Below are 57,671 nucleotides of genomic sequence, written 5' to 3' on the forward strand. Positions count from 1 at the left end.
CCTATATCACCTTCGGTGTTCAGGACTTTCACCCTATAGACTGTGCCCATGCTGGGCACACCACAAGAAAGGAGCCTAAATAGGCTCCTTTAATCTTCTATATAATTATTAAAATCCAAGTTCTTCATCTATAATAAATAATAACATTCTCTCAGGTTCAAATTGTCCTTCTATTATTGATAAATAATAACAAACCCTATCCTTTGACCTGCAATCAACACATTTTTTTGTCGTCAAACAAGGTGGATTGTAGCCTGCTCTTTTAGCATTTAATTGAACAGAATGATTTCTAACTCTATCAATTGCCTCCTCTAATGTCTTCCTTATCTTATTTTTCCCAACTACAATTATAACCTTATCTGGTCCATAAGTCATAGCAGCAACTCTATTACCACTGTGGTCAATATTGACTATCTGTCCATCTTCAGATATTGCATTTGAACTTGTAAGATACCAATCAGTTATTAGTGATTTTTTCTTTAATACTTTTATCTCTTCTTTATTTTTTGCATTTGTTTTATCAAAGACAATGTTTCCTCTATTGCTTAAGATTTTACTTATATCCATTTGTTTTAAAGTTTTTGAATTTCCAACGCCTACGGTTGAATCAATTGGAATGATTTCTAAGATTTTCTCTTTCGCTTCTTCTAACTTATTAAAATGTAATACTCTAATATTTCTATCCTTAAAATTTGTAATTAGTTTTTCTATTTGCATATTCATAATTCTCCACCCTCTTACTTCTATATCATTCCAAACATTTTAAGACCAATGATTATTATAGCACTATCGGCTAGTATATGAACTATCCAAGAATTAATAAAGTTATCTGACTTAGTATCTAACCAATTAAATACAAGACCTATTCCAATTAGTCCTACTAGTGCTAAGATTACTAGTCCAATATTAAACCATGTCTGAAAAATAGCTATATGATATAAACCAAATAAAGCTGATGAAAAAACATAAGCTAACTTCTTATAATTTCTATTGTAGAGATTTAAAAATATAAATCCCCTAAAGAAAAATTCTTCTAAAAATGAGTTCCCAATTGTTATGTATAAACCTATAATCCAAAAATTTGATGGGGTTATTTTTGATTTATTCTGCAACTCTGCAGCTATACTATCTAAATCAATAAATCCTCTCAATACAAAATAAGCAATCAAAACAATTAAAAAGGACCCTGCCCCAAAGAAAATTCCCATTTTAAACTGTTTCTTATCCAATTTATCAAACTTAAGAGCTTCTTTTATTGTTTTATTTTCAATATTTTTAATATAATAAAGTGGTATCCCTAGAAATAGAATAATTTTTATAGCTGTCTTTATTATATATGTCGTCTCTAATACCTGTTCGGTAAAATAAAGAATTATACAAGAAATTAAAGAAGCTAATACAATATAATTTTTCTTCATTTAAATCCCCCCAATTATTTTTTCTCAAAATTAATCAGTTACATCCTCATTTGTCATATTGCTTTTCTCATTTCCATTCTTCAGTATATCACATTATTCAGATGCCAAGTATTATTAAATTGTATCACCCTAAACTTATAATTTCAAAAAGAATTAAGAGGAGCTCAAAGCCCCTCCTATAAAACCTAAATTTCTTAATTTAATTATCTTCCAAATCCACCAAAACCAGAAGTAAATAATACTACTAGTAGCAAGAAAAAGAATAATAATTCACTACCTTCTCCAAATCCGCCAAAAATTCCACCTTTGCCATCAACCATTGTTTTGCCTCCCTTCAATTTATGTCTCTTATGTTCTTTAAGTCTAATATTATAGTATTAAGTATTGAAAGCTTTTGTTACAAATTTTTAGTTTATTGCTTCATTATCATATACCTTATTAGATTACAATAAAATATTTAGTCATAAATAAAGCTCTCCTGACTATTTATATACAGGGGGGATTTTCGTTGAATAAAATATTATCGCTATTAATTATTTTAATTTTAACTTTTATAATATTTCATATTGACTTTATAGAAGTGTTAGAATTTCGGTCACCACAATATGCTTATGAGATTGGAAATCTTCCTGAATTTAATAAGCCATTATTAAAAGATATCTGTTTTGATGATATAGTTAACTTAAAGAAAAATTATATATATAGAAAGCCCAATCTTTCAACAATTACTATTTCCTTTGCTGGAGACTGTACCCTAGGTCAAGATATAAGACAAGGTAATTGGAACACATTCCCAGAAGTTGCTGTAGAAAAAGGATATGAGTTCTTCTTTAAAGAGGTACAAACTGTTTTTGCTAATGATGATTTAACTATAGTGAATCTGGAAAACCCCTTTACTAATGCTAAGGAATACGAAACCAGAAAGAAATATAGATATAAAGGAGATCCTGACCTTGTCAATATTTTAAAAATTGGAAGTATTGAGGCTGTTCATATTGCTAACAATCACATGCATGATTATTTAGAAAAGGGATTTAAAGATACTATTGAAACTTTGGATAATGCAGGAATTATTTATTACGGAAATGATACTATTTCCCCAGTTTGGAGTACAAGTGGGGGCCATTTAGGATATGATTTTCCCCGAGTGCTAAATATCAAAGGGGTTAAAGTAGGTCTTCTTGGGTATAAAGGCTGGTATGATGATCAAGCTAGTAAAGATAAAATTAAAACTGACATACAAAGTATGAAGGAAAAATCCGATATTGTTATTGTTACATATCATTGGGGTGGTCAGAGGGTTTATTATCCTGAGGAAATGCAATTGGACTTAGGTAGATTCTCTGTTGATTGTGGAGCTGACTTAGTAGTTGGACATCACCCTCATGTTATTCAAGGTATAGAAAAATATAAAGATAAATATATAATTTATAGTATAGGGAATTTTTCTTTTGGCGGAAATCTTTATCCTAGAGACAGGGACACGATAATTTACCAAGGAATTTTTACAGTTAGGGATAGTGAACTCTTAAGATTTGAGAGTAATATTATACCTTGCAAATTATCTTCAGAAGATAGTATCAATAACTTTCAGCCAATTATCTTAGATGAAACTGAAAAAGAAAGGGTTATGAATAGAATATATAAATATAGTTCTCCTTTAAAATACGGTATTGAACCGTCTAGCTAGATTCCATCCAGAGAAACTTATCATTTTCATGATAAAATTCTCCAGTTATTTTATAACCAGCATTTTTGTAACATTTAATTGCACAATTATTGGTGTTCAAAACATCAAATTGTATTTTTATAATTCCTTGATTAAAATACCAATTAGATATGTCTTTTAACTGTTGTGTACCATATCCCTTATTGCAATAATCAGGATGTAATCTTATGCCCATATTGGTGATATGCTTTTTTTCCCAGTCAATATAAACTGTTGAAAATTTAGCAATAACTTTATCTTCATTATAATATACTACTAAGCTTATATTATTTCTGTTATTCCTAAATACTCTAAATCTCAAGTTCGAAATATTTTTCTATTATTGATTGTAAAAAAGAATGGAGAAAGTCACTTTAATAGTGATTCTCCACTCCTTTTAGATATTTCTAAACTTTTTAATTAAAAATTTCCATTTAGTTTCTGCTGTGATTATGGCTATAAAAATAATAGCGCAACCAATCACCATATTAATTGAAAAGACTTCCTTTAGTAAGATAACTGATAATATACTTCCAAAAACAGATTCTAAACTAAGCATAATAGCCGCATGAGTTGATGTAGTATGCTTCTGAGCTATGTTTTGTATTAAAAACGCTATTAAGGTACTAAATAAACCTAAGTATATTATTGAGAAAACCCCTTGAGATGTAATACCATTGGGTATATCTTCAAAAATCAGTGCAACGATAATGGATAGTACTGCAGATACTCCAAATTGTAATATAGTTAATGTTATAGGATCACTTTTTTTAGCATAATGTCCTATTGAAACTATATGACAAGCGAAGAAAAAAGCACAAATAATAGTTAAGCTATCCCCCAAATCAACTTTAAATCCATTACTTAAAGTGAGAAGACCAATCCCAATAAAAGACAAAATTGCCGCTATAAAACTAAAGCTATCAGGTCTTTTTTTACTAATTAACCAATAAAGGAATGGAACCATAACAACATTTGTTCCAGTTAGAAAAGCCTGTTTTCCAGCAGTAGTAAATTGTAATCCAACGGTTTGAAATCCAAACCCTAGAAATAAAAATACTCCTATTATAATTCCACCAATAATACTTTCCCTGTCAATCTTTTTAAACTTTTTCCTAAAAACCAATGCCATTAATATGAAAGCTAGTGAAAATCTAAATGCATTAAGATATAAGGGGGATATAGAGTCTAATCCATGCTTTGTTGCAATAAATCCACTTCCCCAAATAATTGCTACTATTAACAATGCAATGTCTGCTACTATGCCCTTCTTTTTAATTTCTTCCATTTCCCCACCCCTTTATTTATTACAGCTTAAAGAATCTTTTATAATCATCACTTACCATCATATACTATTAGTTAAGCTTTATAAATGATTTGTTTAAGAAATATTCCCATTATTATTGAAATATTATTTAAGATTAGAGTCTTCCTCTCAATTATGTTTTTATAATGTAATTTACTCAATTAAAATCCATGCTTCTTTAACCAATTCAATCCATCTTCCACATTGTAAAAACTTTTGGTATAACTGATGTATCCTTTGTGCTAGTTTTCATTTGAAGCTCTAAAACCTTGCAATTTTCATTGCCTAAATCTACTATGATAACACCCTTTTTAAATCCATTACTCACAGCCCACTTAACATGATCCTGCAATTTGTCAAGTATCATAGAAAGCTTGTAGCCTCTTAAATCAACACATTTAGCCCAATTAATTGTATCTTTGTTACCACGTAGTAGCGGTAAAACCTTATTAAGATAATCTTTATGTAATCTTTCAATATCTTCTGGCTTCCAATACCCTATAGGCTTTTCATAAACTATTTTTCTTTTTTTGTCAATCTTAAGAACATACTTGTCGTTTGAATCCAATAGCTGCATAATCTTCGTACCTCCTAAAATTTTATCTTATAAGTATTTCCTATTCTATAACAAATCTTTTACTTTTTCTACACATAAATTGTTACATATTTTGAACATTTCTTGCACTTCTTACGTCTAACAAGATATTAAAGGAGGTTTTTAAATGACAAAAAAAATAATTGTAATCTGCATATTGTATTCATTGTTAACTATTAGCTTTATTGGTTGCAACACAGACCCAAATAGTGATATCAATACAGGTGATACTGATACTCTGGGAGCAAAAGGTAAAATTACTGAGGTTTATTTTAATGATGATGATGTTTTGATTTCTATTTTAGTAGATGGAGAAGATGAAGCAAAAAACAATTCAAATCTTTATGGAAAAGCTAGAGTCGAGATTTCACAAGATACATCAATTTTAAAGGATGATGAAAAAGTATCTATTGAGTCCCTTAAAAAGGGTCAAAAGGTTGGAATAGTATTTGATGGTGCTGTTGCTGAAAGCTATCCAGTTCAAGGTACAGCTAAGAAAATACTTATTTTAGAATAGTATCTGATATTGATGGGTCAAACATTGTATACGGATAGATTTTTATGGTAAAATAATTAAGTTGAGATATTGTATATTTACTATACGAGTCTATTAAGGAGGTCATAAAATGATTTTATATGCAGCTATACTTGAAATGGTTGATCCTAAAAAGGATAAGGAATTATTAGATATCCATATTCAATACTTAAACGAACATATTGAAAAGGGAAACATTTTTGCTAAAGGTCCTTTTACAGATCATAGTGGTGGATTAGTAATCTATAAAGCTAATAGCTATGATGATGCTAAAGCCCTAGTAGAAAACGATCCTGCTATTGTAAATGGCACTAGAAAATTCACTTTAAAAGAATGGAAAAGTAATATAGAATAGCCTAGGCTATTCTATATTTTTGTTCTTTTTTTATTTCTTTCGATTTTTAGTTCTTCTTCTACTTTTCTTATTATTACTGCTTTTCTTGTTTTTGTATTTACTATTTCTTTTATTTCTATTTTTATCTTTATTATAATGATTATTCTTTCTATTAAAGCCCTTCCCCTTTGGTCTTATGAGACATTTCTTGTCAAAACCTATCAAGTCCTCTCGACCAGCTTTAACAAGGGCTTCATGAACCAGATGATAATTTCTAGGTAGAGTATATTGAATCAGTGCTCTTTGCATTGCCTTTTCATGGGGAGATTTAGCAACATATACCTTTTCCATAGTTTTTGGGTCTAATTCAGTATAGTACATACATGTAGATAAAGTACCTGGTGTTGGATAGAAATCCTGCACCTGTTGAGGTCTATGTCCAATATCCCTTAAGTATTCAGCTAATTCGATAGCTTCATTTAATGTAGAGCCTGGATGACTAGACATCAAATAAGGTACTATAAACTGATTCATTCCTAGATTTTTATTGATCCTTTCATATTTCCTTACAAAGCTTTCATAAACTTCTCTTTTTGGTTTACCCATTTTATCTAATACTTTAGGTGAAATATGCTCTGGAGCAACCTTAAGTTGTCCGCTTACATGATGTTGACATAATTCTTTAAAGAAGGTGTCATCTTTATCATGGATCAAATAGTCATATCTTAAGCCTGATCTTATAAACACTTTTTTTACTTTAGGCAATCTTCTAAGCTTTCTTAAAAGCTCCAAATAATCACTATGATCAATTTTAAGTTGACTACAGGGATGGGGAAAAAGACATTGTTTGTCTTTACAAACTCCATGCTTTACCTGCTTCTCACAGGCTCTATGCCTAAAATTGGCAGTTGGGCCCCCAACATCATGAATATATCCTTTAAAGTCTTCTTCATCTATTATTTTTTCAGCTTCTTTTACTATAGATTTATGACTTCTAGATTGAATTACTCTGCCTTGGTGAAATGTTAATGCACAAAAGCTACAACTTCCAAAACATCCCCTATTGCTTATTATGCTAAATTTCACTTCTTTGATTGCAGGAACTCCCCCATCCTTCTCATATTTTGGATGATAATTCCTCATATATTCTAGATTATAAATATCATCTAAGTCTATCTCTTTTATTGGCGGCTGTGGTGAATTCTGAACTATATAATAATTGTCCTCATAAGGTTCCACTAGAGTTTTGCCATGTATTGAGTCCATGTTATCGTGTTGACTCATAAAACTCTCGGCATATTTTCTCTTAGATTCCAGTATTTCTTCATAAGATGGCAATATAACTGGTTTAAATGGCCTATTTTTATCCATTGTTTTATATACAGTTCCTTTAATATAAGTTATTTCTTCAACTGGTATACCACTATCCAATGCTTCAGCAATTTCAACTATCTGTTTTTCCCCCATACCATAAACTAATAAATCTGCCTTCGCATCAAGCAATATTGATCGCCTTACGCTGTCGTCCCAATAATCATAATGAGCAAATCTTCTTAAGCTTGCCTCAATCCCCCCCAAAATAATTGGAACATCAGGATACGCTTCCTTTGCTTTTTGACTGTATACTATAGTAGCTCTGTCCGGTCTATACCCTGATTTTCCACCTGGAGAATATAGATCTTCCTTTCGTCTTTTTTTTGCAACGGTATAATGATTTACCATAGAGTCAATATTTCCTCCAGTTATTAAGAAACCAAGTCTTGGCTTTCCCAATCTTCTAAAGTCAAATGTAGTCTTCCATGTAGGTTGAGAAATTATCCCTACTCTATAGCCTCTTATTTCTAAAACCCGTCCTATTATGGCTGCCCCGAAAGAAGGATGGTCTATATAAGCATCTCCAGTAATTATTACAAAGTCTAATTGACTCCATTCTCTTTTCTTCATATCATCTTTACTTATAGGTAAAAAGTCTTTCATTATTATTATCATCCTTTATTTTTGTTTAGAGTTTGCTAGATAAGCTTCTAGCAATGCTATTTAACATTATTGATATATATTCTCTGTAATCATGTGAAAATATATTAGAATATCTCCCTTTTCCCATATAAAAAACATGATACCAAGCTAAAACTAAGCATCACGTTTTTATTAATTTCATACAATTTCATATATGTATAACATTATATTTCATAAAGGTAAATCATACAATCATTATTTCTATACCTTCTATTTTAAATATATAAATATTCCTATAAAGTGTAAAACACTTCCTGCTAATACAAACAAATGCCAAGCAGCATGGGCATAAGGTATTTTCTTCATTGCATAAAAAATAGTTCCTACTGTATATACTACTCCTCCAGCTATCAACCAGAGTAATAACCCTATTGGCGTTGTTTCAAGCATTGGTTTTATAGCAATTACTACTATCCAGCCCATTGCTATATATAATATCGTAGAAATAAAATTATATTTATCAAACTTATTATAGGTTACTATTTTAAACCCTATACCGAATAAAGCAATTGTCCATACTGCTGTAATCATTCCTATTCTCCAGTAACCTTTCATTGATAACAAGGTAATTGGAGTGTATGTACCAGCTATAAATAAATATATAGATGAGTGATCAAAAACCCTAAGTATCTTTTTAATCTTCTCATTCTGAAAACTATGATAAAGGGTTGATGCAACATATAAGGCTATAGAGCAAAATCCATATATGCTAAAGCTAACTATGTAAATAGTGCTTCTATTTGAGATTGCAAAAACTAGAAGAATTGTCAATGTTACTACACTAAATAATATCCCTATTCCGTGGGTAATACTATTAGCTATTTCTTCTTTTAAAGTATATCTTCTCTTTACTTTAACTTTTCCTTGATTAATACTTTGAACATCCATTCTTTTAACCTCCCTACAAATATTGAGTTAGTAATAATACTCAACTTATATAATTATTTAGCTTAAAAAACACTAATCTAAATACACAAATAATCATATCAAATATATGATTTAATATAAACAATTAATTACATATATATTAGACCCCTATTTCTTACTAAAATTACTTACCAACTTTTCTTTCTGATATTTATATAATTGCTTTATTGCATACTCCCTTTTTGCTGCTTTACTCTTTGTATCATATTCTTCAAAAAAAACTAACTTAACAGGCTTTTTAGCCCTAGTATATTTAGCTCCTATTCCCTTGTTATGCTCAGAAACCCTTCTTTTTAAATTAGTTGTCCATCCTGTATATAGGGAGTTATCTTTACATCTAACCATATAAACAAAATACATCCAATCAACTCCAAAAAATTATTATATTATGATTATATATTTTTGTATAAATCTTAACAAATTATTTCTTCATTATTCAATGGTTTTATATTATAATTAATTGTCGTGAGTCAAATTATCTTCATAATTTGACTAAAATCGCAAATTTAAGCGTTATATAATTTAAGGAGGACTATCATGAATTCAACAGAAACAAAAAATGTTAACATTACTGCTGCTGATCCATCTGCACTAGGACTTTTCGGACTAGCAATGGTCACTCTTGTAGCCTCATCACAAAAACTAGGTCTAACTGAGGGACTTTCATATGCAATACCATGGGCTATTTTTCTAGGAGCTTTTGCTCAATTATTTGCATGTATTAATGATTCTAAACGTAATAATACTTTTGGTACTACTGCTTTTGGTGGCTATGCCTTCTTTTGGTTTGCTGTAGCTACTACTTGGTTAATCAAATTAGGCTTTTTTGGTGATGCCTTGGCTTTAAATGCTGATAGTAAACAACTAGGATTTGCATTCATAGGATATTTGATTTTCTCAGTTTTTATGACAGTTGGTGCAATGGAAACTCATAAAGTGTTATTTATTATCTTCTTTTTAATAGATTTATTATTTTTAGGATTATCTTTGAGTACATTTGAAATTGCACCCGACCTTACCCATAAACTAGCTGCTTATTCAGAATTGGGAATTTCTTTAGTTTCTTTCTATGGTTCTGCAGCTGCTGTACTAAATGCTCATTTTGGTAAAGAATTTATCCCAGTAGGTAAACCATTTGGTATTTTTAAATAAAAAGCAAAAATTTGAACTTAGTAAAAGATACCTGAGTATCCAGGTATCTTTTTGATTAGGAAGTAATTTAGTTAATTTGTGTTATCCCAGAAATTATTGAATCTATTCCCCATAGATATAAAATGATTGTAAAATAATAAAAGTAATGGTTCATTTTCATTTGCTCTCTATTTTAGTATCTATTTCATTATATTATCATTTTATATCCTATTCTTTTCTTTTTCAATTAACTGGGGAATTTACATTTTTACAAACTAAATATAATCCTTGCAAATGATTTACACACTCTTTTAGTTTATATAAGAAAACTCTGCAATTACTATAGCTTTTATTTCATATTTTCCAGGCTCAATTGGAGTTACTGTTTCTGGAGCTCTAAAACTAGGCTGTCTAGGTGTATATGAACTATTATACTCTTGCTCAACAACTTTACTTGGAACCATATTAATTCTAACTCCTAAGGTCATAGCAATATTCTTTGCTTTACCTAATGCATCTTTAACAGCTAGTGAAAGTGCTTTATCATAATAAGGAGATGAATCTGATAAATCAAATTCTATATCATTAACAGCATTTGCTCCATTATCAACTGCAGTATCGATTACATTTCCAATTTTATCTATGTCTCTAACTATCACCTTTATTTTATTTGCCACTTTATAGCCCATAAAAACTCTTTCATCATTAACATACTCATATATCTTGTCTATGAAATAATCAACTGTTTGTATGTCTTTATTATCAATTCCAAGATTTTTTATTGAATTAATAACTTTATTTGTAATGTTAGCATTTTCCTTCTGAGATAATTTCAAGTCCTTATTTAAAGTCTCAACACCAATTGTAACCTTCGCAATATCTGGTACCGTATTTACTATTCCTACTCCTTCAACCTTAATATTATAATTGTTACGTGAGGATTGAGTCATCGTCTTTTGATTAGTATTATGATAATTAAAGAAAGGACTGTATCCATAAAAATCCACAACCATACCCCCTTGAGTTTTTGTTACTATATTATATGTAAGAAATCAAAACTTGCTTAAAATAAAAAGCACCCCGGCTCATGGGATGCAATAATTAATCTTAACTAGTAAATTTATACTTTCTAAATAAACTAATTATATCATCTTTAGTATATTCATTGTTATTAGGCATGTGAATCAATGAATTAATAATATTATGAAGCTTTTGTTCAAATGGATTCAATTCCTCATAATCACAATAAAAAGGATTATGTACAATCCCCACCTCAAAACAAATTTCCCAAAATGTCCTATAATTTATAACACCTAAAGCTGAAAGGGGGTAGTCTTCAATAAAACGATCCTTATCTATTCTTTTCAATTTTTCTGATAGTCTTTTAGTAATTTCATCTCGACTGTTTTCAAGTTGCATTAATTCTTCATAATATTGTTTTGCTAATCTTCTCTTATCCAACTTCTTATCCCTCCCCTTCTATTACTTAATCACAGAGTCAATTATACCACAGGTTAGTGTAAAGATTTGTCGAAAATTCCCCTATTACAAAGACTTAACTATTGGGCTAATTATTTAAAAAGTCTTAATACTTTTATAACAGAGTTTTATATATTTCTTTACTTTTTTTACTTATCATCAAATTTTATTCAGGGTTATAATTATTTATAAATTGACAATAATCCTAATGTTAATTATTTACAATTTGCATTTTTTTAAACATATTTGTTTTACGTTTTTTTTGTTTATATGGTATAATAGTTCTGATATCTTATTAATCCTATATTTTATATCCTTTCACCTAGGATAAGGAGGTATAATAATGGCAAAAAATAATAATAATGAAACACCACGACGTAGTAAGAAATCTGATAAAAAAAATAAAAGAATAGGAGTTAGAATTTTTAAGTTTGTTTTAATTACAATTTTAATGGTAGGGTTTATCACTGCGGGTTCAGTTGCAGGGTTGGTAATCGCTATTGCTAAAGATGCCCCTGACATTGATTCTTCTAGCATTATAACAAACTTAAATGAAAGTTCAGTAATACTTGATGAAAATGGTAACCTTATCGAAAGAATACACACTGAAGAGTTTAGACAAATAGTTTCTTTAGATAAAATACCTAAACATGTACAAGATGCTTTTGTAGCCATAGAAGATGAAAGGTTTGAAACACATAAAGGAGTAGATATTAAGAGAATCGCAGGAGCATTATATGCTGATATAAAAGCAGGAGCACCAGTTCAAGGTGCTAGTACAATTACGCAACAGCTCGTTAAAAATGTTTACTTATTAGATGAGGTAGATAGGCAAAATCTAATGAATGACGTGGCAAGAAAGATTAAGGAAGCCTATCTATCTATACAGATCGAAAGAGAGCTTACTAAAGACCAAATTTTAGAAGCGTATTTAAATAGAATTAGTCTTGGTCAAGGTGCATATGGAATTCAAGCTGCTTCAAAAACTTATTTTTCAAAGGATGTAAGTGAATTATCCATCGCCGAAGCAGCTATGATAGCAGGTATCACTAAGAACCCATCAAGATATCCTCTATTTTGGACTGTAAGACCTGAGAATGTAGACGAGAATGACGATACTGTTCTTGGCGACATTGTAATTGATGGTCAAAACTATGTAATGGTTTATAATGATACTGAAGAGCTTTTAAATCGTAAAAATACAGTTCTTGCTAAAATGAGAGAACTAAACTATATAACTGATGAAGAATATGAAGACGCAAAAAATGTTAATATTAAAGATGTTCTAAAGCCCACTAAGAAGGAACAGAAAAATATTTCTTCATACTTTGGAGATTATGTTAGAGAAGAAGTTCTAGATACTTTAGTAAATGAATTAGGTTATTCAAGAGAAAGAGCAAGTGACTTGTTATTATATGGTGGATTAGAGATATACTCCACTATAGATGCTGATTTACAGTCAAGGGTTGAAGGAGTTTTCAATAACTTTGATCAAGTTCTTAGTAAATATGATAATAACAGTGAACCACGACTTGTTGATCCTGATTCTTTTAGAAATGGTAATATAGTTGATGAAAATGGAAGAATTGTTTACTATAAAAAGGCTTCTCTTCTTAGTTCAGATGGTAGCTTAATTATTGATAATGGAAGTTACAAGGTTAATGAAGATGGCACTTTATTTATTAATAACAATAAGCTAAATATATATTCTGGCACAGTTGATGTAGTAGATTATTATAGTATAAATGCAAATAAAAACCTCGTAACAACTGAGTTAGGGTCATTGACCCTAAAGCCTGAAGATTATACTAAAGACAATGGCGTTAAAGGTGATATAACTATTAAGGCTCAGTTTTTAAAGGATCATGAGGATTTTTATAGAGTAGATGAAAATGGTAATCTATTAATTAGCTCAAAATATTTTGCTGATTATTTTAAAAGTGTTTTACAGCCACAATCGGCGGTAGTAATTATGGATCAATATACAGGCAAAATAAAAGCACTGATGGGTGGTAGAGATGTTGAAGGTCGTCGAGTTTATAATAGAGCAATAGACGCTCATAGACAGCCTGGATCTGCTATAAAACCTCTAGGAGTTTATTTACCTGCTTTAGACAGTGGAAATTATACTGCTGCTTCTATAATAGATGATATTATTCACTATGATGCATCTGGTAATAGATGGCCGAAAAACTGGTATGAAGGCTATAGATCCTATACTTACGCATATAGAGGCCTTACTACCTTAAGGGAATCTGTTGAACAATCTGTAAACGTAAATGCTGTAAAGGTATTAGAAGATATAGGAATTGGCACTTCGATGTCATATTTAAATAAAATGGGACTAGGTGATAGTTTAGTTACAAGAGATGAAAATAGGGTTGCAAATGATGAACAATTAGCTTCTTTAGCCTTAGGGGGATTAACTAGAGGTTTTACCCCTTTAGAAATGACAGCAGCATATAGTACAATTTCTAATCAAGGTATTTACACTGAGCCAATTGCTTTTACTAAAATTGTAGATAGTGAAGGAAATCCAATATATGAAAATAAACCTGTGAAACACAGAGTTGTAAGTCCACAAGTAGCATATTTAATGTCTGACATTCTTGAATCAACTGTATCAGATGGATTGGCTGGTAGTGCTATGATAGATGAAGCTTTATTCGGTACTAGAACAAATAAACAAATACCTGTTGCAGGTAAGACTGGTACAACTCAGAACAAAGTAGATGCTTGGTTTGTTGGATATTCACCATATTATACTACGAGTGTTTGGATAGGTAATGACTCAAATTATTTAACATTGCCTGAAGGAAGTTCAATGGCTACTACTCTTTGGTCAAATATCATGGCTGAAGCCCATAGAGGCTATGAGCCAAAATCCTTTGAAATGCCAGAAGGATTTGTTACTAAAAAAATATGTATAGAATCTGGTAAATTAGCAACTGATCTTTGTTACCAAGATCCTAGAGGAAGTAGAGTTAAAACTGAAATCTTTATAAAAGGAACAGAACCTACTGAATACTGTGATTTACATGTTGAAGTAGATATTGACACAAGTACTGGTAAGTTAGCAACTGAGTTCTGCCCTCCAGAGCTTGTAGAAAAGAGAGTATTGATTCAAAGAACTTTACCTTATGATCCTTGGGATCCTGAGCTTATGAAATTTATTGAAAATGATTTGAAAAAAGCAGAGAACAGAAATTCAAGAGGTAAGATATTCTTACGTCCTAAAGATTACCAGTTTAATGCTCCTATAGAGTATTGTCCAGATCATACTGAAGAAGAAAAAGAAGACCCAGGTAGTATCTGGGATTGGATCTTCGGTGATGATAAGGACGATGAAGACCAGGATAACAATGATAACAATAATGGTAACGATAATGAAAATAATTCTAATAATACAGAAGATAATAATAACCAGCAGAATCAAGAAGATGGTGTTAACATTATAGATAGTAATGATGAATCTCAAAATGGTAATAACAATAATAGCAATGGAGATTCCACCGACAATAATTAACTGTATTATTGAACCTTTAAACGAATAAAGCTCATATGCTAGATAACATTATCTAGCATATGAGCTTTTATTTTTCTGTATTCTCATCTGGTGGAGATGAATCTAAGTCCTTAACCCTAAGTATGTCTGGTCTTAGCCTTACCTCAGGTATTGGCTTTCTCATTAAAATTGTCATAAGAGCCTTTTTATTAAATGGTATCAATGGCCATAAGTAATTAATACCTCCAAATGATTTTGTTCTAAGTAAAGTAATTATTAGCAGTAGTATTCCTGCTATAAATCCATATGGACCAAATAATCCTGTTAATATCAGTAAAATCATTCTATAAATTCTTATAGCTAAGGCAAATTCAAGACTTGGTGTGGCAAACATTCCTAGTCCCATAATACCTGTATATAGAACCGTTTCTGATATAAACCATCCAACCTTTATAGCAAATTCACTTAGTAGTAAACCTCCTATAATACCTAATGAAGTTGTTAAGGCAGAGGGCGTGTGAATAGATGCCATCCTTAAGATATCAATTCCTACTTCTAATATTAGAAATTGAATCACCAGAGGTATCTGTCCCGTTTCTTTTGGACCAATAAACTCAAGCCATTTAGGTAGTAAATGAGTATTAGTTGCAAATAATAACCAAAGTGGCGGAAGTATATATGAAACAAAGATAGCGAAAAACCTTATCCATCTCATGTATGTTCCAATAGCTGGATTCTGGTAATAATCTTCAGCATGTTGAGTAAAGTGAAACATTGTTGCTGGTAAAATCATAACACTAGGTGTAGTATCAACCATTACTAAAATGTGCCCCTCAAAGAGATGGGCAGCAGCCACGTCAGGTCTTTCAGTAAACTTAGCTTGTGGGAATGGATTCCAGTTATTACCTAATATAAACTCCTCAAGACTTTTGACCCCCATAGTCAGTGCATCTTTTTCTACCTTTTTAATTTTCTCTCTCATACTATTAATTAGGTCAGTATTTGTTATATCCTTAATATATGCAATTGCAACATCGCTTTGGGATCTTTTCCCTACATTTGTCAATTCAAACCTCAAGCCTGGGTCTCTTACCCTTCTTCTAATAAGTGCCGTATTAAATACAATGGTTTCAACAAAACCATCTCTAGAACCTCGAGTAACCTTCTCTAAATCTGGCTCTCCAGGAGATCTTGCAGGGTATGTTCTTGCATCAATGATTATTATCGTATCTATTCCTTCAATAAATAATGCCGCAGAGCCAGATAATATAAAAAACTCAACTTTTTCTATTTCTTCTACTGTATCACATTCTACATATGGTATCTTAGTCTCTACCAACTTCGTTACTGTATTAGGAACTATTTCTTCTCTATCTGTACTCTGTAATATAGACATTACCCAAAGCATTATATCATCTTTAATAAATCCATCAATATAAAAAAAGGTTGATTTCTTATCTCCTATTTCAATATCTCTTCTTACCACGTCAAAACTAGTTCCTACGCCTATTCTTTCTGCTAAATCATCAACTCTTTTATCAAAACTATCCTTCTTTTTCATCCCATAACTCACTCCTGTTTAATATTTCTTGTAAAGCTTTAGTCAAGATAGGTGAGCCTTTCTTACAATCGTCCTTCCCTTTCATCTTTCCGATATCCCCAATTCCAACAATTAACGGTATTGAATATTGATTAATTATATCAACAGTATCTCCATAAAGAATCTCATCTTCAGTTACATTTCCGTCCTTATCAACTGCTTTATTGACTACATTTCCATTGCGATCTATTGAAAAATTTACTTTAATTCCTTCTACTCCTTCAGTATTAGATGCTACTGCTACAATTCCTAGCACTTCCAAATTTGGGCTAGACAATAGAGTATCTAGAGCCAATTCTCCTTCCCCAGTTCCTGGGTTTCCTACATCGTCTAACATAATCACTACTGGATCATATTTTGCGGTCTCAATTAATCCAGCTATTTTGCTTCCTTCTATAGGCGTGGGATTACCTGCTGACTTCGATATACATCTTCCCTCGATATTTTTAGCTGCCTTTTCTACAGCTTTTCTTGCAACTGTATCTCCATCTGTAACTAAAATAACCTTTCTCTTCATAAAATTAAACCATCCTTATTTTGTTTTTGGGTCAAAAATTACTGCCATTATATATCCAAAAAAGGTGGCTGCTGCCACTCCTCCAGCTGTAGCTTTTATTCCTCCAGTAAATGCTCCAAGTAGTCCTTCCTCTTTAACTGCTTCAATAACTCCCTTTCCTAAAGAATAACCAAATCCAGGTAAAGGCACTGTTGCCCCTGCTCCTCCAAAATTAACTATAGGTTCATAGATTCCAATGGCTGTAAGAATTACTCCTGAAGTTACAAATAATACTAAGACATGGGCAGGAGTTAGCTTAGTTTTATCCATTAATATCTGACCTATCACACAGATTATTCCTCCTACTACAAAAGCTTTTAAATAATCCATAAATACCCTCCTAATCTAGTTTATTGCTAATGGTAACTGCATGGGCTATTCCAGGTATTGATTCACCCTGCTGAGTACTTGTAGGAGATAGTAATGCACCTGTTGAAATTAAAAGAACTTTATTAAGCTTCTTTTGCTTTAATTGTTTGAAAATATATCCATTAAATACTACTGCTGAGCAGCCACATCCACTTCCTCCTGCATGAGTATCTTGCTTTTCATTATCGAAAATTTCAATGCCACAGTCAGAGTAGACGCTAGAAACATTATAACCTTCCTGAGCTATTAAATCTTCAGCTATTTCCTTACCTAAAGATGCTAAATCACCCGTAATAATCAAATCATAATCTGTAGGCTTAAAGCCAGTATCCTTAAAATGTTGTACAATAACGTCTGAAGCAGCAGGAGCCATTGCTGCTCCCATATTATTTGCATCTTTAATTCCAGGATCTATAACTTTACCAGTAGTAACATGGGTTATATATGGTGGCCCCCCCGAAGACGATAGTACTGATGCTCCAGCACCTGTAACTGTCCACTGGGAAGTTAATGGTCTCTGATTACCATGTTCTAGAGGAAATCTATATTGTCTTTCAGCAGTACTAAAATGACTAGATGTAGCACAAACTATTTTATCTGCATATCCACCATCTATTAACATAGAGCCTATGCTTAAAGACTCAGTCATAGTTGAACAAGCACCATATAATCCTAAAAAAGGCATTTGCAATTGTCTAGCTGAAAAAGATGATGCGATTATTTGATTTAGTAAGTCACCTGCAAGTAAATAATCTATTTGCGACTCAACTATTTTTGCGCTACTTATTGCCATTCTTACTGCTTCTATTTGAAGCTTAGATTCGCATTTCTCCCATGAGTCCTCTCCCCAACTATCATCTTGAATTATTAAATCAAAGTAATCTTTAAGTGGTCCTTCTCCTTCTTTGGGACCAACTATACTCGCTGTAGATAGTATGGATGGAGGGTTTTGAAATGAAACTGTTTGACTTCCTAATTTTTTTTGTGCCAAATCCTTACCTCCTTATGCTTTAAGAAGTAGATATATTATACCTACTATAACAGAACTTCCAATTCCATATACAAGTACTGGTCCGGCTACAATAAACATCTTTGCAGCTACCCCAAGTACAAATCCCTCTCTTTTAAATTCCATTGCAGGTGCAACTATAGCATTGGCAAAACCAGTTATAGGTACTATTGAACCAGCCCCAGCTTTCTTTCCTATTTTGTCATACAAACCTAAACCTGTTAGCAATGCACTCAAAAAAATTAGTGTAATAGGTGTTGCAGTTGCGGCTTCTTTTTTATCCAATCCATAGTCCATTACAAAATTAGTAATAAACTGTCCAAAAACACAAATTAAACCTCCAACAATGAAGGCCCATATGCAATTTTTAAGTAATGTGGGCTTAGGAGCTTTCGAGTTTACATACTTCTCATAGTCCTTTTGGTTTATATTTTTCAATCTAGTTACTCCTTTCATTATTCAATATAATTAATTATAATTCGCTAAGACTAGCCAATCTATTAGGGACCCAATCATCTTACCCAACGAAATTGCTAACAAGGCATAATATACATAGCTTCTAATCTTAAGAGTTCTAACCAACACTGGAATTACATTTATAACCTCTGCTAATGCAGAAGCCAATAAACCTACAAATGCACCCATTATAAATCCAATTGGTATTATGAGATATTTATTCAAGTTAATACTTATCCCTAATAGATGAAAGAATGTTATTATAACACCTGATGTCACTATTACTCTTTCATATAATCTAATTAGATGTTGGGAATTAGTAACTTGTGCAAGTCTTGGGATGATATCTAGTAATGTAATGAACGCTGCTGAAGCTGTTCCAACTAATGCTCCTCCAGAAAGACCAAATATTACTAAAAACAAATATCTTAGCAAATAATCACCCTCTTAACTAGAATTAAATTTCTTATTTTGTTTTGTATTATCGATTACATACTCATCAATATTCTTATCATACATATACATCTCAACATCAAGTGGACTAGGTTCTTTCTTCCATTTCTTTTTAACAACGTGATTAAAGAAAGTAACCATTCCTATACCTATACCCAGTGAGTATGGTATTTGAAGTATTAATGGTCTTTTATTTTCTTCACCTGTAACAATCTCATAAACTGTTCTTAGTGAATCCTCCATATTCACATCCTGATGGAAATTAATAATGGCCAATCCTGCTCCTAAGAATAATGTTATACATACAATAAAAATTTTTAAGTATTGAAATAATATATTTGTATGTTTTTCACCCCTTATATCAATTAATATTTCAGGCTTTCCAAATATCTTTATAGCTAAGTCATTCTCATTTTCTTGGATTTTCTTGATAATATGAAGTACAGAAAGTACATCATTTTTTGTACTAGAAGATGTTTCATATACTTCGATATCACGAATCTTTTCTTTTAAGCTGGAATCATTGCAATATACAGCAGCTATATCTCTAAGTTTTATAATTTGACTTGGTTTCGCTTGAATTTTTGGCTCTAATTGAATGTATATATCTTTTTTATCTATGATGTTTCCCCCTTTCTTGTTCAATTCCTATAGTGTTCATAACCAAGGTAGCTCTTTTAGGTACCTCTTTGTTAGATTTAACACTTGAATATATTACCCATCCTACAGAAACTACAGTAAAAAAAACTATGGTAAAAATAAAAAATCGCTTCATTGTTTTCATCATAGAATCAACTCCGTTTCATAATTATTATTTACTAATAAGGTTTTTTGATGCAAAAAAAAAGAAGGCAACTATTTCATGCCTTCGTAAGTATTTTTTTCATATTACCCAAAACTCTCTTTTCAATCCTAGAAACCTGAACTTGAGAAATTCCCATCATATTTGCTATTTCAGTTTGAGTCTTATCTTTAAAATATCTTAAAATGATTATTTGCCTGTCTCTTGGTTTTAACTGACTTATAATTTGTTTTAAGGTTATCTTGTCTAGAATTTCTAAATCTTCACTTTCATCATTGGCAACCTTATCAATTAAATGAATCGGTGAACCATCATTTTGATGTATTACATCATATAAGTAATCAGGATGATGATTTGAATCCAGAGCCATGATTATATCTTCCTTTGATACTTTAATTTCTTCAGATATTTCTTCGATTGATGGTTCTCTTCCAAATTTCTTTGTTAATCTTTCCTTTGCCATTTTAGCTTTATTTGCCGTTTGTTTTAGTGATCGGCTTACTTTAATAATTCCATCATCCCTTAGGAAACGTTTTATCTCGCCAATTATCATTGGTACTGCATATGTAGAGAATCTAACCTCATAGCTTGTATCAAATTTTTGAATTGCTTTAAGCAGTCCAATACAACCTAATTGAAATAAGTCTTCCGAGTCGTAACCCCTATTAGTAAACCTCTTCAATACACTTCTGACAAGCCCAAGATTATGATTTACAATGACAGACTGTGCCTCTTCATCGCCAGTTTGAGCCAATTGAATCAATCTCATTGTTTCCTCATGACTCAATAAATCATGTGATACGTTTTTAGCAGAATTTGACCTCATACAATCTACTCCTTAATGGAAACACTTTTGAATTCTTTCACCATCTTGATCTTAGTTCCCCTACCTTCTTCAGAATAAACTTCTAAATGATCCATGAAAGTCTCCATAACTGTAAAACCCATACCTGATCTCTCTAGTTCTGGTTTTGAAGTATATAGAGGTTCCATAGCTTCATTCACATTTTCAATTCCCTTTCCCTTATCTTCTATGATTATTTCCAATTTATTATTTTTTATTTCACATTCTATGTAAACTATACCTAAAGAATTTTCATATCCATGGATAATTGAGTTTGTAACAGCTTCTGAAACAGCAGTTTTTACATCTGCTAACTCTTCTATGGTTGGATCAAGCTGGGCAGCAAAGGATGCAACTACAACCCTTGCAAAAGATTCATTTTGAGATTTACTCGGAAACTCCAACTTCATACTATTATCTAACATAATTATTATCACTCCTTTTAAATATTATGCAATGCTTCGTCTTCATTTCTATAGACCTTAACAATTTTTAGTATTCCTGACATAGTCAAAATCTTTTCCATTCTTGAATTAACATTGATAAGCACTAGACTACCATCATTTGCTCTTGTAGTTTTATACCTCCCCATAATCAATCCAATTCCAGAACTATCCATAAAATTGATTCCTTTTAGGTCTAGAATAATATTTTTTAGCATATCATTCTTATACTTATTATCAATTTTATTTCTAATTTCTTGAGCAGTATGGTGATCTAACTCACCAGTAAATCTTACTATCAAATTTTCATCTTTTACATTGAAATGTAATTGCACTAGTATCCCCCCTATTTTATCATAAACGTTCTTTTCTCTTATTCTTCAAGTGCTTTAGCTTATCCTTCAATGAAAAATGTTTTCTTTTGTAATTTATGGTAGAACCATAAGTTATATTGACAGAACGGTCATTTTTGTTTCATATACGGTATAGTTTGGTATAATATCTATAGGATATTATTAATAAGTCAAATAAAATTTGATAAAAAATTTGGTGTAAGGAGGTAATTTATGAAGGCTTTATTTACATATGATTATGGTAATGAAAAGATGGATAAGATTAGAAACTTAGGTTATGAAATAACATACCAGCATGAAAAAAGTGTAAAATATAATTCAAATCTTAATGATATTGAAATTCTAGTTTGCTATAATCCATTTAATACTTTAGATATTACTAAAATGAAAGGACTGAAATGGATACAGTTATCTAGTATTGGTATAGACCAAACTCCAAAGGAATATCTTCAAAAGTCTGGTATAGTTTTAACTAATAATAGGGGTGGATATAGCATTCCCATGGGTGAATGGATAGTTATGAAATCTTTAGAAATGCTAAAGAACAGTAGAGATATGTATGATAGACAAAGAAATAAGAAATGGAAAATGGATACTTCTATTCTTGAGATTTATGGAAAAACTATTGGTTTTATTGGAACAGGAAGCATAGCTAAGGAAGCTGCCAAAAGATTTCAAGGCTTTGGAGCTAATATTTTCGGTTTAAATACCTCTGGAAGTGATACTGAGTATTTTGATAAATGTTTTAAACGAGATGATTTTCATAAGCTTCTAGCATTAAGCGATGTGGTTATACTAACTATTCCTTATACTGAGAATACTCATCATATGTTTAATGATAATGCTTTTTCACATATGAAGAAGAATTCTTACTTAATCAACGTATCTAGAGGTAGTATTATAGATGAAAAATCCATGATTAAAAATCTAGAAAATGGAAAAATTAGTGGTGCTGCTTTAGATGTTTTTGAGGAAGAGCCTCTTAGTAAAGATAACCCCCTATGGGATATGAAAAATGTTATAGTAACTCCCCATAACTCTTGGGTTTCAGAAATGAGAAATACTAGGAGATATAATATGATATATGAAAATATGAAGAGATATATCAATGGAGAAGATCTAATTAACGTTGTAAATCTAAACAAAGGCTATTAATAAAGTGACTGAATATCTAACATAAGATATTTAGTCACGGCTTTTTCTATATAACAAATACATTATAAAAGACTCCTCTTCTAGGAGTCTTTATTAGTATCTATTCTAAACCACTTCACTTACAATTGACTTTGGCATCTTATATCTTACTGTCAATTTTGGGTCTACTACTTGACATATTTCTATATCTCCCACTGCACTCAATAGCATTCCTGCTTCATTGTAGGACATTTCTAACTTGTTCATAACAATTTTATGCATCTCTTGAGTCGCTGTTTTCACAGCAGTAAGCAAATCTTCATCTGATGCAATTGTATATATAAATTCTTTATCCTCCATAGCTGGGTTATCTATACTTCTTTCCTTAATAACATCCACTCTTACCTTCACTGATCCTGATATTTCTACACCAGTAACCATTATTTCCCCATCCCCCATACATGCATGTAAATCTCCCATAGAAAGCAAGGCGCCTTCAATATTGACTGGGAAATATAAAGTTGTGCCGGCCACAATCTTAGCATTATCCATGTTGCCACCATGGGAATCAGGCTCACCACAAGGTATTTCTCCACTTTTTGGAGCTACACCTATAACTCCTATCATGGGATTAACTGGTATTTGGATATTATCATTGAAAATAGCTTTATTCTCAATAATAGGCAAAATTTTTATTTCAGACTTTTTAACTTTATCCCCTAAGAGTCCCGCTTGCGGTATAGCTGCCATAACACCTTGATCAGCTATGCTAATATTAACAATCTCAACTTTTAATATATCCCCTTCTTTAGCCTCTTCGATAAATAATGGACCCGTTGCAGGATTTATATTATCCCAGCTGATATTTTCAATTTCTTGCTTATCATTCTTAATCTGATTTTGAAAGCAATCAAATGTATGAAAAATTACTGTACTGCCCATAGGAACAGTAAGAGCTGGTTTATTCTTAGCACTCATACTATACACACAATTATCAGTTTTAATTCTATACTCCATTTAAATTCCCCCTTGTACTATTTATAATTAGACTTACGAAATAAAAATCCTGCAAATTTTTATGAAATAAGAATCAAATAATTTCAAAGTGAATGTATTTCTAATAAATATAGAATACTTGGAGTCACAGGTCCAAATGAGTATGAAAATAATGTAAACAATAACTGGTACACAAATATTGTGGCAGCTTGGAATCTTGAATATACCCTTGAGGTAATTAGTTATCTTAAAAATAATCACTTGAATACCTTTAATGATATATCAGCAAAATTGAAACTAAGAAAAGCTGAAACTGATAAATGGTGGGATATAGTTGATAAAATGTATTTTCCCAAATTAGAATCCCTAAACGTTTTTGAACAACAAGATGGATATATGGATAAAGAGCAACAATCAATTAGTGATCTTTCCGAGGGTGACTTACCATTTAATCAAAATTGGTCCTGGACAGAATACTCAGATCATGCTTTATTAAATAGGCCGATGTCCTACAAGGTTTATATCTGTTAAATAATAGATTTGATTCAGAAACAAAACAAAGAAACTTCGATTTTTATGAACCAAAAACTGTTCATGAATCTTCCCTTTCTCCTTGTATTCACTCTATTATCGCAAGTGGAATAGGTTATATAGAAAAGGCTTATGATTTATATTTAAGGACCTCTAGACTTGATCTTGATAATTGTAATAATGATACAGAAGACGGCCTTCATATAACAAGCATGGCAGGAACATGGATGTCAATCGTTCACGGATTTGGAGGTTTTAGAATTAAAAAAGATACGATTAGCTTTAGCCCTAGACTTCCTAAGCCTTGGAAAAGATATTCTTTTAATATCTTATTTAGAGGGAATTTGATAAATGTAGTTGTAGATGACAAGAGAATTTCATTGGATTTGAAAATTGGAAGATCTTTACATATTTACATTTATGATAAGGAGTATATTATCGACAAGGATAATATTATAGTTAGTATGAAAAACAATATATAACAACTCTAATAAATTTTAAGGTATCTTGTGCAAGACAAAATCTAGTTACTTTATAGCAACTAGATTTTGTCTTGCATAGATATATGTGATTCAAATATGTTTTTTTATAAGCTTTACTCCTATTTCATTAGCTTATACTTACCTAGCATTGCCGCACCAATAATACCTGCTTCACTTCCCAGTTTAGCTATAGTAATCTTACTAACAGGCATTCCTTCAAAATATTTTAAACTGTCTACTGACTCTTTTACCTTTTGGAGCAAGAAATCACCAGCATTAGAAATTCCTCCCCCTAATGCTATAACTTCTGGATCTAAAATAGCTATTATGTTCATTATTCCAATCCCTAAATATTTAACTATCCTGTCTAAAGCCATATTAGCTAATTTATCTCCCTTAGTAGCTTCTTGAAAAATTATTTTTCCATTTATTTTATCTATATTGCCACCACATGCATCAATTATAGAAGTTTTTAATTCATTTTCATTTATCAATTTCTTCGTATAATTAACTAATGCAGTAGCTGAAGCAAAGGTTTCTAAACAACCATTACGTCCACAGTTGCAATCATAGTAATTTTCACCTACAAGCATATGACCTATCTCTGACCCTACTCCATTAAATCCAACTTGAAGCTTCCCATCAATAATAATTCCACCACCAATACCTGTACCTATAGTTATAAACACAGCACTTGATGAATTTTTCGTAACTCCCACTTCATATTCTGCCAAGCCAGCAAGAGTTGCATCATTATCTACAAAAGTAGGAATTCCTAATTCATTCTCAACCATATCTACTAAAGGTATGTCCTGCCATCCTAAATTCACACAGTTAATAACCATTCCTGTTTCTTGATTAACTATTCCAGGAACTCCAATCCCAATAGCTTTTATATTTTCTTTGCAATTTCCCAAATCTTTTATTGTTCTATCAATTAATTTAATTATGTCCATAACTAAATCTGTAGGCTTTTCTCCTTTTTCAGTTGCTATTGAATTCGTAAACTTTATTTTTCCCTTTTCATCTACCACTCCAATGTTTATACTTGTTCCCCCTAAGTCCACTCCAATATACACAAATTCTTCCCCCTTCTCCATTTATTACTCATAGTTTTTACTTTAAACAAATTATACCATTTACTTTAATATAAAAAAAGGTTCTTATTCTAACTAAGAACCTTTTTTATATTGAGAATCAATAAAATCTTCCATTAAAACTAATAATGAGGTAACTAAATACTATAGTTAAAATTTCAATATAAAATTCCCTAATTTATTATTTCTTTAACTTCTTATTTATTATAAGCTTCACATGCCTTTACAACATGACTTAGTAATATAGCAGTGGTTACACTTCCTACTCCTCCTGGAACTGGTGTTATCCCTTTCACCTTATCCTTTACTTCGTCGTAATTTGAATCTCCACATATACCACCATTTCCATCGTCACTGATTCCAACATCTATTACTACTGATTTAGTGCTGAAATAATCTTCTCCAAACATTTTGGCTCTGCCTACTGCAGTAACGACTATATCTGATTTAGATGTAATTTCTTTTAGATTCTTAGTTTTTGAATGACAAATTGTAGGTGTTGCCTTTTCTCCAAGTAACATCATACTTAGAGGTCTTCCCACAACCAAGCTTGCATTTATAACTGCTACATCACTTCCTCTTAACTCATATTTATAATACTTAAGTATTTCCATGACAGCCATTGGAGTGCATGGAACAAAGCCATCTAGATTACCTTCAAACACCTTTTCTAAATTAATTGGATTCATACAATCTATATCTTTAGCTGGGTTAATAAGGTTTCTAATCTCTTCTACATCTATTTGCTCAGGTAAAGGTCTAAATACTAATATTCCATGGATATTTTTGTCTTTATTAACTTGAAGCATTAATTTTCTCATCTTATCCATAGATGCGTCCCTATCTATCTCATAGACCTTAACTTTTATTCCAACAGATTCACAATTTTTAACTATGCCTTTTTCATAGGCTATATCATCAGCTCTGTTTCCCATACGTATAATTCCTAATGTAGGTACTATATTTTTCTTATTCAATTTATCAATTAATAGCTTCATATTTTCCTTTATCTTATCTGCAACTGGCTCACCTTTTAAGATATTCTCCATAAATGTTCCTCCTTCATTATGTTTTGATAGATTCAAACACTATTTCTTTAATTTAAAAGCTTTGCATCTCTTTCCAGAGCTTTTATAAACTGCTAAAGATGGTATATATCTAGTCTTAAACCCAAAATATCTACATCCTCTTGGGTTATTTGTATCCCATGTAACATAAAAATGTTTGCATTTGAGACAATTAATTCTCTTGTCCTTATTCATTTATACCAACTTCCTTTAATTATGACTATTTGCTATTTTCAGCTTTATAAACAACAATGGTGATAAGAATGTTATCCATATACCCATTATCAAATATCTTATGTATTGAAAAATCACACTACTTGGCAAAATACTTTTAAGTACAGTTTTTATACCTAATAAAACTATTATCCCTATAGAGTACTTAATAATCTGCTTAAATAAAGAATTACTAACACTGAAGTTAAGCAATTTTTTATCACTAAAATAACCAATAAAACCTCCTGTCGTCAAAGCTAACATCTTAACATTTGTTTCTGTTGGATAGATTAATAATAGAAAACTAGGTATTATTATTGACAATATTACTGCAAATGTATAATTAAACTTAAAACTACTTATCTTATTGATTATATGATGTGAAAGTAATGCTATGATTATTCCAAAAAACAATCCTCCTATGACGTCAATGGGCCAATGAACTCTTAAATAAAGTCTTGAAAAAGCCACTAAAATAATTATAATAGATCCAATTACATAGATTGTTTTTTCCTTTATTTTTGTCATTAAATAGCACCAAAAAGATGTGCTGATTTGTGTATGCCCACTGGGGAACGAGTATCCCGGAGCAGATTCAACGTATATTGATTTAATGTTTTCTTCAAAGATTGGTCTTTGAGTATGAAACAGATCTTTAAGAAATGAATTTGAAAGAGCTGTAGCCATTGTAACTACAAATAATCTTATCCCTAAATGTTTATTAACACACCAATAAATGAAAGTAATAACTAAGATATAAAATGTTTCACTTCCTAAATTAGTTAGAAATATAAAAATATTATCTAAGACTGGATTACTGATTTTTTGAAGATACATCAAAAAGTCCATTTGCATACAATCACCCCCTAATTTATATATGTGTAATAAAATTATTATATCATAATTTAACCAAAATTACTGAATTAAGGCTATTCCCTTTCACAATTATAATTCTTATATTTTTTTAAAAATAATTCTAAATGTGGTTAAAAACCCGTATTTTAAATATTTTATTTGAAAATCATTATATATAAAGGAATCAATTATTTAGAAAATTGCATATTTATAAATCAGTTATACTTTTTGTGCAAAATTTTAATATGCTTTTTTAAATATTTTTTAAACATAAAGTGAATTCTTTCATTTAAAAAGCTATGAATAGACTTTCTATTCATAGCTTTTTAATGTGGTGGTATACTTAATTAAGATTTCCTTTTATGCTCAATTAATCATTAAATTCACAGAATTCTTCCCTTATGTCTGTCATTTCTTCAATAATTTCATCAATATCTAGAACCATTTCCATCATTCCAATTTGCTCATCGTAAACTTCAGCATCTACTTCTTCTTTGAATTCTGGCTCTACAACATGATAAACTCTAAGTCCTAACTGGACTCCCGCTAATGGACCTGCAAAGGTAGGATCTCCTGCTGTAACAGTTTCAGCTGCTAATCCTGCAGCTTCTCCTTCAGCAGCACCTAAAAGAACTATTACATTCTCAGCACCGTGTTTTTCTGTTAAATCCTTAACCCTTTGTTGATTTTCTAAATCCATTGCTCCTGCAGCCGTTCAGACAAAACACTCAGTTGATGAAAATACTACTTCGGCTTCTGTTGACTTTAAACATTCTTCGATAGCTGGTCCTGGAATACCATCTCTATCGCCTATAATGATAACTTTTTTACCATCATAACGTCCCATTATTGCCACCCTTTCTATAGTTCAAGTTTTATGTATCATAATAAAATATTTCATATTTCACTTATCCTACAGATATAATACTTGATTTTCCTAAATTAAATATACTTCTTAATCATGTCCTCAATATTTGTTTTGCTGGCATCATCTTTTGTAAGTTCATCAACTTTTTCTCCATTATGATAAATACATATAGTAGGTAGTCCTAATACTTTTTGCTTTATTGCTAGTCTCCTTGCTGATGTAATGTTAAGCTTACAAAATTTAATTTGATCACCATACTGGTTTTCAAGTTCTTCAATATGTGGCATAAGTGCTTTACAAGGCTCACAACCATCACTCCAGAAGTCTACCAAAACATGTCCATCATAATTCAAAACTTCTTCTTCAAATGTTTTTTTATCAACAGCTAACATAAAAATACCTCCCTTCATTTAAAGTTTTATTTGATAAATAAAATGTATCTAGTTACCTAGAATATTACATTCTATTAACTTTATTATAACATTTTTCCAGATTTATTCAATCATGGTTATATTTTAATCATGATTATATTTTTATTTTGAAAGCTTATATTTTGAAATAAAAAGAATTTTTTCTCAATCAAAAAAATGGCCAAATGTTCACTTTCTCATAGAAATTATGCTTACTTATATACTTAATTCATAATTTTAATCTAATTTAATTTTACTATATTCTCTTTACTTTAAGTTATACTCACTATATAAAGCTCCCTCATCTAACCACTTATCTATATTTCCCTTAGTAAAATAGAATTCATTATTGATTATGACATATGGGATGAATCTATATGTTGAAAAAGCAGTAAGGTTTTCTTTCTGTACAACTTGACTAGTTATCAAGTCTCTAAAGTCTTCCACCTCAATCCCTAAGTATTTAGCAGCTTCCTCTTGCTTAAGTAGCTTTTTCTCTCCTGTATTTATTGTTGCTTCTTTACTTGATATTTTATTACTAGATTTTAGACCATTAGCCAGTATAAGCGATGATCCTAATAGTGATACTGCTATTATCAATGATGCTATTATTATTGCTTTATTCTTCAATCATCTCACCTCCACTATTTAGATGCACTAAAACTAAAAAAGGTTGTAAATCCCTAGATAAATATTTTGATAATGTTCACATATGCTATCACAAAAATTGTATAAAAGCAAATTACGATTATAAATAAACTAGAAAAACACCACCCTTAAAGGTGGTGTTCTTCACATTAATACAAGCAAATCTATAAGCCGAGTTCTGTATCTGACGATCATCTATCTACACCTATCGTTGCCAATAGGTTCCAGCGACCTACCTACGGGATGGTGACGGGCAGCCACCTTTTCTAGTCCCTACTTGGTCTTGCTCCAGATGGGGTTTACAGAGCCAACTAGTCGCCTAGCTGCTGGTGAGCTCTTACCTCACCTTTCCATCCTTACCTGCGTATAAAGCAGGCGGTCTATTTCTGTTGCACTATCCTTAGGGTTGCCCCCACTGGGTATTACCCAGCATCCTGCCCTTTGGAGCTCGGACTTTCCTCATGCTTAAGCATGCGACCATCTGATTTACTTGTTTTTTTTATTTTTTTAACGACAAGTAATACTATAACACATTTTTTACAATTCTTCAATTATTATTTTTTTCTATAAATGGTAAAATATACTCCAAAGTACTAAAAACTATTATTTCTCATCATAGGAATAATATAAAATTCTACCACAATTATCACAATGTATAATTTCTTCATGCTTCTTAAGCTTTGATACTAAAGAAAGGGGTACGCTCATATGACATCCAGTACATCTGTTATCAGAAACTCTGACGACAGCTTTATTTTTTCCCTTAGCTTCCTTCAGTTCTTTGTAACTATTGACCGTACTTTCGTCAAGCTGTTCGACTACCTTACTTGATTTTTTCTTATATTTACTAATTTTCTCTTCAATCTCTCTGATTCTTTCTGCTTGTCTTTCTTCAGCTAATTTCAATTCTTCGTCTAAAGTTTTCTGTTCTTCTGCAATCTTTATAGAGTCTCCCTTTAGAACTTCTACTTTTTCCATCAAAGCTAGGATCTCCGACTCAATCTTTTCTATATCTTCTTTTATTTTTTTGCTTTCTTTATTCATAAAATCCAGCTGCTCTAAGTCTGTAATCTCTCCACTGTATAGCTTTTCATTAATATCGTTTAATTTATAATTCAACTCATTTAATTTCTTATTATTACGATGAATTTTTTCCTTATTTACATCTATTTGAGTATTAATGTTCGTACTATCATATTCTCTTTGTCTAAGCTTTAAATAAAATCGTTGAACCTCTTCTCCTTCTTTAGTCTCTTCTAGCTTATCATTAAGAGTGCTAATTTTTTTATCATAGTTTTGAAGCTTCCACAATAATTCTAATTGGCTCATCCTTTAACCTCCTTAAGCCTGTATTTTATCACAAGCCTATTTAATACAAATAATAATATACAATTGATTGTATCCAATCATATTGTAAAGAAAGAATAGTTATTTTCACATATCACATCAATGCTTATCTTACTCCCTAGGGAATTAATCAAATAATTTTTTAGATATTCTAAAATATGTTTTTCAGTATCATAATGTCCGGCATCAATTAGAGCTAGCCCAAGTTCAGAAGCTAACTGAGCATCATGATACTTTATATCCCCTGTCAAATAAACATCCGCTTTATGCTTAGCTGCTTCGACGATAAAGTCTGACCCACTCCCACCGCACACAGCTACTTTACTGATTATTCTATTTGTATCTCCATATGCCCTCACTTCTCTACAGTCTAACTTTTTTTTCACTTCATTGGCAAATTCTAAAAGAGTTATGGGATTTTCTAAATTTCCTATTCTACCATGTCCATGCTTAATGAAATCGTTTGCTAGAGGGTATATATCATAGGCTACTTCCTCATATGGATGTGCATCCTTCATTGCATTAATAACATTTTTAAGTATACTCTCAGGGACTATGGTTTCTACTCTTACTTCCTCTACTGTTTCCAATTCCCCTATTTTACCAATAAAGGGATTTGACACTTCGCTAGGCTTAAAGGTTCCGAGCCCATTAATGTTAAAAGTGCAATCACTATAGTTGCCTATATGTCCTGCTCCCCTTCTAGTTATAGCTTCCCTAACTCTATCACTGTGAGTCTTAGGTACAAACACAACAAGCTTAAAGAGTTTTTCAGATATAGTAGGAGACAAAATATTCATACTTTTCAATCTAAATATTTGGCCTAACCTATCACTAACTCCATTGGGACATATATCTAAATTAGTATGAAGACTAAACAAAGTAATATCTGCTCTAATTAGATTATATAATATTTTTCCTTTTTTATCATCTTTTGATATGTTTTTTAATCCTTCAAAGATAAAAGGATGATGAGTTATAATCATATCCACATTATTTTTTATAGCTAGGTTTACAGTTTTATCAGAAACATCTAAGGATATTAGGACCTTGTTGACTTCTTTATCTATACTACCTAACTGTAATCCAACATTATCCCATTTTTCTGCGAAATGAATAGGTGCCAATCCATTTAAAATATCAATAATGTTTTTTGCAATCATAATATATCAATTACCTCCAATAAATCATTGTGTCTTTTCTTTAGCTCCTCATATTTTTCATTTGATTCTATAGATTCTCGATTTTCTAAGCTTTTCAGTATTTTCTCTGTTGTATATAGTTTTTTGTCAATAAATTCTTTAAGTAATTTATCCTTCTTCTCAACTAATTTTTTCCCTACCTCATAGTATATCTCTCTATCTATTGTTTCCTCTCCATGTTCTACTACCATAATTTCATAAAACCTATCTTTTTCTCTTGCTAACTTCTCGTCTGTTATTCTATATCCATTGTTATACAAATATCTTCTCAATTCATCTGATGCTACCATAGGTTGCAATATAAATCTATCTATACTTCTAGTAATCTTTATATCTTCTTCTAATATATCCCTTATTAGAAGCCCACCCATACCTGCAATAATTGCAGTATCTACTTCAGCTTCCTTTAGAATCTCTAATCCACTTCCTAACCTAGCCTCTATTTTATCACTTAAGTTATTTTTATCAATATAATCAACAGCATTATTCAGTGGTCCTTCATTAATATCTGCAGCAATTGCCATGGGACAGATTCTATTCTTTACTAAATATACTGGTATATATCCATGGTCTGTGCCAATATCGGCAATTTTTGACCCTTTCTCAATAAAATCTGCTATTGCTTGAAGTCTTGGAGTTAATTTCATTAACTTTCGCTCCTTAGTGGTAGTTCCTTAACATGATTATATAAATCTTCCATAGACCCTCTATAATCAGGCTTTAAACCTTCAGTTTCTCTATCAATTATATAATCTTCTATTAAGAAAGTTTTAATTCCAAGCTTTGATGCTATAATATCCTCTTCCATATCATTACCAACCATCATAATATCCTTACTTTCATGGCCAATCTTCTTAAGTATTTCTTCATAGTACTCTAAATTAGGTTTACAAAAATGCATATTTTCATATGTAGTTATTAATTTAAAGTCATTTATGTCTAAACCAGCCCATTGAATTCTGTGATGAATTGCTTCCTTGGGAAATAGTGGATTCGTGGCAACTACTAAATCATAGTTCTTTCTTTTAAGTTCATTAATAATTTCCTTTGATAGAATATTAGGCTTCACAACCGATCTTAAATTTTTAAAATCTTCTTTATAAAATTCTTCAAAAATCGGATGAAGCTCTTCTAATTTATTGTCTATTCTAGTTGCAAAATCTTCAAAAAAAGCTTCTTCATTTGTTTTATTAGATTCTAAATTACTAATCATATATTTAGTTGAAGCCCATACAAAACCTGGAAGATCCTTTGGATTTATATGACTTGATAGTTTAGTTGCCAATTGGGCAAAATAAGCTTGTGTGAACTCTTCCATATCCAAAGGCAAAAGAGTTCCATCTAAATCAAATAGTACTGCTTTCATTAAATTACCTTCTTTCTTTAGTTTATTACAATAAAGAGGTGACAATATGAGTAAAAAATTTATTTTAAAAGACAAAAAAGAAATTCCTAAAATCCCTCATTTTTCCTGGGGTGCTACTAACCCTCAGTGGTCAAGGGAGGCAAGTATAATTGCTAGTGAACTAGACGATGATAACGAAAGTCAATTAAATGATCCTGAAAAGCACTATTATTTGAGAGATTATAATTAAAGATTCGCTTAAGCGAATCTTTAGTTAATTGAATAAAATTAATTGATAGTAAACTATCAATTAATTTTATTCTAAAAAGTCCTTCAATTTTTTACTTCGACTAGGATGTCTCAGCTTTCTCAATGCTTTAGCTTCAATCTGTCTTATTCTTTCTCTAGTAACATCAAATTCCTTACCTACTTCTTCTAAAGTTCTAGCTCTTCCATCGTCTAAACCAAATCTTAGTCTTAAGACCTTTTGTTCTCTCTCAGTAAGAGTATCTAACACTCCAACCAATTGTTCTTTTAATAAAGTAAATGTAGCAGCTTCTGCTGGAGCTTGAGCTTCATCATCAGGAATAAAGTCACCAAGATGACTGTCCTCTTCTTCTCCAATAGGAGTTTCAAGAGATACAGGTTCTTGAGCTATTTTTAGTATTTCTCTAACTTTTTCTTCTTCTAAATTCATCTCGCTAGCAATCTCTTCAGGAGTAGGCTCTCTACCTAATTCCTGTAATAATTGTCTTGATACTCTAATAAGCTTATTAATAGTTTCAACCATATGAACAGGTATTCTAATTGTTCTAGCTTGATCAGCGATTGCTCTTGTTATAGCTTGACGTATCCACCAAGTAGCATAAGTACTAAACTTATAACCTTTAGTATAGTCAAATTTTTCTACAGCTTTAATTAGTCCCAGATTACCTTCTTGTATTAAATCTAAGAATAACATGCCTCTTCCTACATATCTTTTAGCGATACTTACAACCAATCTAAGGTTAGCTTCAGCCAACTCTCTCTTTGCGAATTCATCACCTTGTTCCATTCGTTTAGCTATTTCAATTTCTTCTTCAGCCGTTAATAAAGGTACCTTCCCTATTTCCTTTAAATACATTCTTACAGGATCATCAACACTAATTCCTTTAGGAACAGATAGGTCTTCTTTGGTGATATCTATTTCATCGTCATCGTCATCTTTACTTTCATTATCGTCCTTATCACCAACAATATCAATTCCCATATCTTCTAAACTCTGATATATATCATCAATTTGATCTGAATCAATATCAATCTCTTCAAGGGTATCCATTATTTCTTTGTAAGTAAGCATGCCTTGTTTTTTTCCTTTTTCAATAAGCTGCTTAACTGCTTTTTCATTATCTTTTTTATTAACCTTATTAGCCATTATGATCGCCTCCTTTCAGAAATACTACCGATGAAATTTCAGCTCCCTTTCTATTCTCGTAAGCTCTGAACATAAAAGTTTGAATGTTTCTTCATCTCCTTCAGTTTTTTCATTATTTGACACAATCTCTTCAATCTGTTTCTTAATTTCATCTTTTTTAATTTTTAAATTGTATCGTTGAATTTTACCTATAAAATCATCAACTGCTTTAATTTTTTCTCTATCATCTAATTGAATGTTAGTATTAATTATTGATTGAACTTTTTCTAAATTTTCCCCTTCAAAACTATTAATTATCTTATCTTCAAATACTGAATTTTCTTCTTCATACATACCATAGACTAACCTAGCTATCTGTCTATTAATTTCATTCAGAAAATCTGAAGGTGTAAAAACTTCTTTCACTTTAGCATAAATCTTTTTATCATTTATAATTAAACTTAATAGATTTCTCTCGGCATTTAAATGTCCTGGTTCTAAATTATGTTTCACTGGTATTATTCTTTCCCTATTATTGTTTCTATATTTATTAGATATATACTTGTCCTTAGGATTTGTTTTGTTTTTATAGTTGTTAGTTCCACCATAAATTTCATTTTTTATTGCATCAGTAGAAATTTTAGTTTCTTGAGAAATTTTAGCTATATACGCATCAACTTCCACTGGACTCTTAACATTTTTTAAAGTTTTAGCTATTTCTCTAGTAAAACCTATTTTACCCTCCAGTTGAGTTAAATCATATATACTTTTATAGAAGTGAATTTTAAAGTCTATAAAGTTTAATGAATTATTTTTCAGCCTAAGAAAAGCTGATTTGCCATACTCTTTAATAAAATCATCAGGATCTTTTCCCGATGGTAATACGATGGCTTTAACATCAATCCCTAATTCTTTAAAAATATCAAAAGCTTTATCAGTTGCTTTTAATCCTGCTGTGTCGGAATCATAGCAAATATAAAATTCATTGCTATATCTTTTTAATAATTTTGCTTGATTCGGTGTAAATGCTGTTCCTAATGAAGCTACACAATTCTTAATACCATAATTAAATAAAGCAATAACATCCATATATCCTTCAACTAAAATAATGTCATTTCCTCTAGAATACTTTTTAGCAATATTTAGGTTATATAAATTATTTCCTTTAGCAAATACTAAGCTGTCAGGAGAGTTTAGATATTTAGGCTGAGAGTCATCAATAACTCTCCCACCAAAACCAATCACTTTCCCCTTAGTGTTTATTATGGGAAACATTATTCTATTCCTAAATCTGTCATAATGGCCACTCTTGTTTTTTCTTTCAATTATTAGTCCTACATCAGCCATCTCACTATCTTGATATCCCTTTGACTTCAAGTGGTTTAACAAATCTTCCCACGTGTCATATGCATACCCTATTCCAAAAGCTTTAATTGTATTATCGTTAATTCCTCTATTTAATAAATAATTATAAGCAACCCTATTCTTTCTTAAGTTATTATAAAAATATCTTGCAGCATCTCTATTTAAATCAAAAAGTCTATTTCTTTTATTATTCTTTTCATTGTTTTCTTGAGAACTTTCCTTTTCAAGTTGAATACTTGTTCTATCAGCAAGCAATTCTAAAGCTTCAGGAAATTCAATACCTAAATGCTTCATAACAAAGCCTATCACATCTCCTCCTTCACCGCACCCAAAGCAATGGTATATTTGCTTAGAAGGCGATACCATAAAGGAAGGTGTTTTTTCACTATGAAAAGGACATAAACCTTTATAGTTAGATCCTGCTCTTTTAAGTTCAATATGTTCTGATACTACATCTACTATGTCATTGGATTCAATAACCCTTTGTATATCATCTTCTGAATAATAAGGCATTCTAATCACCTTTTTTATATTTCTATTTTAAAATACAAATTCCTTCTTTTTATTTAAAGATAATCATCATATACATTATTGCTATTTCTCAATTAATTTAATCAAACCACTCCTAAATTTTTTATCGTCTTCCATATGCCTTTTTCTAGGTCCCTTAATTCTGTGACCTCGTTTTTTAGCATCCATAGTTATATGCCTATTAAGTAAAAATCTGTTGATATTTTCGTTGGTAAATATTTGACCTCTATTAGATATACAATAGCTTTTATTTGCTACAACCAATGAAGCTAATCCATAGTCATTAGTTACAACAATATCCCCTTTATCTAACATATTAGCAATCTTTATATCAACTGCTTGACTGTAATCATCAACATATATTACTTTCGCATAATTTTCTGTATTAATGGAATGATTAATGCTAGCAAAAATTAAAACCTCTATATCATATTTCCTTGCTACTGTAATAATTATTTTTTTAACTGAACATGCATCACCATCAACTAATATTTTCATAAAATCATCCTAAAATCATTCTTAAGAACTACTGAAATCTATGCCATTCTAAATATTCGACATAAAAAGTGCTATTCCTTCTTTTTTTTTAATATTTATCCCAAGGCAAAGGGATAAATAATTTGGTAAACAAATTGATAACATATCTATCAGTCATTCCAGCAATATAGTCACAAACAACATCATCCTTTGATGAATGACTATCGTCACAATGCCCCCTATGTTCAATTGGAATACTTTTAAAATCATTTAAATAATATGTGTAAATCTCCTTTATTATGTTTATTGCTTTTTGTTCTTCTGCTTTAGCCTTTCCAGTCAAATATACATTTTTAAACATAAACTCTCTTAATTTCATAGTATAAAATTCAATTTCTTCACTCATAGAAATCTCGTTTTTATCTTTACTATTTTCTATAATATCAACAATCATAGTATTTATTCTATTACTATGACTTACTCCTAAAACTTTAATACAATCTTCTGGTAAATCATTTAAAGTTATAATATTACCCCTGATTGAATCATCTATATCATGATTTATATAAGCAATTCTATCTGCAATTTTTACAATTTGCCCTTCTAAAGTCTCGGGATTTTTTTCTCCGGTATGATTTAAAATTCCATCCCTAACTTCATAAGTCAAATTGAGTCCCTTTCTACCATTTCTTTGTTCTAAAAAATCTACTATCCTGAGACTCTGCACATTATGTCTAAATCCTCCTGTATGAATCTCATTCAAAACCTTCTCACCTGTATGTCCAAAGGGCGTATGTCCTAAATCATGACCTAGTGAAATGGCCTCAGTTAAATCCTCATTCAACTCAAGAGCCCTTGCAATAGTCCTAGAAATCTGAGACACCTCTAATGTGTGAGTTAATCTAGTTCTATAATGATCTCCTTCTGGGGCTATGAAAACTTGGGTCTTATGCTTTAACCGTCTAAAAGCTTTTGAGTGAATAATCCTATCTCTATCTCGTTGAAAGTCAGTTCTAATATCACATTTATCTTCTTTATATTTTCTTCCTTTACTATTGCGGCTTAAAGTAGCATTTTTACTTAGAGCTTGGAGTTCTTTTTCTTCCGTCCTTAAACGAATATTCATAGCATGCTCCTTTCGCCAATTTATTATATTTTGATTCTGTCCAAAAAAGATTATTTTAATATATATATACAACAAATATATCGGTATTCCTTCATTATATTCATTATTAATTGTTAATTTGTATTAAAATTTGTTAATATTTAATGAAAATCTTCAATTTACAGTTAATCTTAATGGATAAGAAAATCTCTTATTCACAAATTAAATTTAGTTTTACTTAAGGTTTTAATATAGAATTTTTTAGATGAAAAAAGAACTTGAATGTTCAAGCTCTTTTTAAAAAATTCATTTATAATAATTCATTGTCCTTAACTAACTTCATAATAATACCAGCTGTTTCTTCCACGGCCTTTACTGATACATCTATAACAGGACATTTTAATTTTTTCATCAAATCTTCGGCATACTGAATCTCATTTAAGATTCTATCCATACTTGCATAGTTAGCATTATCACTTAGTCCTAATGCCTTTAATCTTTCTTTTCTAATTTCATTTATCTTAACAGGATTTGCTGTTAGTCCTATAATTCTCTTGCTATCAATTTCAAACAATTCATTTGGAGGTGGTACTTCTGGAACTAAAGGTATATTTGCCACTTTAATATTTTTATGAGCTAAATACATACTTAAAGGAGTTTTTGATGTTCTAGATATTCCTATCAATACTATATCAGCTTTCTTAATGCCTTTAGTATCCTTACCATCATCATATTTAACAGCAAACTCAATGGCTTCTACCTTTCTGAAATATTTCTCATCTAGCCTTCTTATTAATCCAGCTTCTCTTTTTGGCTCAAATCCTATCAAAGCCTCCATACTTTCTAAAATTGGAGTCATAACATCTACAGCCATAATATTGTACTCTTGCGCCTTGTTTAATAAAAACATCCTAAGCTTGTCGAGAACTATTGTGAATAAAATCATACACTTTTCATTTTTTGCTTCTTCTAATATTTCAATTATCTGGTCTTCATCAGTTATATATGGAAATCTTCTGGTTTCATACTTGCCAGAATTAAACTGACTTATAGCAGCTTTGGCAACTTGCTCTCCAGTTTCACCAATAGAGTCAGATAAAACATATATTACTGTGCTCTCATTTTCCAAATGATCACCCCTTTACTCTGCATTTCCTAGGTCTACAAACAACCTAGTTATATTAGTCTTAGAAATTCTACCTATAACTTTATATTCAATCTTATCTTTTTCTATCTCTATATCTTCAACAATTGGAAGATTATCTACTTGATGATCAATTATCTTTTGAGCCGCCTCCAGTACACTTTCCTCCTCTTTTGTTACAACGATGTTAGGCATCCTTGTCATAATAACACCGACTGGCATTTTATTTATATCTATTCCACCTATTGCACTCTTTAAAAAATCTTTTCTGGAAACAACTCCCGTTAAAAAACCATTAGAAGTAACAAAAATTGTTCCTGTATCTTCAAGAAACAGAGTAACTATGGCATCATAAACAGTAGTCTCTTCTTCTACCACTACTGGCATGGACTTGACTTCAGATACCTTAATTTCTTTGATTTTCTCTGATAAAAAGTCTAATGAGGATTTGCCACTATAAAAATACCCAACCTTTGGCCTTGCATCCAATATACCCATCATAGTAAGTATAGATAAATCTGGCCTAAGGGTAGCCCTTGTTAGTTTTAATTTCTGGGCAATAGTCTCACTGGTAACTGGTTCGTTTTCTTTTACTATATCAATAATTTTCTCTTGTCTATCAGTAAACTGAATAATTCTCACCCCTTTACTGTGTGAGCTTGGACTCTAACGCTATTTTATCAAATTATATTAATCAGGTCTACAAAGTAATTCCATATGGTATGAATTTCTATTAAATAGATATCATTTAATATAGTATATTCCTCTTTATGTAATTTGATTTTTTTACTTTCTAGTAAAAAATCCTGCTTAAAGCAGGATTTTTACACTACTTGCTTACAATTTTAGATAGATCACAAATCATCTTCATTGTGTTGGAGATCTTCTTTATTAGTCCAAGACGATTATTCTTTATTTCTTCATTATCTACCATTACCATTACATTATCAAAGAATAAATCAATTGGGCCCCTAAGACTTATCATTTGATCTAATGCTTGGTCATACTCTTTATCTCTAATTAAAGAATGAACCTTAGACTCTATTTCATTGTATACCTTATAAAGGCTAATTTCTTCCTCTTCTTCTAATAGCTCTCTTTTCACACTATCTTTTTTTGTTTTTTGAGATAGATTTTCAACTCTATTAAATGCTGCTAATACATCATTTAATTCATCTCTATTTATCCATTTGTTTAGTTCTTCTGCTCTAATAAGCAAATCAGAAATGTCATCATTTTCAATACTTAACACTGCATCTACAACATCGTATCTGATTCCCATATCAATAAACATATTCTTTATTCTACCCTTAAAGAAATCTAGTATATCACTTTTTACTTGATTCATATCGAATTCTATAGGCTTAGCTCCTGCATCATCCATAAGACCTTCTAATACACTGTAAGAAGTGTATATATTTAAAGAAGATTCGATTAATTTTTCTAAAGATACATGGAGGTTCTTGTTTAAAATTATATTTATTATCCCTAAAGATTGTCTTCTTAATCCATATGGGTCTTGAGAACCAGTAGGCTGTATTCCTATAGCAAAACACCCAGCTATTGTATCTAATTTATCTGAAATACTTGCTATAGACCCTGCTGTAGTTGTTGGTAGTTCATCATCAGCAAATCTCGGTAAATAATGCTCATATATAGCTAAGCTTACTATTTCATTCTCATCTGATTTTTCAGCATATTCTTTACCCATAACACCTTGAAGCTCTGTAAATTCATAAACCATTTTTGTAACAAGGTCAGCCTTAGCTAAATATGTAGCTCTTTCAACATTTTCTTTAGTCTCTTCGCCAACTTCAAGAATATCAGATATTTCACTGGCAAGCATACCTATTCTTCTAGTTTTATCATAAACAGTTCCTAATTCCTTTTGGAATACTATATCTCTTAACATATCAACGTAATCCTCTAAAGGCTTTTTAATATCTTCATTATAGAAGAATTTAGCATCTTCCAACCTAGCATCTAATACCTTTTCATTACCTTTAGCCACAATATCAATATGTTCTTTATTTCCATTTCTAACTGCTATAAAATATGGTAACAATCTATTTTTATCATCAACCACAGGATAATATCTTTGATGCTCCTTCATCGGAGTAGTAATTACTTCCTTTGGTAACTCCAGGTAGTGTTCTTTGATATTACCTATAAAAGGTGTTGGATATTCAACAATATTTGTTAACTCATCTAAAAGGTCACTATCTTCTAAGAGCTTTCCGCCCCTTTCCTTAGCAAGAATATCACAACCTCTTTTAATTCTTTGTTTTCTTTCTTCTTGGTCTACAATAACATAGTTTTCTAAAAGCTTTTCAGTATATTCATCTACATGATTAATCTCAATTTCATTGCTACCTAAAAATCTATGTCCTCTAGTAATATTACATGCTTTAATCCCTTCTAAATCAAAATCTATTATAGAATCATTAAGTAAAGATACAATCCATCTGATTGGCCTAGCAAATTTAAGATTTTTGCCACCCCATACCATAGATTTAGGGAAATTAATACGTTTTATTAAGTCAGCTAATTTATTTTCTAAAACTTCTCTGGTATTCTTTCCTAGTTCAAGTTTGTTTGCATAAACATACTCTTCACCTTTAAATTCTTGAATAATAATGTCCTCTAAAGACACTCCTTGCCCTTTTGCAAAGCCTTGTAAAGCTCTTGAGGGATTTCCTTCACTGTCATATGCAATCTTCTTAGAAGGTCCTTTTACAAGCTCTTCAAGGTCATCTTGCTTATCCGATAGCTCTTCAATAATTAAAGTTAATCTTCTTGGTGTAGCAAAAGTCTTAACTGATCCAAAGCCAATTCTTTCTTCTTTTAATAGTTTTCTTGTATTATTTTCAAGCTGATCTAAAGCAATATTAATAAGCCTAGACGGTATTTCTTCCGTTCCGATTTCTAATAAATATTTATTCATTTCCTTTAGCACCTCCCTTAAGTAATGGGAATCCTAATTCTTCTCTCTTTTCAAGATATTTTGCAGCTATTAATCTAGCGAGAGTTCTAACTCTTCCTATAAAGCTAGTCCTTTCAGTTACACTTATTGCTCCTCTAGCATCTAACACATTAAATGTATGTGAGCATTTTAACACAAAATCATATGCAGGAAAAACTAATCCCTTTTCAATTAATTTAGTAGCTTCATCTTCATAGGTCTTAAATAACTCAAACAATCTATCTGTATCTGCTTCATCAAAGCTATACACAGAGTGTTCATACTCAGCTTGACCGAATATTTCTCCATATTTAACACCTTCATTCCATTCAATATCAAAGATACTATCTACATCCTGTAAATACATAGCAATTCTTTCTAGTCCATATGTTAACTCAGCTGACTCTAGCTCGCAGTTGATACTACCAACTTGTTGAAAGTATGTAAATTGTGTAATTTCCATACCATCAAGCCATACTTCCCAGCCTAACCCCCACGCTCCTAATGTTGGGGCTTCCCAGTTATCTTCTACAAATCTTATATCATGCTTAAGAGGATCAATTCCTAAGGCTTTTAAGCTTCCAAGATAAAGTTCTTGAACATTATCTGGAGATGGCTTTAATATAACCTGCATTTGGTGATGCTGATATACTCTATTTGGATTTTCACCATATCTTGCGTCTGCAGGTCTTCTGCAAGGTTCTGGATATACAACCTTCCAAGGCTCTGGTCCTAAAGACCTCAAAAAAGTTTGAGGATTCATGGTACCTGCTCCCTTTTCCACATCATAAGGCTGCATAATAGTGCATCCTTGTTTTCCCCAATAATCTAAAAGCTTTAATATCAAATCTTGAAAATACACTTTGATTTCCTCCTTCATAAAAAATTATAAATAAAAAAACCTCCCGCCCCATATAGGGACGAAAGGTTACTTCCGCGGTTCCACCCTACTTGACACCAAAGGCATCCACTTTGTTATACAGATATACTCAGAAGTTCCTTCATAAACTTTTATTGAGCTTTCACCATCCTCAATTCGCTTTGTTTTGTTTATTACTCTTCTTCCTCATTGTATACTCATAACTATTAAATTATATAATCTAATTTAACAAAGATTAAATAAAATGTCAATACTACTCTACTGAATCATCATTTTCCATATTATCTTCAGTTTTAACGTCTTTATCTCTTCTCATAGCATTTTTCATTTTATCCATAGTTTTCTCAGTCATATCGTTAATATTGACAGTTTCACCATTCTCTTTAACTATCTCTATCGTACATTTTGCCACTATTGCAGCAGTTAATCCTACCGCTGTAACTGGTGGTGAAATAATCGCTCCTATGGCTCCAGCTGTTACAGGAATATTCATTATAACATTTCCATCTCTTCTAACGACTATTTTAGTTACATTGCCTTTTTTTAGAGCCTCTTTAAGATTCTCCATTATTGCATCTGTTTTACTAGATACATTTTTACTAAAATTCTGGCCCCATGACTTTTGATTTTCCTCAAGATGTATTAGAGCATCTACAACATCTCCATCACATTTTTCTAAAACCTCTTTAGCTTCTTTATAGCTTACTCCTGTTCTAGCTCTTATGGTGTCAATTTTCTCTAAATTAATATCCATATAAAGCACCTCCTATAGATTATTTAGGAATTGATTTAATAAAATCTAATGATTTAAAAGTTTTTTTATCTATATGTGCAAGTAAATATTTAGTTAATATCTTTTCAATATTTAATAAAGTACTCTCAGGAATTTGGACCTCGTCTAAATTATCAAGCTTTGCATATAATAAGTTATCCATAGCCTTTACTGTATTTAAGTCCAATGATAGAGCATACAAATCAGAATTTTTACATTTATCACATAAAACTCCACCTTGGCTAATACTAAATTTTATTCTACCCATTAGATTATTATTACATACTACGCATCTTCTTAGATGAGGTTTATATCCCATAAAGCTTAGAAATTTAATAATAAATGCAAGAACTAATTTTAAAAAGTCATCTTCGATTACTGATAACACGTTTAGTGTTTTTAATAGTAAAAGAAAAACCTTTTCGTTGCTTTCTTCTTCAGTTATTCCAGCTTCAACTATCTCAAGTATGTATGTCCCATATGCAAGCTTATATAAATCATTTCTTAATGAATAAAAGGAATTCAAAACTTCCCCTTGATTGACATGATAGAAGCTTTTTCCCCTATATAATACGAAATCACTATAGCAAAAAACCTGGGTGCTTCCCATTAAGGGACTTTTAGTTTTACGAGCACCCTTTGCTATTGCTGATATCTTTCCATTTTCTCTTGAAAATATCGTAAGTATCTTATCAGATTCTTTAAATTTCACTTGACGTAACACTATACCTTGTGTCTTCTTATGCATTTTTACACCCCTAGATTTATTAGAATCCTTGGAGTATTTTTTCCTTTTTATCTATATTGTCATTGTTAAACTCATTGTTATATTTTCCTTCAATATTTTTTGCTTCTGATAAATACATATATACATTTATGTTACCAGTAGATTTAAACATTTTCCACATTTCATGACTTAACATAAAATCCCTCCTATAGAGATGTATGTACTTAGTTTTCTACTGTATTGAAGGAAACATACAATACAATTTATGTTATTAAAGGTTATTTGTACCCCAAATTTCTTAACATTCTTTCATTTTCACGCCAGTTCTTATTAACTTTAACCCAAACTTCTAAGAAGACCTTACTACCAAGAAGTCTTTCAATGTCCTGTCTTGCACTCTTTCCAATACCTTTAAGCTTTCTTCCTCTTTTGCCTATTATAATACCTTTATGAGACTCTCTTTCACAATAAATAGTAGCATTTATATCAACTATATCTGAATCTTCCCTTGGCTTTATTAAATCAATATCTACTGCTATGCCATGGGGAACTTCCTGTTCTAAATAATGTAATGCTTTTTCTCTAATTATTTCCCCTATTATTAGCCTTTCTGGTTGATCAGTAATCATATCGTTAGGAAAATATTGTGGTCCTTCTGGCATTAATTCCTTAAGCTTATTTACAAGCCTTCCAACTCCACTGCCGTTGATAGCTGAAATTGGAATAATATCTTCAAATATATCTAAATCTTTATAATTTGAAACAATTGTTTCAATTTCATCCTTATTAATCTTATCAATCTTATTTACAATTAATAACTTAGGTGTAGATACATTTTTAATTTGTTCTAATATATATTCATCCCCTGGTCCCATCTTTAGACTCTCATCTATTAACCAAAGAATTACATCTACTTCATCTAAAGTGTTTTTTGCAACCTTAACCATATAATCTCCAAGCTTATTTTTAGGCTTATGAATTCCTGGTGTATCTAGGAAAACCACTTGAAAATCTTCCTCAGTATATACACACTGAATTTTATTTCTAGTAGTCTGTGGTTTATCGGAAATAATCGCAATTTTTTCACCAATTATTCTATTCATTAAAGTTGATTTTCCAACATTAGGTCGTCCAATTATAGTTGCAAATCCTGATTTATATCCCATCTATTTATCTCTACCTCCATTTTCTTCTAAGTCTTCTGGTCCAAAGCTATTCGGCAATAATTCATCTAACGTATATACTCTAAAATCATCCTCTGTATTCGCTACAATTACTTTAATATCTCTTCCAAATTCTCTAATGACTTGTCTACAAACTCCACAAGGAAATGTATAATCAGAATCACCAGTTACTGCTATAACTTCAAAATCTTTATCCCCTTCGGAAATAGCCTTTGCAATAGCTGTTCTTTCAGCACATATTGTAGGTGTATATGAAGCAGACTCTATATTGCAGCCAGTATAAATCTTCCCTTCTTTAGTCTTTAATGCAGCTCCAACATGAAACTTAGAATATGGAACATAAGCCTTTTCCTTCGCCTCCATTGCTTTTTTTATTAAATCTTTATATTGATCATTGCTAGTCATGTAGACCTCCTTAATTAAAAGAAATTTTTGTGTTTAATAGAGTCACTTGAATCCACGTTTGACCTGAATTAAACTTAATTTCCTGTCCACTATTGTTATAATATCTAGTCTTACTTCTTTCAGAATCTTTTTTCCAAGTTATATCTATAACCTTTCCATTGGTAATATAGTAACCCTTACCTTCGCCAACAATATCAATCTCTAGTCTACCAACGTCATCTATTGCAGCTGTGCTTGCTCTTTGAATAATGATATTCTTAGCCTCTATAGGCAAACCATCTAATTCATCTATATGCAGTTCGCCATCTTTATATCTTTTATATACCTTTTTTTCTTTGTCATATTCATATCTGGTCGAATTGTCTTTATTATAATTAATAGATACTTCTTCAACTTTAGAACCGTCTATATCAGTATCTTTTTCATAAAATTTAAAACCCTCATAATTTCCTTCCAATCTAAATCCTCTTGATTTCTGCATATTTCTTATTACTTCCATGCTAGAATACATATTGTTTGGTATTTCCTTACCTGTTTTATAATATCTCCAAAAACCACCGCTTGTTATACCATCAATATCAGCTAAATTAAGTCTTTCAATATAATTGTAAGCTGCCGTGCTCCCTCCAACTCTAACATAAACTGGATCATATTCTAATAAAGCAGTTACAAAATATGGTCTAGAGCTTCTAATCGGTCCGACTTGCTCTGGATCATTTATTAGAAAAATACCCATATATCTCGTATAAGGATACTCTACTCTAAACTCATATACGATCTCGGCCTGTCTTAGTCCTGCTTGCCATCTTGCATTTGGATGATTATCAAACATAATAGCAACTGGTCTTCTATTTACCTTTTCCTCTGAAGCATATATACCACTTAATGGTGAAGGTATGCCTTCTTTAACTTCTTTGTCATCGGATTTTGTCTCATCATCATCATCTTTTTGATTTAAATTATCATTTTCTTCATTAGGGGAATTACTATCAACTATTGAAAGATCATCTTTATTATCTTCACTACTTTTATCTGATACATCACTATTTTCTTGGTTTATAGCTGTCTTATCACTATCATCTCCATCAAATAATTTATCTAGAAAATCATATCCTATAACTGTGTATGCTAATACTATAATTACTGCTATACCTATCAGAATCTTCTTTTTCATTTACTTATCCCCCTTAAGTTTTCATTTGCTATATTTAGTATTTTATTAAATAGGTTATTTATCCTAATAAGTCCTTAACCTTAAAATTAATCTTTCTGCTGATTTATTTTCACTTCAATTTGCTTAATTCTTCTATTATGTAGCTTTACTACTGTCATCGATAAATCTTCTATCTCTATCATATCTCCTTGTACAGGAACTCTTCCTAAAAAACTAAAAATATATCCTCCAAGAGAATCAAAATCATCTTCTGGCAAGTCAATATCAAATATCTCATTTATTTCTTCTAATGATACTTCTGCTTTTATCAGATATTTATTTTCTTCTATTTTTTCTATCATATCTATCTCATTGTCATATTCGTCTAATATATCACCTACAATTTCCTCCAATATATCCTCAATGGTTACTAGTCCTTCAGTTCCACCATATTCATCTAATACTATTGCCATATGTATTTTCTTTTGTTGCAGCTCTCTTAAAAGATGACTAACTTTCTTGGTTTCTGGAACATAATATGCTTTTCTCATCAGACCAGAAATAGTTTTTTCTTCTATTTCAGTTCCTGAAGATGACACAAAGGGTAAAATATCCTTAGCATAAACAATTCCAGTTATATTATCAATTGTATCCTTAAACACAGGAATTCTAGAATGTCCATAGGTTATAATCATATCTAAAACCTTTTTTATTGGTTCATCCTCCGATGAAGCAACAATATCTATCCTTGGAACCATAACATCAGCTACATCTGTATCATCTATGTCAAATATTCCTTCTATCATTTCTTTTTCTTGGTGTCTTAATACACCCTCTTCCTCGCCAACATCCACCATAGATCTGATTTCTTCCTCAGTGACAAAAGGGCTATTTTCTCCAACATCTCCACCCAATATTTTTATTACAAACCCAGTTATTTTAGTTAGTATAAAAATAATTGGTCTTAAGATTTTCGAAAGAAATAATAAAGGATTTGATACCTTTACAGCAATTTTTTCAGGATTTTGAGCCGCAAAGGTTTTAGGAGTAATCTCCCCAAATATAAGAATTAATATTGTCATTATTCCAGTGGCAATAAGAGTTGCACTTCCTCCACTGCCAGTAAATATCTCTGATGTTAACTGCGTTAATATGGCAGTTGCAGCTATATTAACTATGTTATTGCCTATTAATATCGTTGTTAAAATCTTATTAAGCTGCTTTTTTATCTTCTTTAATACTTTTGCACTTTTTTCATCATGGTCTTTAAGTTGTCTTATCTTAGCTGCAGTTATAGAGGTAAGGGCTGTTTCTGAGCCAGAAAATATCCCAGACAAAGAAAGTAATACTATCATAACTCCACCTCTAACCAATATGTCAATATCCGACATTATAATCCCTCCGTATTAATCAATAAACTGAAAAATTAGTACTGTTAAAAGTATTCCAACAGTTGCACCTGCTAATACCTGTGATACAGTATGTATTTTACCTTCTATTCTACTTTCTCCAACCAACAGAGCTATTAAAAAGCTCAAGGTAGCCAAAAGGATATTTTCAGCAACAAAAGTAATTGATGTTGCTAAACTAAATGCAATGGCTGTATGTCCACTAAGTATTCCACCTTGAAATGGTGTACCAGTTTTAGTCTTTGTTTTAACTACAATAGTAATCATTATTACTAAAATCAAGCTAATAAAAGTTAAATGTATAGGTGAATTTTTAATACTAACTAGTACTATTTTAGTATATGGATTTAATCTATCAAAAAATAACAAATAAGCTACTAAAATAGCATTTAAAGCAGAAATTAACACTGCCCCAGCTGCTACATTTTTGGCAATTTCTGCCAATGGATGATATTCAGTTGTAAACATATCTATAGTTTTCTCAATTGAAGTATTAATCATTTCAGTTATTATTACCAGGGAAATAGTAAAAATTAGTAGTAATAATTCATTCCTGGTAAAATTAAAAAATAAGCTTACAATTAATATTAAGAATCCAGCAGTAAAGTGAATTCTCATATTTCTTTGAGTTTTAAGGGTATAAACTATTCCTCTAATTGCATAGTTAAAACTATCAATAATATTCCTTACCTTCATTTCAAGTCTCCTTGCATCTAATTCCCATTAAATAAATCTATTTTTTAAATCATTTTTTAAAAACTTCAAGTGACTTCATAACTTGTTTTTCTTTTTCTCTCATTATTTTCTTTTCTTCTTCAACCATATGGTCATAACCTAATAAATGGAACATACTATGAACAGCTAGGTAGAAAACCTCTCTTTTTAGTGAGTGTTCATATTCCTCAGCTTGTCTTTTGGCTGTTTCTAAAGAAATAACAATATCTCCTAATAAAACTGGAAAAAATTCACTTGGTTCCTCATCTGCTTCTCCGTCTATTAAAGGAAAGGATAAAACATCTGTAGATTTATCCTTTCCTCTATAAGCTTTATTAAGATCTCTAATTTCATTGTCATCTACAAAGGAAACACTTATTTCATAGTTAAGGGACTTACCCTCAAAACTTAGACATTCAGCAATCACTTTCTCTAAATCACACAAAATATCCTCTTTTAATTCAATACTATCTTGTCTATTGTCTACTATTAATTCCAATTACTCTGCTCCCTTCAATTCATTTAAATCTAATTTAGGGTATTCAATTCTTTCATGGAAAATACCCATCAATATATTTAAGAATGAATTTGCAATAGTATTTAAATCTCTTAAAGTTAAATCACATTCATCCAATTGTCCATCATTCAATTTATCTTTAATTATTTTTCTAACTAATCCATCTATTTTGCCCTTTGTAGGGTCCTTCATTGACCTTACAGCTGCTTCAACCGAGTCAGCAATCATAATTATTGCTGCTTCCTTAGATTGTGGCTTAGGACCTTCATATCTAAAATTAGATTCTTTTATATGGTCATTATCTTCTTCATTTATAGCCTTATGATAAAAATATGCTACAAGGGTCTCTCCATGATGCTGTTCTATTATATCCTTTATAGTTAAAGGAAGCTTATATTTCTTAGCAAATCCCACTCCATCTTTAACATGATTAGTTATAATTAATGTGCTTAGATTTGGATTTATTTTATCATGGGGGTTATCCCCACTTAATTGATTTTCTTTAAAGAAATAAGGTCTCTTTAGTTTTCCAACATCATGATAATAGGCCCCTACTCTAGCAACAAGTGGATTTGCTTTTATCGCTTCTGCTGCTGCTTCACTAAGATTCCCAACTATTATACTATGATGATAGGTACCAGGTGCTTCTAATAATAGCTTCTTTAATAATGGTTGATTAGGATTAGAAAGCTCAAGAAGTTTTAATGGAGTTATAATCCCAAACAAACTTTCCCATAACGGTAATGAACCTACTGTTAAAATAGCACAAAAAAGACCATTTAGGATTCCATACACACTTTCCTGTAAAATTAACTGTATTTCTAAATTACCAATTAATCCAAATGAAAATATAGCAAGTACATTACTACAACTCACTATCAATCCAGTTAAAAAGATATTATATCTTTGATGGGTATTTATTACACCAATAGCTCCTACCGACCCTCCTATTAGCATAACTAGAACGGTATTTATATCATTACCAGTGATTACACCTATAATTATTGCCAATATAAAGTTTATTAATATGGCAAGTTTAGCATCAATTATTATTGAAATAAGCATGGTAGCAGCTGAAATCGGCATCAAGTAGCCATCAATACCATTAAAAGTCTTAGATATCAGAATCGTTGCTAATACTATTATTGTTAATATTAATACCTTTGAGCTACTTAGTATGTCTCTATTAAATATATAAAGATATGCTACAATTATTGCTACCAAGATTAAAACGAATAGGAAAGTCCCAATTATTAATTTATAGTCTATCGTGTCTTCTTCCATTAATAAACCAGCTTTTCTTATTAAAGAAAGTGCCTTACTATCAATCTTATCTCCTTCTCTAACAATTATCTGATTTTCCTCTATTATAATAGGCTTGATCTCTGCTGCAGCTTCATCTTTCATTTGCTGAGTTACTTCATAATCTAAAAATCTATTAGGCTGAATTGTATTATTTATTATGCTTGAGCCTAAGTCCTTCTCCAAATCAGATAAGTTGTTGAGTCTACTAAATGTTTCATTTACATATTTCTTTTCATAATCTATTTCTTCTGCTTTAATACCATTAGGCATTATTTGATTAATAATATCATATATATTACTTTCCAGCATAGTAAGAGTCTCTTCATTCATATTAATTGCTACTCTTAATAAATCTTCCGATAAGCTTATATCTGAATCCTTTTCAAGAATAAATATCTTTCTATTAATAAGCTCATCCTCATTTGCCTTTACATCCCTAACTAGCTGAAAAAAGACTTTTATTCTATTTTTCATCTTTACCTGTATAGATGGATCAACTCTATGTCTAGGCTCAACTGCATCCATGGCAGCATTTTTTAACTCCTGAGTTGCCTGCTCATCCACTATATCTTTCGTCGCCCTAATATCCTTAGGAGCTAAATCTCCTATCCCTATACTTATTTTTTCTGGAGCTACATTTGTTACTACTATACCAAATAATAGTCCCATAAAAATAACTGCTAGTATTAATTGCTTAACTAGAGATTTGCTTAAAAATCGGAATATGAAATTGTCCTTAAGTTTGTCCATTTTCTTGTTATTAAAAGATAACATGGAAAACCCTCCATATTAAAATTATTTCTTTTTTTTGTTATTACCAGAATTCTTACTTTTCTTTTTCTCAAAATTTTCGTATGCTTCTATAATTCTTTGAACAAGATGATGCCTAACCACATCTTTTTTTCCAAGATATACGAAAGATATTCCTTTTACTTTATCAAGTATATTAGTAACTTTTTTCAACCCAGAGTTTTTACCACTAGGCAAGTCAATTTGTGTTATATCTCCAGTAATAACTGCTTTAGAACCAAAACCTAGTCTAGTCAAAAACATTTTCATTTGTTCAGCTGTAGTGTTTTGTGCCTCATCCAATATGATAAAAGATGAATCTAAGGTTCTACCCCTCATATATGCTAAAGGAGCAATTTCAATTAGACCCCTTTCCATATATTTTGTATAGGTTTCAGCGCCTAAAATATCAAAAAGTGCATCATATAAAGGTCTAAGATATGGATCAACCTTCTCTTGCAAATCACCTGGCAAAAATCCGAGACTTTCACCTGCTTCCACTGCTGGTCTTGTAAGTATAATCCTACTAACTTCATTATTTTTGAATGCCTTGACTGCCATAGCCATAGCTAGATAAGTTTTACCTGTACCTGCTGGACCTATGCCAAATACAACATCATTCTCTCTTATAGCATCGACATAGGTTTTTTGTCCTAATGTCTTAGGTTTTATAGTTTTTCCAGAAGCAGTTACACATATTGTTTTATCAAGTAGTCCCTTTATCTCGGCTTCCTGTCCTTCTGCTACTAAATTAATAGCATATCTTACTTGTTGCTTATTGAGACTACCTTCTCTTTCTAACATTTGAATTAATTCTCGTAGAAGTTTTTCTACTATAATTACACTAGATTCCTCTCCAAGTATTCTAATTGCACCTTCTCTTGACACAATATCTACACCGAAGGTATTTTCTATAATTTTTATATTTTCATCATAATTTCCAAATAATTCACTAGTGAAATCTGTACCTTCGATTTCAATTCTTCGTTCTTTTGTTTCTTTTTCCAAAGTTAATCCTCCTCAAAATCATTTGTTGTGATTTTATATTTATCCCCTATATCTTCAATGACTTCTACTGAAACAGTAGTTGTGAGAATATTATCTTCAACTAAGTATTTTACATCTTTAGATATAACCTTTACCCCTTCTGGTAACTCTTCCATCAACTCCTGAACTCCTTTTACAGATGTCATCTTTTTTAAAGAATCAATATTGCGAGTTACTTTATTTACTTCTACTTCTTTATATTTATGCTCAACTATCTCAAGAGGTAAACTAAACTCCTTCCAATTTAATACCTTTTTATGATTTATTTCTTCAACGTAATCTGAAAAAGGAATTTCACCATTTATTAATTGAATTCCTTTGCTTCCAAATTTAATTTCCTTAGTTGTAAAAACTTTACCAGTTTCTTCTTTTATTTCTTTTACTATAGGTTCTTTTAGTACTTTATTATACCATGTTTTAGCTAAAACTTCTCCTTCAGAATGAACTAAAAGAGGGTTCTCCAACCTTTCATCATCAATTATCCCTGATATTAGTATCTGTCCTTCCTTAACTATATCGCCTTTTTCTACAATACTCTTTCCATTCTTAGCAATAATCTTTTCAATTACAGCCTTTTTCTTTGCTATAATATGACATGGATAATCTCTATTTTCTTGATCGGGTTTTAAGTCACTTTCCTTTATTTCTACTAATAGTTTCGTCCCTTTTATTTCAACTCTTGCAAATGACAGGGATTCAATATTAGTTAACAATCCTTTCTTAATTACATCAACATCAATTTTTCTCTTAAATGTGCCAAAATCTATACCCATAACTTCTAGCTTGTTCAATATCTCTTCTTTTGATATTCTTTCATTTCCCTGTATATCTATCGACCATATAAACGACGTCAAAAAAAATAAGATAGAGACTGCAACCACAAACCCAAAAGCAAACATCTTTCTATACTTGAATTTGTGTATAAAAAAAGGATAACCATTTTTAGTTATAATATTAATCCTACATCCAACTCTTTTTACTACAGGCTTCAATGCCTTAAATCCCTTTATACTCACTTTAGCTTCTAAAGTTGTATAATCTGACCTTACAATATCCCATAAATAAATATTTCTAGCTATTGCAAGATTGATAAATTTCTCAAGGGTGAGTCCTTCCACTCTAATAATAACATATCCTCGAAAATAATTCCATAATCTAATAACCAGCAATATTAGCCCTCCTATTCTTGAAATTCTAGTTCTGCAATTTCTCCTACTACTATTACTTCTTCAGTTACTATATTTCTTATATACATGTCCTTACCAGTAATCCTAAGGATACCAATATTGGTATTGATTCTTATTCTTTGTTTACTATATTCTATAATTCCTTTGTGGTTTTCTATATAAACCTGAAGGTTACCAATCATAGTTATTTTAGGTAAATCTAAAACAATATCCTTAGGAAGCTCTAAGATTTCAGATAAACTAGACTTTATTTCATCCATTCTTTTTCTCACATAAAGACCTCCTTTATATATAAAATTTATGCTTATACTTCTATGTGTATTACTGAAACAAATATAAAAAGGCGGCGAAAAAAATTCGCCGCTTCTTCCATACCAATTATTATTCATAATGTAATATACCTATAATTTAAATATATCTTTGACATTTTTGAGCTATGAAATGAATATTTTACAACTTCCATCTGTCTATCTACATCATTTCAAATGTAATTCAATCATTTTTCTTTAATCCTTAAGAAAACTATTGACAATCTTTACTCAACATGTATTTTATCACAAAAGCAACTCCGTGTTCATTATTTGTTTTGGTTGTAAAATCACACATTTCTTGTATTTTCTCATCAGAGTTTCCCATGGCAACACTAAGTCCTGCCATCTTTAACATTGATACATCATTTAAATTATCTCCAATAGCCATTACATCCTTCATTTCTAGCCCTAGGTAATTTGCAAGAGTCTTTATTGCTATTCCTTTTTGGGCATTTTCATCATTAAATTCGAGATTTCCATGACCAAAACTTGTGATTACCAATGATTCAATTCTATTAAGGCTAGATTTAATATGCTCTAGTTTTTCATGCTTGTGTGAAAATGCAAGTATTTTATACACTTCTGAGTCTTCATCATTGATTATTTCCAAATAATCTTTCACTATCTGAATATCTTCGTCTTTAAATCGCTTTTTCCCAAAATCAAGGATTTCTTCTTTATTTAATTGAACTTGTGCTGTTTGAAAGATATCTAAAATAACTTGTAAATATTTCTCATAATCAGTTGTAAATCCACCCTTATTTGTAAATAGCTCTATATGAAAATCCTCCTTAAAATGTATAATGATAGATATGGCTGCTTTTAGTAACAACCATACCTACTACATTATTAAGCTTTAATTTTCATTAAATTCTCATCAAGCTCAACAGTTTTTTGTTCTGTTACTTCTAAGCTTTCAAAGCTATTATGATTCGTAATAATTACTGGTGTTACGACTTCATACCCTGCTTTTTTGATCTTCTCAATATCAAATTCTATAAGTAAATCTCCTACATTTACTGTATCTCCTAACATATGCCGTGAAGTGCTCTCCTTCTAATTGGACTGTATTAATTCCTACATGAATAAGGATTTCTACTCCTTCTTCTGAAATGATTCCAATTGCGTATTTTGTTTTAAATAATGTCTTAACTATTCCACTTACTGGTGCAACTACACGTCCTTCAGTATGTTACTGTTAAGTAAAAGCTGATAAGATTATCTTAATTGCTGTAAAAGGAAGAACCATTAAGTGGTTATCCACCTAATGGTCCCTATTATCTGTTACTTTGCTTTGCGTAATGCCTTGGGTTTGGAAAGAATCTCTGACATAATAATTCCCTTTACTATATCTTCTCTATCGAAATTATAGTCCATACTTACATTTCCTATTTCATTTTGCCCTATGACATCACCTATTTCATCTTTTACTTTCTTTATTGCTTTTTTCTTTTTCATTCTATTTAGTTTTTCTTTTCTCTCTTGAAACTCTTCTGTCCACTCCATAGTGTAGCCTTCTCTAGAAGCTTTGTTCTGTTTCGACCTTTCCTTTGATTTGAAAAGATCTAAATCTTTTTCATATGAAGTTTTTGAACCGTAATCTTCTCTGCTTTGATATTCCTTGTCATAAGACATTCCATGGTCTCTTGGATAATCGTCATTATAGTCAGAAGAGGTCTTCTGGTCATAGTTCTCCAGATTTTCTCTGTCTTTTATTACAGTTTTGCCGCCTGAATAAGGATTTTTATTAGTAACTTCTTTCTTATCCTTAAATGTCTTAATAATTAATGGGATTCCTATAATTATAACAAGCCTTAATATATCTCCAAAATCCATTTTAACACTTCCTTAAATTATTACTCATCTTGTTTCTTATTGTCATTTGGTTTATTGATATTCGAAATTGAATCCCTCATATCTGTATCTGCCATTATATTCTTCATATTGTAATAATCCATTGCTCCAAGATTTCCATCATTAAGTGCTTTAGCCAATGCTAGAGGTACTTCTGCCTCTGCTTCAACCACCTTAGCTCTCATTGATTGAACCTCAGCCTTCATTTCTTGTTCCTTAGCTACAGCCATTGCCCTTCTTTCTTCGGCCTTAGCTTGAGAAACTCGCTTATCAGCTTCTGCTTGATCAGTTTGCAACTGAGCACCGATATTTCTTCCTACATCTACATCTGCTATATCTATTGATAAGATTTCAAATGCAGTACCTGCATCTAATCCTTTGTCAAGAACTGTTTTAGAAATAAGAT

At 31.0% G+C, this 57,671-nt stretch carries 66 protein-coding genes, 1 other RNA gene and 2 pseudogenes (1 of these 69 running past the window's edge); 10 read left to right on the plus strand and 59 right to left on the minus strand.

All coding sequences use genetic code 11. The features are described 5' to 3' along the window. Positions 1 to 108: 108 nt before the first annotated feature. Both JMO20_RS17890 and JMO20_RS17895 read right to left on the minus strand, forming a co-directional pair. Complete coding sequence (locus JMO20_RS17890; protein ID WP_202711086.1) at positions 109 to 723, minus strand: lactate utilization protein; 615 nt, start codon at positions 721 to 723, stop codon at positions 109 to 111. A gap of 20 nt (positions 724 to 743) precedes the next feature. Next, complete coding sequence (locus JMO20_RS17895) at positions 744 to 1,418, minus strand: CPBP family intramembrane glutamic endopeptidase (protein ID WP_202711087.1); 675 nt, start codon at positions 1,416 to 1,418, stop codon at positions 744 to 746. A 508-nt stretch (positions 1,419 to 1,926) separates the two neighbouring features. Here JMO20_RS17895 and JMO20_RS17900 point away from each other — a divergent pair. Further along, positions 1,927 to 3,108 carry a CapA family protein gene (locus JMO20_RS17900; RefSeq protein ID WP_202711088.1) on the plus strand — a complete coding sequence of 394 codons (1,182 nt, stop codon included), beginning with the start codon at positions 1,927 to 1,929 and terminating at the stop codon, positions 3,106 to 3,108. On the opposite strand, the gene JMO20_RS17905 is transcribed toward JMO20_RS17900, so the two are convergent. The 3 genes from JMO20_RS17905 to JMO20_RS17915 all read right to left on the minus strand — a co-directional run bounded on the left by JMO20_RS17905 (position 3,101) and on the right by JMO20_RS17915 (position 5,009). Next, the gene (locus JMO20_RS17905; RefSeq protein ID WP_202711089.1) at positions 3,101 to 3,448 is read right to left on the minus strand and encodes a GNAT family N-acetyltransferase; all 348 of its coding nucleotides are present in this window, start codon (positions 3,446 to 3,448) and stop codon (positions 3,101 to 3,103) included. The genes JMO20_RS17900 and JMO20_RS17905 overlap by 8 nt on opposite strands. A 75-nt stretch (positions 3,449 to 3,523) precedes the next feature. Continuing rightward, positions 3,524 to 4,414: a DMT family transporter gene (locus JMO20_RS17910; RefSeq protein WP_202711090.1), complete on the minus strand. Its 891-nt coding sequence runs from the start codon at positions 4,412 to 4,414 to the stop codon at positions 3,524 to 3,526. A 205-nt stretch (positions 4,415 to 4,619) separates the two neighbouring features. Next, positions 4,620 to 5,009, minus strand: a complete 390-nt coding sequence (locus tag JMO20_RS17915; RefSeq protein ID WP_202711091.1) for a hypothetical protein — start codon at positions 5,007 to 5,009, stop codon at positions 4,620 to 4,622. A gap of 145 nt (positions 5,010 to 5,154) precedes the next feature. Here JMO20_RS17915 and JMO20_RS17920 point away from each other — a divergent pair, with 145 nt between their 5' ends. Further along, a complete protein-coding gene (locus JMO20_RS17920) occupies positions 5,155 to 5,544 on the plus strand; it encodes a DUF3221 domain-containing protein (protein WP_202711092.1) in 390 nt (129 codons plus the stop codon). A gap of 109 nt (positions 5,545 to 5,653) precedes the next feature. Next, positions 5,654 to 5,917, plus strand: a complete 264-nt coding sequence (locus JMO20_RS17925; RefSeq protein WP_202711093.1) for a YciI family protein — start codon at positions 5,654 to 5,656, stop codon at positions 5,915 to 5,917. 30 nt (positions 5,918 to 5,947) lie between these two features. On the opposite strand, the gene JMO20_RS17930 is transcribed toward JMO20_RS17925, so the two are convergent. The 3 genes from JMO20_RS17930 to JMO20_RS17940 form a co-directional block, all read right to left on the minus strand. Beyond that, positions 5,948 to 7,873 (minus strand): YgiQ family radical SAM protein, encoded by a 1,926-nt coding sequence (locus JMO20_RS17930; RefSeq protein ID WP_207753550.1) that lies wholly within the window; start codon positions 7,871 to 7,873, stop codon positions 5,948 to 5,950. 249 nt (positions 7,874 to 8,122) lie between these two features. Next, a complete protein-coding gene (gene trhA / locus JMO20_RS17935) occupies positions 8,123 to 8,800 on the minus strand; it encodes a PAQR family membrane homeostasis protein TrhA (protein WP_202711094.1) in 678 nt (225 codons plus the stop codon). Between the two features lie 147 nt (positions 8,801 to 8,947). After that, a complete protein-coding gene (locus tag JMO20_RS17940; RefSeq protein WP_202711095.1) occupies positions 8,948 to 9,199 on the minus strand; it encodes a GIY-YIG nuclease family protein in 252 nt (83 codons plus the stop codon). Positions 9,200 to 9,376: 177 nt separating this feature from the next. Here JMO20_RS17940 and JMO20_RS17945 point away from each other — a divergent pair, with 177 nt between their 5' ends. After that, positions 9,377 to 9,991 carry an acetate uptake transporter gene (locus JMO20_RS17945; protein WP_202711096.1) on the plus strand — a complete coding sequence of 205 codons (615 nt, stop codon included), beginning with the start codon at positions 9,377 to 9,379 and terminating at the stop codon, positions 9,989 to 9,991. A 290-nt stretch (positions 9,992 to 10,281) separates the two neighbouring features. On the opposite strand, the gene JMO20_RS17950 is transcribed toward JMO20_RS17945, so the two are convergent. Together JMO20_RS17950 and JMO20_RS17955 are read right to left on the minus strand one after the other, a co-directional pair. Further along, positions 10,282 to 10,977, minus strand: coding sequence for an SIMPL domain-containing protein (locus JMO20_RS17950; RefSeq protein ID WP_202711097.1), 696 nt, complete (start codon positions 10,975 to 10,977; stop codon positions 10,282 to 10,284). Between the two features lie 100 nt (positions 10,978 to 11,077). Then, on the minus strand, positions 11,078 to 11,431 hold the full coding sequence (locus JMO20_RS17955; protein ID WP_202711098.1) for a hypothetical protein: 354 nt from the start codon (positions 11,429 to 11,431) through the stop codon (positions 11,078 to 11,080). 361 nt (positions 11,432 to 11,792) lie between these two features. Here JMO20_RS17955 and JMO20_RS17960 point away from each other — a divergent pair, with 361 nt between their 5' ends. Next, positions 11,793 to 14,975, plus strand: a complete 3,183-nt coding sequence (locus JMO20_RS17960; protein ID WP_202711099.1) for a penicillin-binding protein 1A — start codon at positions 11,793 to 11,795, stop codon at positions 14,973 to 14,975. Between the two features lie 67 nt (positions 14,976 to 15,042). Here the strand turns inward: JMO20_RS17960 and JMO20_RS17965 are convergent, their stop codons facing one another. The 11 genes from JMO20_RS17965 to spoIIAA all read right to left on the minus strand — a co-directional run bounded on the left by JMO20_RS17965 (position 15,043) and on the right by spoIIAA (position 21,821). Then, positions 15,043 to 16,515 carry a spore germination protein gene (locus tag JMO20_RS17965; protein WP_202711100.1) on the minus strand — a complete coding sequence of 491 codons (1,473 nt, stop codon included), beginning with the start codon at positions 16,513 to 16,515 and terminating at the stop codon, positions 15,043 to 15,045. Continuing rightward, on the minus strand, positions 16,499 to 17,071 hold the full coding sequence (gene spoVAEA / locus JMO20_RS17970; RefSeq protein ID WP_202711101.1) for a stage V sporulation protein SpoVABEA: 573 nt from the start codon (positions 17,069 to 17,071) through the stop codon (positions 16,499 to 16,501). The genes JMO20_RS17965 and spoVAEA overlap by 17 nt, the downstream gene beginning before the upstream one ends. Before the next feature lie 15 nt (positions 17,072 to 17,086). Beyond that, the gene (spoVAE, locus tag JMO20_RS17975; RefSeq protein ID WP_202711102.1) at positions 17,087 to 17,440 is read right to left on the minus strand and encodes a stage V sporulation protein AE; all 354 of its coding nucleotides are present in this window, start codon (positions 17,438 to 17,440) and stop codon (positions 17,087 to 17,089) included. Positions 17,441 to 17,450: 10 nt separating this feature from the next. Then, a complete protein-coding gene (spoVAD, locus tag JMO20_RS17980) occupies positions 17,451 to 18,470 on the minus strand; it encodes a stage V sporulation protein AD (RefSeq protein ID WP_202711103.1) in 1,020 nt (339 codons plus the stop codon). A 12-nt stretch (positions 18,471 to 18,482) separates the two neighbouring features. After that, positions 18,483 to 18,926, minus strand: coding sequence for a stage V sporulation protein AC (spoVAC, locus tag JMO20_RS17985; RefSeq protein WP_279380179.1), 444 nt, complete (start codon positions 18,924 to 18,926; stop codon positions 18,483 to 18,485). 30 nt (positions 18,927 to 18,956) lie between these two features. After that, the gene (locus JMO20_RS17990; protein ID WP_202711105.1) at positions 18,957 to 19,379 is read right to left on the minus strand and encodes a stage V sporulation protein AB; all 423 of its coding nucleotides are present in this window, start codon (positions 19,377 to 19,379) and stop codon (positions 18,957 to 18,959) included. A gap of 12 nt (positions 19,380 to 19,391) precedes the next feature. Then, positions 19,392 to 20,042, minus strand: coding sequence for a stage V sporulation protein AA (locus JMO20_RS17995; RefSeq protein ID WP_202711106.1), 651 nt, complete (start codon positions 20,040 to 20,042; stop codon positions 19,392 to 19,394). After that, the gene (locus JMO20_RS18000; RefSeq protein WP_202711107.1) at positions 20,011 to 20,184 is read right to left on the minus strand and encodes a hypothetical protein; all 174 of its coding nucleotides are present in this window, start codon (positions 20,182 to 20,184) and stop codon (positions 20,011 to 20,013) included. Before JMO20_RS18000 ends, JMO20_RS17995 begins: the two co-directional genes overlap by 32 nt. Before the next feature lie 73 nt (positions 20,185 to 20,257). After that, a complete protein-coding gene (sigF, locus tag JMO20_RS18005) occupies positions 20,258 to 21,025 on the minus strand; it encodes an RNA polymerase sporulation sigma factor SigF (protein ID WP_202711108.1) in 768 nt (255 codons plus the stop codon). 5 nt (positions 21,026 to 21,030) lie between these two features. After that, on the minus strand, positions 21,031 to 21,468 hold the full coding sequence (spoIIAB, locus tag JMO20_RS18010; RefSeq protein WP_202711109.1) for an anti-sigma F factor: 438 nt from the start codon (positions 21,466 to 21,468) through the stop codon (positions 21,031 to 21,033). Positions 21,469 to 21,485: 17 nt separating this feature from the next. Beyond that, complete coding sequence (gene spoIIAA / locus JMO20_RS18015; protein WP_202711110.1) at positions 21,486 to 21,821, minus strand: anti-sigma F factor antagonist; 336 nt, start codon at positions 21,819 to 21,821, stop codon at positions 21,486 to 21,488. Between the two features lie 231 nt (positions 21,822 to 22,052). Here spoIIAA and JMO20_RS18020 point away from each other — a divergent pair, with 231 nt between their 5' ends. Further along, positions 22,053 to 22,994 carry a phosphoglycerate dehydrogenase gene (locus JMO20_RS18020; RefSeq protein ID WP_202711111.1) on the plus strand — a complete coding sequence of 314 codons (942 nt, stop codon included), beginning with the start codon at positions 22,053 to 22,055 and terminating at the stop codon, positions 22,992 to 22,994. 105 nt (positions 22,995 to 23,099) lie between these two features. Here the strand turns inward: JMO20_RS18020 and JMO20_RS18025 are convergent, their stop codons facing one another. Then, the gene (locus JMO20_RS18025; protein WP_202711112.1) at positions 23,100 to 23,990 is read right to left on the minus strand and encodes an acetamidase/formamidase family protein; all 891 of its coding nucleotides are present in this window, start codon (positions 23,988 to 23,990) and stop codon (positions 23,100 to 23,102) included. A 114-nt stretch (positions 23,991 to 24,104) separates the two neighbouring features. Between JMO20_RS18025 and JMO20_RS20515 the strand changes: the two genes are divergently transcribed. The 3 genes and pseudogenes from JMO20_RS20515 to JMO20_RS20700 all read left to right on the plus strand — a co-directional run bounded on the left by JMO20_RS20515 (position 24,105) and on the right by JMO20_RS20700 (position 24,982). Next, positions 24,105 to 24,500, plus strand: coding sequence for a hypothetical protein (locus JMO20_RS20515; RefSeq protein WP_341534062.1), 396 nt, complete (start codon positions 24,105 to 24,107; stop codon positions 24,498 to 24,500). Beyond that, a pseudogene (locus JMO20_RS20695) lies at positions 24,494 to 24,670 on the plus strand (hypothetical protein); the annotation flags it as partial. The gene JMO20_RS20515 and the pseudogene JMO20_RS20695, both read left to right, overlap by 7 nt. A gap of 42 nt (positions 24,671 to 24,712) precedes the next feature. Next, positions 24,713 to 24,982: a glycosyl hydrolase family 65 domain-containing protein gene (locus tag JMO20_RS20700; RefSeq protein ID WP_341534059.1), complete on the plus strand. Its 270-nt coding sequence runs from the start codon at positions 24,713 to 24,715 to the stop codon at positions 24,980 to 24,982. 119 nt (positions 24,983 to 25,101) lie between these two features. On the opposite strand, the gene JMO20_RS18035 is transcribed toward JMO20_RS20700, so the two are convergent. The 12 genes from JMO20_RS18035 to JMO20_RS18090 all read right to left on the minus strand — a co-directional run bounded on the left by JMO20_RS18035 (position 25,102) and on the right by JMO20_RS18090 (position 34,055). Continuing rightward, complete coding sequence (locus JMO20_RS18035) at positions 25,102 to 26,061, minus strand: ROK family glucokinase (RefSeq protein WP_202711113.1); 960 nt, start codon at positions 26,059 to 26,061, stop codon at positions 25,102 to 25,104. A gap of 215 nt (positions 26,062 to 26,276) precedes the next feature. Further along, the gene (locus tag JMO20_RS18040; protein ID WP_202711114.1) at positions 26,277 to 27,128 is read right to left on the minus strand and encodes a bifunctional 5,10-methylenetetrahydrofolate dehydrogenase/5,10-methenyltetrahydrofolate cyclohydrolase; all 852 of its coding nucleotides are present in this window, start codon (positions 27,126 to 27,128) and stop codon (positions 26,277 to 26,279) included. A 39-nt stretch (positions 27,129 to 27,167) separates the two neighbouring features. Then, complete coding sequence (locus JMO20_RS18045; protein ID WP_202711115.1) at positions 27,168 to 27,341, minus strand: uracil-DNA glycosylase; 174 nt, start codon at positions 27,339 to 27,341, stop codon at positions 27,168 to 27,170. A gap of 15 nt (positions 27,342 to 27,356) precedes the next feature. Continuing rightward, positions 27,357 to 28,214, minus strand: a complete 858-nt coding sequence (locus tag JMO20_RS18050) for a phosphatase PAP2 family protein (protein ID WP_202711116.1) — start codon at positions 28,212 to 28,214, stop codon at positions 27,357 to 27,359. Positions 28,215 to 28,584: 370 nt separating this feature from the next. Further along, complete coding sequence (gene grdA, locus JMO20_RS18055) at positions 28,585 to 29,061, minus strand: glycine/sarcosine/betaine reductase complex selenoprotein A (protein ID WP_202711117.1); 477 nt, start codon at positions 29,059 to 29,061, stop codon at positions 28,585 to 28,587. A 95-nt stretch (positions 29,062 to 29,156) separates the two neighbouring features. Next, positions 29,157 to 29,474, minus strand: coding sequence for a thioredoxin TrxA (trxA, locus tag JMO20_RS18060; protein ID WP_202711118.1), 318 nt, complete (start codon positions 29,472 to 29,474; stop codon positions 29,157 to 29,159). Positions 29,475 to 29,759: 285 nt separating this feature from the next. Beyond that, entirely contained in the window at positions 29,760 to 30,122 is a 363-nt protein-coding gene (locus tag JMO20_RS18065; protein WP_202711119.1) for a hypothetical protein, read from the minus strand. 169 nt (positions 30,123 to 30,291) lie between these two features. After that, positions 30,292 to 30,633, minus strand: an RNA gene (rnpB, locus tag JMO20_RS18070) — RNase P RNA component class A. Positions 30,634 to 30,743: 110 nt separating this feature from the next. After that, positions 30,744 to 31,469 (minus strand): zinc ribbon domain-containing protein, encoded by a 726-nt coding sequence (locus JMO20_RS18075; RefSeq protein WP_202711120.1) that lies wholly within the window; start codon positions 31,467 to 31,469, stop codon positions 30,744 to 30,746. A gap of 77 nt (positions 31,470 to 31,546) precedes the next feature. Continuing rightward, positions 31,547 to 32,650: a Nif3-like dinuclear metal center hexameric protein gene (locus tag JMO20_RS18080; protein ID WP_202711121.1), complete on the minus strand. Its 1,104-nt coding sequence runs from the start codon at positions 32,648 to 32,650 to the stop codon at positions 31,547 to 31,549. After that, positions 32,647 to 33,336 carry a tRNA (adenine(22)-N(1))-methyltransferase gene (locus JMO20_RS18085; protein ID WP_202711122.1) on the minus strand — a complete coding sequence of 230 codons (690 nt, stop codon included), beginning with the start codon at positions 33,334 to 33,336 and terminating at the stop codon, positions 32,647 to 32,649. The genes JMO20_RS18080 and JMO20_RS18085 overlap by 4 nt, the downstream gene beginning before the upstream one ends. Next, positions 33,336 to 34,055, minus strand: a complete 720-nt coding sequence (locus JMO20_RS18090) for an HAD family hydrolase (protein WP_202711123.1) — start codon at positions 34,053 to 34,055, stop codon at positions 33,336 to 33,338. The genes JMO20_RS18085 and JMO20_RS18090 overlap by 1 nt, the downstream gene beginning before the upstream one ends. A 46-nt stretch (positions 34,056 to 34,101) precedes the next feature. Here JMO20_RS18090 and JMO20_RS18095 point away from each other — a divergent pair, with 46 nt between their 5' ends. After that, positions 34,102 to 34,284, plus strand: a complete 183-nt coding sequence (locus tag JMO20_RS18095; RefSeq protein WP_202711124.1) for a hypothetical protein — start codon at positions 34,102 to 34,104, stop codon at positions 34,282 to 34,284. A gap of 66 nt (positions 34,285 to 34,350) precedes the next feature. Here the strand turns inward: JMO20_RS18095 and rpoD are convergent, their stop codons facing one another. The 25 genes and pseudogenes from rpoD to floA form a co-directional block, all read right to left on the minus strand. Beyond that, the gene (rpoD, locus tag JMO20_RS18100; protein WP_202711125.1) at positions 34,351 to 35,448 is read right to left on the minus strand and encodes an RNA polymerase sigma factor RpoD; all 1,098 of its coding nucleotides are present in this window, start codon (positions 35,446 to 35,448) and stop codon (positions 34,351 to 34,353) included. A gap of 24 nt (positions 35,449 to 35,472) precedes the next feature. Then, on the minus strand, positions 35,473 to 37,305 hold the full coding sequence (gene dnaG, locus JMO20_RS18105) for a DNA primase (RefSeq protein WP_202711126.1): 1,833 nt from the start codon (positions 37,303 to 37,305) through the stop codon (positions 35,473 to 35,475). Between the two features lie 81 nt (positions 37,306 to 37,386). Then, entirely contained in the window at positions 37,387 to 37,821 is a 435-nt protein-coding gene (locus tag JMO20_RS18110; RefSeq protein WP_202711127.1) for a YaiI/YqxD family protein, read from the minus strand. A gap of 88 nt (positions 37,822 to 37,909) precedes the next feature. Then, positions 37,910 to 38,926 (minus strand): deoxyguanosinetriphosphate triphosphohydrolase, encoded by a 1,017-nt coding sequence (locus JMO20_RS18115; protein ID WP_202711128.1) that lies wholly within the window; start codon positions 38,924 to 38,926, stop codon positions 37,910 to 37,912. A gap of 289 nt (positions 38,927 to 39,215) precedes the next feature. Next, a complete protein-coding gene (locus JMO20_RS18120; RefSeq protein WP_202711129.1) occupies positions 39,216 to 40,034 on the minus strand; it encodes a pyruvate, water dikinase regulatory protein in 819 nt (272 codons plus the stop codon). Positions 40,035 to 40,046: 12 nt separating this feature from the next. Next, the gene (gene ccpN / locus JMO20_RS18125) at positions 40,047 to 40,691 is read right to left on the minus strand and encodes a transcriptional regulator CcpN (protein ID WP_341534060.1); all 645 of its coding nucleotides are present in this window, start codon (positions 40,689 to 40,691) and stop codon (positions 40,047 to 40,049) included. A gap of 187 nt (positions 40,692 to 40,878) precedes the next feature. Next, a complete protein-coding gene (gene glyS, locus JMO20_RS18130) occupies positions 40,879 to 42,993 on the minus strand; it encodes a glycine--tRNA ligase subunit beta (protein ID WP_202711130.1) in 2,115 nt (704 codons plus the stop codon). After that, a complete protein-coding gene (glyQ, locus tag JMO20_RS18135) occupies positions 42,986 to 43,873 on the minus strand; it encodes a glycine--tRNA ligase subunit alpha (protein ID WP_202711131.1) in 888 nt (295 codons plus the stop codon). The genes glyS and glyQ overlap by 8 nt, the downstream gene beginning before the upstream one ends. A 271-nt stretch (positions 43,874 to 44,144) precedes the next feature. After that, positions 44,145 to 44,645: a DUF4342 domain-containing protein gene (locus tag JMO20_RS18140; protein ID WP_202711132.1), complete on the minus strand. Its 501-nt coding sequence runs from the start codon at positions 44,643 to 44,645 to the stop codon at positions 44,145 to 44,147. Positions 44,646 to 44,664: 19 nt separating this feature from the next. Then, the gene (gene recO, locus JMO20_RS18145) at positions 44,665 to 45,411 is read right to left on the minus strand and encodes a DNA repair protein RecO (RefSeq protein ID WP_202711133.1); all 747 of its coding nucleotides are present in this window, start codon (positions 45,409 to 45,411) and stop codon (positions 44,665 to 44,667) included. Positions 45,412 to 45,430: 19 nt separating this feature from the next. Next, the gene (locus JMO20_RS18150; protein WP_202711134.1) at positions 45,431 to 45,586 is read right to left on the minus strand and encodes a hypothetical protein; all 156 of its coding nucleotides are present in this window, start codon (positions 45,584 to 45,586) and stop codon (positions 45,431 to 45,433) included. Positions 45,587 to 45,668: 82 nt separating this feature from the next. After that, positions 45,669 to 46,556 (minus strand): GTPase Era, encoded by an 888-nt coding sequence (gene era / locus JMO20_RS18155; protein WP_202711135.1) that lies wholly within the window; start codon positions 46,554 to 46,556, stop codon positions 45,669 to 45,671. Next, complete coding sequence (cdd, locus tag JMO20_RS18160; RefSeq protein WP_202711136.1) at positions 46,557 to 46,979, minus strand: cytidine deaminase; 423 nt, start codon at positions 46,977 to 46,979, stop codon at positions 46,557 to 46,559. Between the two features lie 10 nt (positions 46,980 to 46,989). Then, a complete protein-coding gene (locus JMO20_RS18165; RefSeq protein ID WP_202711137.1) occupies positions 46,990 to 48,153 on the minus strand; it encodes a DUF3048 domain-containing protein in 1,164 nt (387 codons plus the stop codon). Positions 48,154 to 48,239: 86 nt separating this feature from the next. Then, positions 48,240 to 49,523 carry a hemolysin family protein gene (locus JMO20_RS18170; RefSeq protein ID WP_202711138.1) on the minus strand — a complete coding sequence of 428 codons (1,284 nt, stop codon included), beginning with the start codon at positions 49,521 to 49,523 and terminating at the stop codon, positions 48,240 to 48,242. A 15-nt stretch (positions 49,524 to 49,538) separates the two neighbouring features. Next, positions 49,539 to 50,237, minus strand: a complete 699-nt coding sequence (locus tag JMO20_RS18175) for a diacylglycerol kinase (RefSeq protein WP_202711139.1) — start codon at positions 50,235 to 50,237, stop codon at positions 49,539 to 49,541. 49 nt (positions 50,238 to 50,286) lie between these two features. Continuing rightward, positions 50,287 to 50,754: an rRNA maturation RNase YbeY gene (ybeY, locus tag JMO20_RS18180; RefSeq protein WP_202711140.1), complete on the minus strand. Its 468-nt coding sequence runs from the start codon at positions 50,752 to 50,754 to the stop codon at positions 50,287 to 50,289. Continuing rightward, positions 50,755 to 52,851 carry an HD family phosphohydrolase gene (locus JMO20_RS18185; protein ID WP_202711141.1) on the minus strand — a complete coding sequence of 699 codons (2,097 nt, stop codon included), beginning with the start codon at positions 52,849 to 52,851 and terminating at the stop codon, positions 50,755 to 50,757. 21 nt (positions 52,852 to 52,872) lie between these two features. Then, positions 52,873 to 53,874 carry a PhoH family protein gene (locus tag JMO20_RS18190; protein WP_202711142.1) on the minus strand — a complete coding sequence of 334 codons (1,002 nt, stop codon included), beginning with the start codon at positions 53,872 to 53,874 and terminating at the stop codon, positions 52,873 to 52,875. A 2-nt stretch (positions 53,875 to 53,876) separates the two neighbouring features. Then, the gene (gene yqfD / locus JMO20_RS18195; protein WP_202711143.1) at positions 53,877 to 55,082 is read right to left on the minus strand and encodes a sporulation protein YqfD; all 1,206 of its coding nucleotides are present in this window, start codon (positions 55,080 to 55,082) and stop codon (positions 53,877 to 53,879) included. A gap of 11 nt (positions 55,083 to 55,093) precedes the next feature. After that, a complete protein-coding gene (yqfC, locus tag JMO20_RS18200) occupies positions 55,094 to 55,372 on the minus strand; it encodes a sporulation protein YqfC (RefSeq protein WP_341534061.1) in 279 nt (92 codons plus the stop codon). A 250-nt stretch (positions 55,373 to 55,622) separates the two neighbouring features. Next, positions 55,623 to 56,243: an HAD-IIB family hydrolase gene (locus JMO20_RS18205; protein WP_202711144.1), complete on the minus strand. Its 621-nt coding sequence runs from the start codon at positions 56,241 to 56,243 to the stop codon at positions 55,623 to 55,625. Between the two features lie 17 nt (positions 56,244 to 56,260). Beyond that, positions 56,261 to 56,567: pseudogene (locus JMO20_RS20795) on the minus strand (PTS sugar transporter subunit IIA). Between the two features lie 128 nt (positions 56,568 to 56,695). Further along, entirely contained in the window at positions 56,696 to 57,247 is a 552-nt protein-coding gene (locus JMO20_RS18215) for a hypothetical protein (protein ID WP_202711145.1), read from the minus strand. A 20-nt stretch (positions 57,248 to 57,267) separates the two neighbouring features. After that, positions 57,268 to 57,671, minus strand: partial view of a flotillin-like protein FloA gene (floA, locus tag JMO20_RS18220; protein ID WP_202711146.1) — the end only. 592 nt of this gene lie beyond the right edge of the window; only the last 404 of its 996 coding nucleotides appear in the window; its start codon lies off the right edge, out of view; it ends in the stop codon at positions 57,268 to 57,270.

Origin of the sequence: Sporosalibacterium faouarense, from assembly GCF_016765695.1 — a bacterium.
Lineage (GTDB): Bacteria > Bacillota > Clostridia > Tissierellales > VENL01 > Sporosalibacterium > Sporosalibacterium faouarense.

Excerpts from the sequence above, each read along its gene's own strand:
- JMO20_RS17890 (WP_202711086.1), bottom strand. The coding sequence starts at position 723 with ATGAATATGCAAATAGAAAAACTAATTACAAATTTTAAGGATAGAAAT.
- JMO20_RS17895 (WP_202711087.1), bottom strand. The coding sequence starts at position 1,418 with ATGAAGAAAAATTATATTGTATTAGCTTCTTTAATTTCTTGTATAATT.
- JMO20_RS17910 (WP_202711090.1), bottom strand. The coding sequence starts at position 4,414 with ATGGAAGAAATTAAAAAGAAGGGCATAGTAGCAGACATTGCATTGTTA.
- JMO20_RS17915 (WP_202711091.1), bottom strand. The coding sequence starts at position 5,009 with ATGCAGCTATTGGATTCAAACGACAAGTATGTTCTTAAGATTGACAAA.
- JMO20_RS17920 (WP_202711092.1), top strand. The coding sequence starts at position 5,155 with ATGACAAAAAAAATAATTGTAATCTGCATATTGTATTCATTGTTAACT.
- JMO20_RS17925 (WP_202711093.1), top strand. The coding sequence starts at position 5,654 with ATGATTTTATATGCAGCTATACTTGAAATGGTTGATCCTAAAAAGGAT.
- JMO20_RS17930 (WP_207753550.1), bottom strand. The coding sequence starts at position 7,873 with ATGAAAGACTTTTTACCTATAAGTAAAGATGATATGAAGAAAAGAGAA.
- trhA (WP_202711094.1), bottom strand. The coding sequence starts at position 8,800 with ATGGATGTTCAAAGTATTAATCAAGGAAAAGTTAAAGTAAAGAGAAGA.
- JMO20_RS17940 (WP_202711095.1), bottom strand. The coding sequence starts at position 9,199 with ATGTATTTTGTTTATATGGTTAGATGTAAAGATAACTCCCTATATACA.
- JMO20_RS17945 (WP_202711096.1), top strand. The coding sequence starts at position 9,377 with ATGAATTCAACAGAAACAAAAAATGTTAACATTACTGCTGCTGATCCA.
- JMO20_RS17960 (WP_202711099.1), top strand. The coding sequence starts at position 11,793 with ATGGCAAAAAATAATAATAATGAAACACCACGACGTAGTAAGAAATCT.
- JMO20_RS17965 (WP_202711100.1), bottom strand. The coding sequence starts at position 16,515 with ATGAAAAAGAAGGATAGTTTTGATAAAAGAGTTGATGATTTAGCAGAA.
- spoVAEA (WP_202711101.1), bottom strand. The coding sequence starts at position 17,071 with ATGAAGAGAAAGGTTATTTTAGTTACAGATGGAGATACAGTTGCAAGA.
- spoVAE (WP_202711102.1), bottom strand. The coding sequence starts at position 17,440 with ATGGATTATTTAAAAGCTTTTGTAGTAGGAGGAATAATCTGTGTGATA.
- JMO20_RS18000 (WP_202711107.1), bottom strand. The coding sequence starts at position 20,184 with ATGATGAAAACAATGAAGCGATTTTTTATTTTTACCATAGTTTTTTTT.
- sigF (WP_202711108.1), bottom strand. The coding sequence starts at position 21,025 with ATGAGGTCAAATTCTGCTAAAAACGTATCACATGATTTATTGAGTCAT.
- spoIIAB (WP_202711109.1), bottom strand. The coding sequence starts at position 21,468 with ATGTTAGATAATAGTATGAAGTTGGAGTTTCCGAGTAAATCTCAAAAT.
- JMO20_RS18020 (WP_202711111.1), top strand. The coding sequence starts at position 22,053 with ATGAAGGCTTTATTTACATATGATTATGGTAATGAAAAGATGGATAAG.
- JMO20_RS18025 (WP_202711112.1), bottom strand. The coding sequence starts at position 23,990 with ATGGAGTATAGAATTAAAACTGATAATTGTGTGTATAGTATGAGTGCT.
- JMO20_RS20700 (WP_341534059.1), top strand. The coding sequence starts at position 24,713 with ATGGCAGGAACATGGATGTCAATCGTTCACGGATTTGGAGGTTTTAGA.
- JMO20_RS18040 (WP_202711114.1), bottom strand. The coding sequence starts at position 27,128 with ATGGAGAATATCTTAAAAGGTGAGCCAGTTGCAGATAAGATAAAGGAA.
- JMO20_RS18045 (WP_202711115.1), bottom strand. The coding sequence starts at position 27,341 with ATGAATAAGGACAAGAGAATTAATTGTCTCAAATGCAAACATTTTTAT.
- JMO20_RS18050 (WP_202711116.1), bottom strand. The coding sequence starts at position 28,214 with ATGCAAATGGACTTTTTGATGTATCTTCAAAAAATCAGTAATCCAGTC.
- trxA (WP_202711118.1), bottom strand. The coding sequence starts at position 29,474 with ATGTTAGCTGTTGATAAAAAAACATTTGAAGAAGAAGTTTTGAATTAT.
- JMO20_RS18075 (WP_202711120.1), bottom strand. The coding sequence starts at position 31,469 with ATGAGCCAATTAGAATTATTGTGGAAGCTTCAAAACTATGATAAAAAA.
- JMO20_RS18080 (WP_202711121.1), bottom strand. The coding sequence starts at position 32,650 with ATGATTGCAAAAAACATTATTGATATTTTAAATGGATTGGCACCTATT.
- JMO20_RS18085 (WP_202711122.1), bottom strand. The coding sequence starts at position 33,336 with ATGAAATTAACTCCAAGACTTCAAGCAATAGCAGATTTTATTGAGAAA.
- JMO20_RS18090 (WP_202711123.1), bottom strand. The coding sequence starts at position 34,055 with ATGAAAGCAGTACTATTTGATTTAGATGGAACTCTTTTGCCTTTGGAT.
- JMO20_RS18095 (WP_202711124.1), top strand. The coding sequence starts at position 34,102 with ATGAGTAAAAAATTTATTTTAAAAGACAAAAAAGAAATTCCTAAAATC.
- rpoD (WP_202711125.1), bottom strand. The coding sequence starts at position 35,448 with ATGGCTAATAAGGTTAATAAAAAAGATAATGAAAAAGCAGTTAAGCAG.
- dnaG (WP_202711126.1), bottom strand. The coding sequence starts at position 37,305 with ATGCCTTATTATTCAGAAGATGATATACAAAGGGTTATTGAATCCAAT.
- JMO20_RS18110 (WP_202711127.1), bottom strand. The coding sequence starts at position 37,821 with ATGAAAATATTAGTTGATGGTGATGCATGTTCAGTTAAAAAAATAATT.
- JMO20_RS18115 (WP_202711128.1), bottom strand. The coding sequence starts at position 38,926 with ATGAATATTCGTTTAAGGACGGAAGAAAAAGAACTCCAAGCTCTAAGT.
- glyS (WP_202711130.1), bottom strand. The coding sequence starts at position 42,993 with ATGAATAAATATTTATTAGAAATCGGAACGGAAGAAATACCGTCTAGG.
- JMO20_RS18140 (WP_202711132.1), bottom strand. The coding sequence starts at position 44,645 with ATGGATATTAATTTAGAGAAAATTGACACCATAAGAGCTAGAACAGGA.
- recO (WP_202711133.1), bottom strand. The coding sequence starts at position 45,411 with ATGCATAAGAAGACACAAGGTATAGTGTTACGTCAAGTGAAATTTAAA.
- JMO20_RS18150 (WP_202711134.1), bottom strand. The coding sequence starts at position 45,586 with ATGTTAAGTCATGAAATGTGGAAAATGTTTAAATCTACTGGTAACATA.
- era (WP_202711135.1), bottom strand. The coding sequence starts at position 46,556 with ATGGGATATAAATCAGGATTTGCAACTATAATTGGACGACCTAATGTT.
- cdd (WP_202711136.1), bottom strand. The coding sequence starts at position 46,979 with ATGACTAGCAATGATCAATATAAAGATTTAATAAAAAAAGCAATGGAG.
- JMO20_RS18165 (WP_202711137.1), bottom strand. The coding sequence starts at position 48,153 with ATGAAAAAGAAGATTCTGATAGGTATAGCAGTAATTATAGTATTAGCA.
- JMO20_RS18170 (WP_202711138.1), bottom strand. The coding sequence starts at position 49,523 with ATGTCGGATATTGACATATTGGTTAGAGGTGGAGTTATGATAGTATTA.
- JMO20_RS18175 (WP_202711139.1), bottom strand. The coding sequence starts at position 50,237 with ATGAAGGTAAGGAATATTATTGATAGTTTTAACTATGCAATTAGAGGA.
- JMO20_RS18185 (WP_202711141.1), bottom strand. The coding sequence starts at position 52,851 with ATGTTATCTTTTAATAACAAGAAAATGGACAAACTTAAGGACAATTTC.
- JMO20_RS18215 (WP_202711145.1), bottom strand. The coding sequence starts at position 57,247 with ATGGATTTTGGAGATATATTAAGGCTTGTTATAATTATAGGAATCCCA.